Raw genomic sequence first — 56,766 nt, forward strand, 5'->3', positions numbered from 1 at the left:
GTTTAAGAATCGGCTTCAGGGAGGGTTTCTTCGTGGCGATCTTGCTCTGTTCAACAGGCAGCTTAAGTGGGAGCTGGCTAGCTGCGGGCTTGGTCAGGCCTTGATAATGATGCTGACCACCGGTACGAGCAGGCTGACTGTCCGTTCAGGGGATGGTGCAGCAGGCCCGAGACCAGCGATAGCTGGGCGCCTCGATCTGGAGCGCGTCAAGCGAGGTGCCGTGGATCTCAGTGGCAAGCTCGAGCTCGCGCCCTTAACGACCTACGCGGGGCGCGGAACGACGCAGCTTCAGGGCGTCTCCGGCGATTGATCTGCATCAACAACACCTCATCCCTACGGACGCTACACTGCATCGACCGGCAGGGAAACGCGCCCATGAGGCGCCTGCAGGCGGCAATCGGAGGGACGTGTGAAGATTTCGGTTTTGGGGGAAGGAACGCGTTGTCGATTGTGTCACGATTGCACGGCGAGGGGCTTTGCCATCTGCGCAGCGCTCGACAAGACCGAATTGCGCGAATTGGCGCAGCTGTCGCGGCATGTTCGTTTTGAATCAGGCGCCACCGTGTTCGCACAGGCAAACATAGCAACGTCGTTCTTCAGCGTGCATGCGGGTACCCTGCGCCTCTACAAGCTGTTGCCGGACAGCCGGCGGCAGATCGTCGGTTTTGCATTGCCAGGCGATTTCCTCGGGCTCCCCGGCTTGCCGCGCCACGAATTCTCCGCTGACGCGATCGGCCGTGTCACGCTGTGTCAGTTCTCCAAGGAGTCGTTCGCGACATTCGCCGAGAACCGGCCGCAGTTGCTGCGCCGCATGATTGAATTGGCGGGCCGCGAGCTGGCCCGGGCACAGGAACATATGGTCTTGCTCGGACGGCGCTCCGCCGAAGAGAAGATAGCGAGCTTCCTGATCGGCTGGCGCGACCGACTGAGTGGAATTGGACGTGGTGGAGAAATTATGCCGCTGCCGATGAAAAGGCTGGACATCGCGGATCATCTGGGGCTCACCATCGAGACGGTGAGCCGTACCTTCTCGAAGCTCGAACGTGATGGTGTGATCCAAACCTTTGCGAGTGGCGTCGTCCTGTTGGATACCCCGCGCGCCGAAGCCTTGTCTGCGGGCATAAGTTGAAGCGCGTCGCGTTGGGTTCTTTTGTCCTAGTTTGATCAAGATCAAAGACGCCTCTGTTGAAACGGCGATATATTCGCATCAGCTTCAATGGAGGTCGTCATGCCCGCCGATGCGCTCTTGGTTTCCGCAGCCGTCATCTCGGTCTTCGTGATTTTCGCCGCTGCTCTTGCTTGGGCCAGTGTCCAATCACCAAGGTCGCATCAGGCAACACCGGGAGCGCGCAAGCGTCGTCCATTCTGATTCCTTCAGGCAGCCGCTGGAGCGGGTGCAAAATGCCCGCCGGTCGTGGGGGTAGCTGATCGGGTTGATCTCAATCAAGGACAACACAGCGAGACCCGGGCTGACGGGGCAGGCGCCCATGCAAAGAGAATCACACATGCAGCAAACTCAATCCACGAAATGGATGACCCACGGCGAAGCCGGGCTGATGCTATTCTTCGCGATGGCAGCCTTCGTCTGCGCGTTCGCAGCCGCCAAGGCGCTGGACGCGCCGTTCGCGTTTCATGCTTCGCTCGCTGCAGTGGCGAGCGGCGTCGCCTCCTTCGCCATCATGAATCGGTATCTCGACCGCCCCGCGTCGCTGCCGCCGGAGGAGATCAGCGGGAAGCCGAACTATAATCTCGGTCCGATCAAATTTGCCTCCTTCATGGCGATGTTCTGGGGCATCGCCGGCTTCGCCGTCGGGCTCTTGATCGCATCCCAGCTCGCATGGCCCTTGCTCAATCTCGATCTGCCTTGGACCAGTTTTGGCCGGCTCCGGCCGCTGCACACCTCGGCGGTGATCTTCGCCTTCGGCGGCAACGTGCTGATCGCGACCTCGTTCTATGTGGTGCAGCGGACCTGCCGGACGCGGCTCGTGGGCGATCTCGCGCCTTGGTTCGTCGTGCTCGGCTACAACTTCTTCATTGTGATCGCAGGCACCGGCTATCTACTTGGCGTGACGCAATCCAAGGAATATGCCGAGCCCGAATGGTACGCCGATCTGTGGCTGACGATCGTCTGGGTCGTCTATCTCGTCGTGTTCGTGATGACGCTGGTGAAGCGCAAGGAGCCGCACATCTTCGTCGCCAACTGGTTCTATCTCGCCTTCATCGTCACCATCGCCGTGCTGCATCTCGGCAACAACCTGGCGCTGCCGGTGTCACTGCTCGGCTCGAAATCCTACATCGCCTGGGCCGGTGTGCAGGATGCGATGTTCCAGTGGTGGTACGGCCACAACGCGGTCGGCTTCTTCCTGACCGCCGGCTTCCTCGCCATCATGTACTACTTCATCCCGAAGCGCGCGGAGCGCCCGGTCTATTCCTATCGGCTCTCGATCATCCACTTTTGGTCGCTGATTTTCCTCTACATCTGGGCCGGCCCGCACCATCTGCACTACACGGCGCTGCCGGACTGGACGCAGACGCTCGGCATGACTTTTTCTGTGATGCTCTGGATGCCATCCTGGGGCGGCATGATCAACGGCCTGATGACGCTGTCGGGCGCCTGGGACAAGCTGCGCACCGATCCGGTGCTGCGCATGCTGGTGGTTTCCGTGGCCTTCTACGGCATGTCCACCTTTGAAGGTCCTCTGATGTCGATCAAGGTGGTGAACTCGCTGAGTCACTATACGGACTGGACCATCGGCCACGTTCACTCCGGTGCGTTGGGGTGGGTCGGCTTCGTCTCCTTTGGTGCGCTGTATTGCCTGGTGCCCTGGCTGTGGGGCCGCAAGGAACTGTACAGCCTGAAGCTCGTCAACTGGCACTTCTGGATCTCGACCATCGGCATCGTGCTCTACATCTCGGCGATGTGGGTCTCCGGAATCCTGCAGGGCCTGATGTGGCGCGCCTACACCTCGCTCGGCTTCCTCGAATATTCCTTCATCGAGACGGTGGAAGCGATGCACCCGTTCTACGTCATCCGTGCCGCCGGCGGCGCGCTGTTCCTGATCGGCGCGCTGATCATGGCCTACAATCTCTGGATGACGGTGCGGGCAAGCGAGGCGGACGTCGGCACAGAGCTCGCGTTGCAGGCGGCGGAATAAGGAGCGATCGGATGTCCTTTTGGACCCGCCATCAAATCTTCGAGAAGAATTCCATCATCCTGATCGCGGGCATTCTGGTTGTGATTGCGATCGGCGGCCTGGTCGAGATCACGCCGCTGTTCTACCTGAAAAGCACGATCGAGGTGGTCGATGGCGTCAGGCCCTACACACCGCTCGAACTGGCAGGCCGCAATATCTATGTCCGCGAGGGCTGCTATCTCTGCCACTCGCAGATGGTCCGGCCGCTCCGCGATGAGATTGAGCGCTATGGCCACTTCTCGCTCGCTGCCGAGAGCATGTACGACCATCCATTCCAGTGGGGCTCGAAGCGCACTGGGCCGGATCTCGCGCGGGTCGGCGCAAAGTATTCAGATGAGTGGCACGTCACTCACCTGACCAATCCGCGCGCGATTGTGCCGCAGTCGGTGATGCCGGGCTATCCGTTCCTCGCCCAGACCGAGGTCGACACCGCTGTTGTCGCCGACAACCTGAAGGCCAGCCGCATCGTTGGGGTGCCCTATTCGGACGAGCAAATCAAGAACGCGGTCGCCGACCTGAAGGCGCAGGCCGATCCGGATAGTGTCGGCACCGACGCGTTCGGGAAACGGTATCCAAAAGCTGTGATCCGCAATTTCGACAGCAAGGCCGGTGCGCCGACCGAGATGGATGCGCTGGTCGCGTATTTGCAGATGCTCGGCACGCTGGTCGACTTCAAGCTCTACAACGAAAAAGCCAATCTTCGCTGAGAGGCAGGACGATGAAAGCAATCTTGATCGTTCACAACATCGCGTCGGACCTCGTCACCAGTGTGTGGACGCCGATCTTCGTCGGCCTGTTCATTGCGATCGTGATCTACGCGCTTTGGCCGCGGAACCAGGCGGTTTTCGACCAGGCATCTCGGATGCCGTTGCGGGAGGACTGAGAGGTCATGGCGGAAAGCGAACTTGACGAGGTTTCCGGCAAGACCACCACCGGTCACCAGTGGGACGGCATCAAGGAACTCAATACACCGCTGCCGCGCTGGTGGCTGATCACCTTCTACGCCTCCATCCTGTGGGCGATCGGTTATTGGGTGGTGTACCCGGCCTGGCCGCTTCTGTGGAGCTACACCAGGGGCGCGCTCAACTATTCGACGCGCGCCGCGGTCGGCGTCGAGCTTGCAATTCTGGAAAAGATCCGCGGCGACAAGATGATTGCGCTGGGTGCTGCTTCGCTCGCCGATATCGAAAAGGATCCGGCGCTGCTGACGCTGGCGCGCGCCCGCGGCAAGGCCGCGTTCGGCGACAACTGCGCGCCGTGCCACGGCTCGGGCGGCGCCGGCGCAAAAGGCTATCCCAACCTGAACGACGACGACTGGTTGTGGGGCGGCTCGCTCGACCAGATCGTGCAGACCATCCAATTCGGCGCGCGCTCGGGTCACACCAAGACCCATGAGGGCGCGATGCTCGCCTTCGGCAAGGATGGCATCTTGAAGCGGGACGAGATTGGCACGGTCGCCAACTATGTGCGCTCGCTCTCGGGCTTGCCGACGCGCCAGGGTTACGATGTCGCCGCCGGCGCAAAAATTTTCGCCGAGAATTGCACGAGCTGCCATGGTGAGGCGGGCAAGGGCAACCAGGAGCTCGGCGCGCCCAATCTCACTGACAAGATCTGGCTCTACGGATCGGACGAGGCGACCCTGAGTGAGACCATCACGAATGGTCGGGCCGGCGTGATGCCGGCGTGGGTGGGCCGGCTTGATCCGTCCACCATCAAGGCGCTGGCGGTCTACGTCCACACGCTCGGCGGCGGCAAGTAGCGGAGCAAAGGGAAGCGGCGTTGGGTTTGCGCTGGATCAACCCGGCAGAGAGGGAGGAGACTAAGAGAGCACGGGCCCATGAACAAAATCATCCAAACAGACCCCGACCAAGTCGAAGATGTTGGGCCGCTTTACGCGGCCCGCAAGAACGTCTACCCGCAGAGTGTTTTTGGCACCTTCCGTCGGATCAAATGGGGCCTGATGGCGTTCTGCCTGGGCGTCTACTACTTGCTGCCCTTCGTGCGCTGGAATCGCGGCCTTGGCGCCCCAGATCAGGCGGTGCTGATCGATCTGCCGAACAGTCGCTTCTATTTCTTTTTCATCGAGCTGTGGCCGCAGGAGGTCTATTACTTCACCGGCCTCCTGATCATCGCCGCGCTCACACTATTCCTGATGAATTCGGTCGGCGGCCGCATCTGGTGCGGCTATCTGTGCCCGCAAACGGTCTGGACCGACCTGTTCTATGCGGTCGAGCGCCTGATCGAGGGCGACCGGCGCGAGCGCATGAGGAAGGCGGCTTCCGCCGATCCCCTAAAACTCGGGCGCGTCTCCGAAATCGTGCTCAAGCATTCGATCTGGCTCTTGATCGCCTGGTGGACGGGCGGCGCCTGGGTGCTCTATTTCACCGACGCGCCGACGCTGGTGAAGGAGCTCGTCACCTTCCAGGCGCCGGCGATCGCCTATATCTGGATCGCGATCCTCACCGCCACGACCTATCTGCTCGCCGGCTTCATGCGCGAGCAGGTCTGCGTCTACATGTGCCCCTGGCCGCGTATCCAGGCGGCGCTGACCGACGAATGGGCGCTGAACGTCACCTATCGCTACGACCGCGGCGAAAAGCGCATGTCGGTAAAGAAGGCGAACGAGCTGCGGGCGCTCGGCCTGCCTGCCGGCGACTGCCTCGATTGCTATCAATGCGTGGCGGCCTGCCCGACCGGCATCGATATCCGCAATGGCCCGCAGATCGATTGCATCCAGTGCGGCCTGTGCATCGATGCATGCGACAACGTGATGAAGAAGATCGGCGGGCCGACTCGGCTGATCGGCTACGACAATGACATTAACATCCAGCGCCGGATGGCCGGCGAGCCGCCGATCTACCGCATCGTGCGGCCACGCACGATCATCTACACCGCGCTGATCGCACTCGTCGGTGGGATCATGCTGTATGCGCTGCTCACCCGTTCGCTGCTCGACATCAACGTGCTGCACGATCGCAACCCTGTCGCGGTGAAGCTTAGCGACGGCTCGATCCGCAACGCCTACACGGTCCGTTTGCTCAACAAGCGCGGTTTTGACCGCGTGGTGACGATCGACGTCGATGGTCCGCAGGATGCCGTTCTCCACGTAGTGGGCGACGATTCGATCACGCCCGACCGGCCAATGGTCGTGCTCGGGCGCGACGGCACCACAGAATTGCGTGTGCTGGTGACTGCTCCGTCGGAGAAGAATACCGAAAAATCGATCCCGACTAAATTCCGGATCACCGATATCGGTCTCGGCGAGGTCGCTTCCGCGATCGACAATTTCGTCTCGCCATGAGAACAAGTGGAGCTGTCGTGAACAGAGCCAGTGCATCGCCAAAGCCGCTCACCGGCCGCAAGGTGCTTTTCATGCTGCTTGCGTTCTTTGGCGTCGTCATCGGCGTCAACCTCACCATGATAAGGCTTGCTTCCATGACGCTGCCCGGCACCGAGGTCGACAGCGCCTATGCGGCGAGCCTTGCCTATGAGAAGGAGATCGCCGCCGCACGCGAGCAGGATGCACGCAGCTGGAAGGTGGACGCGCATCTTGCGCGCAGTGCGGACGGGGACACGGCGCTGGAAGTCAAGGCACGCGACGGGAGCGGAAAGGCGCTGACCGGACTGAAATTCACCGGTCGCCTGGAGCGGCCGACCGACCGGCGGGCGGACCGGGTGATCGCGCTGTTGGAGGTGACAGGCGGCATTTATCGGGGCAGCGGCGGCGCCGTCGGACCGGGGCAATGGAATCTGGTGCTGGAAAGCGAAGCCGACGGCCGGCGTCTGTTCATGTCTAGGAACCGCGTGGTACTGAACTAGGGGAACGCGTCATGCAGGCGACACGGGACTTTTCGCATTATGTTAAGCATCTCGGCTCCGGAGTGGCGCATATTGACCTCGCTGTCGAAGGCATCAGCTGCGCCGGCTGCATCTCGAAGATCGAGCGTGGCCTTTCAGCCATCCCGGACGTGACGCTGGCGCGCGTCAACCTGACCGACCGCCGTGTCGCGCTGGAGTGGAAGGAGGGCGCGCTCGATCCGGCGCGCTTCATCGATTGCCTGGTCGAGCTCGGCTACAAGGCCTATCCGTTCGAGGCTGTCACCGCTGAAGCGGCAGAGGCCGAGAACTCCCGCTTCCTGCTGCGCTGCCTGGGCGTTGCGGCGTTCGCGACCATGAACGTCATGATGCTGTCGATCCCGGTGTGGTCCGGTAATGTCAGCGACATGCTACCAGAGCAGCGCGATTTCTTCCATTGGATATCGGCGCTGATCGCGCTGCCGGCCGCGGCCTATGCCGGCCAGCCCTTCTTCCGCTCCGCCTTCAACGCGCTGCGCAGCGGCAACGTCAACATGGATGTGCCGATCAGCATCGGCGTCATCCTGGCGCTCGCGACCTCGATCGTCGAGACCATCGGCCATGCCGAGCACGCCTATTTCGACGCGGCGATCATGCTGCTCACCTTCCTCCTGATCGGGCGCTATCTCGAACAGAACATGCAGCGGCGAACCCGCGCGGTGGCCGGCAATCTCGCCGCTCTGAAGGCCGAGACGGCGACCAAGTTCGTCGGTCCAGACGAGATCTCCGTGGTGCCGGCCGCAGCGGTCAAGGCCGGCGACATCGTTCTGCTGCGGCCCGGCGAGCGTTCGGCGATCGATGGCACGGTCATCGACGGCAGGTCGGAGATCGACCAGAGCCTGATCACGGGGGAGACGTCGCATGCGGCGGTCAAGCCGGGCAGTGCGGTCTACGCCGGCTCGCTCAACATCTCCGGCTCCTTGCGCATGCGCGTTTCCGCCGTCTCCGAAGGCACGCTGCTTGCGGACATCCAGCGGCTGCTTGATCACGCCGTGCAGGGCCGCTCGCGCTATGTGCAACTTGCCGACCGTGCCTCGCGCCTCTACGCACCGGTGGTGCACGCGACGGCCTTCCTGACCATGATCGGCTGGTTGATCGCCGGCGCCAGCGTCCATGACGCCATTATCACCGCGATCGCCGTTCTGATCATCACCTGTCCCTGTGCGCTGGGGCTTGCGATCCCGACGGTGCAGACAGTGGCGTCGGGCGCGATGTTCCGCGCTGGCGTGCTGCTCAATTCGGGTGATGCCATCGAGCGCGTCGCCGAGATCGACCGTATCATCTTCGACAAGACGGGAACGCTGACGTTACCTGAGCTCGATGTGGTGAACTCGGCGGCCGTGCCCGCCGATGTGTTCGAGCTCGCGGGCCGGCTTGCGCTGGCGAGCCATCACCCCGTCGCCTCGGCGCTGGCGCGCGCGGCCGGCGCGAAATCGCCGCTGCCCGGGATCACGGAACAGCCAGGGCAGGGCGTTCGCGGCGTTCTTAAAGGTGAAGAGGTGAGGCTTGGAAGTCCAACTTTCTGCAAGGCCGATGATCTCGCGAACGAAGTCCTGAGCCGCGATCCCGAGGTTTCCGTCGTTGCCTTCGCGCGTGGTGAAAAACGTTATGTGTTCGCGGTCTGCCAGAGCCTGCGGCCGGACGCGCGCGCGGTCATCGCGGCGCTGCAGAAGCGTGGCGTGGCGGTAGAAATTGTTTCCGGTGACCGCGAGCCGGCGGTGCGCGCCGCGGCTGAGATGCTTCAAATCCCCGAATGGCGCGCCGGCGTCACGCCCGCCGACAAGATCGCCCGGATCGGGGAACTGAAGCGGCAGGGTTTTAAAGTCATGATGGTCGGCGATGGGCTCAACGATGCGCCGTCGCTGGCGGCGGCGCATGTCTCGATGTCGCCGATCTCGGCGGCGCATTTGAGCCAGGCGACGGCCGATCTCGTCTTCCTCGGCAACCGCCTCGCGCCGGTGATTGCCGCGGTAGACCATTCGCGGAAATCGTTGCGCCTGATGCGGCAGAACCTCTATCTCGCGGTCGGCTACAATTGCCTCGCCGTGCCGATCGCCATTCTGGGCTTCGTGACGCCTCTGATCGCGGCCGCCGCGATGTCGGGCTCCTCGATCCTGGTGATGCTGAATGCGCTGCGTGCGCGAACTCTCCCGCAGGAGAATCTGTGATGGAGGTGATCGTGTTCCTGGTGCCGCTGGCGCTCTTGCTCGGCCTGTTCGGGCTGCTCGGATTTCTGTGGTCCCTCAAGAACGGCCAATATGACGATCTCGAGGGAGCCGCCTGGCGCGCGATTTCTGACGACGACGAAACGCAGGCTCCACGCCGCGTCGAGCTGAGGTCGGAATCGCGACCGTAATGCCTCGTCGTTGCGCGTCCCGGGATGCTTCCAATTTTGATCTGACGCAATACGGTCGGCTATTCGCCCCGCATACTTGACGTGCTCAAACCGTACCGGGAGGGTACTATGGCATCGGCTATAAGAAAGGAATCGATCGGAGGTAGGCTCATGGGCAGGTTTTCGGAGTGGCTCGGCCGGCTCCGTGATACCGCCGACCTCCGCGCCCTTGGAGCCGCCGAGCTCGATTGCATCGCGCGCGACCTTCGCGTCTCACCAACGGAGCTCGAAACCCTCACTTACCGTGGGCGGCGCGGCGCTGATGAGCTGTCGGGACCACTCAAGGCGCTCGGCATCGACGAGACGGCCATTGCGCGCAAGGAGCCGGGCGTGCTGCGCGACATGACGCTGGTGTGTGCACTGTGCGCCGAAAAGACCCGATGCAACCGCGAGATAGAGGCGGAAACAACGGCGCAGCACCTTCATGAATACTGCGCCAACAGCTACACGATCGATGCGCTGCGGACGAAGCCAAAGCCAGATGCGATGGATCTCGTTCGTGGTCCGAGCTGCTGCTGACAAGCTACAAATGGTCTAAGGGCCTCTCGGTCTTTAGACCGCGCGACTGTGCACGCCTGTTGACCGCGAAAGGTGAGCATCAAACGCTGAGGCGAGCTACGCACCAGGAATTCCGATCCTTCGCTGACGGTTAGCCGACCTTGAGACATTGTCGCGACTCCGTCGGCTAAAAGCCGGTCGATTCGGACGCGATCGACGACTGCTGTCCGTGGATCCCGACGATGGATGCGGGATATCTGCTCCAGGTCAACGGTCAAATCGCATGATCCGCTCGATGATATCAGCGCGGAAAAGGTCATCCTCGGTGAAAGCATAACCCTTCACCGTGGCTAGCCGGCCCTCCGCGATGCGGTTCAGGTAGTCGCGGATGGCCACCACGTTCTGGACAAAGCCGTGTGGCATCCGACCGATCGCGCTCGCCCCGAGGCCGATGAGTGTGTCAGCGCCGTCATCGGTGTAGCCCTGGAAATTGCGCCGCAATCGGCCATCGCTGCGCCGTCGCGAGCGCATCGTCTGGGAGCGCGAAGTGATCCAACCCGATGCGCACATACCCCGCGTCCTGAGGGGCCTCTGCGATGGTCTCGGACTGAACGTGTCGCTCGACACTGTCAGGTAAGCTCTCCTCCGCGATCTTGCGCTGATGCTTCTTGAATGAGGGGACGTGCGCGTAGCCGAACACCGAAAGCCGGTCGGGGCGCAATTCGACGCACTTGGCAATGCTGTCTAGACAAGAGCTTACCGTCTGAAAAGGAAGACCATAGAGAAGGTCGAAGTTGATCCCCCGCACACCTGCCCGGCGAAGCCTTTCGACTGCAGCTGCCGTCTGCTCGAAGCTTTGCAATCTATTTATTGTGCGCTGCACTCTTGGGTCGAAGCTCTGGACTCCGAGGCTCGCGCGGGTGACCCCGCAGTATTCTAAAGCCTGCGTCAGGTCGTTGATCAGAGTTCGCGGATCGACCTCAACGGCAATCTCGGCATCCGGAACCACGAAAAAGATACAGCGCAAGGCGTAAGCGAGATCGACGAGCAGTTGCGGAGCCATGATGGTCGGAGTGCCCCGCCGAAGTGCAGATGCGCGACCGGCAGGCTTTTCTCTATCGTGTCCGCGACTAGTTGCGCCTCCCGACGCAAAGCTGCGACGAACGCGGCGATCGGCTCCTCGTGCTCGGCCACCGATGTATGGCATCCGTAGTACCAGCACATTGAGCGACAGAAAGGTATGTGAAAATAGAGCGAGACGGGTCGGTGGGCCGAAACCGATCTGAGCCAATGCCGATACACCTTCTCGCCGATTGCAGAAGAGAAGTGCGGGGCTGTTGGATAGCTGGTGTACCGTGGGAGCTTGTCTTGCCCGTAGATGTCAGCCAAATCCGATCGCATATTCGAGTTCCCCCCATTCCTAGCCACATAACAGCCTAGCGCCAACTGGACTTTGCGCTGGGTCAGGGAGTATGACCGGCGAGATCAGCGATTCAAAGCCAATGGGCTTGATCGTCAAGGTTGTCGTTGGTAGTGTTCTAAATCACCGGGAAACTATCAATTTGGGAATGTTTTTCGATGGCTCCCCGACAGTCTGCTGCATTGTCGCATCCCGGATACAAAAATCCGGATACGGAGCAGCGTGCACTTCTAATCGGATTGGACGCTACCGAAAGAACTATTGAAGGTGATCACTCCTTTCAGCGAGTAGGGAACTGCGCTTTTCAGCGTCGCTACGCTCTGGCGCAAGCCCTGCTTCCTGCTCACCGTGAACGTTACCGCTGCGTCTGGCGCAGGACGAAGTGGACTAAATCTCAGCGACCGCAATGCCGCTGGTCGCCGAGAACATCGCCATGCATCCGATGATTGGCGCCGACATGGCGTTCGGCGTCTCCGAAAATGCGCGCGTATAGTTCATAGGCGTTCCAATTTGCATTCACGCGGAGGATAGGCAGATGCGTGGAAACTTGACGACCGAAAAAGCCCGACGCACTTTGCAAGGGGGAAGCAAGAGGTGCGTCGGGCTGCAACCTGGAGGTTGCGGGCATCGGCACGGGTGAACGTCCGTGTCCACGCCCAACATCATCTTTGCAAATGACGTGCCGCTCGAAGGCTGTCGATGATGTGCGTCTAGTCGGCCCGGGGCACGGCCGCGCGATATTCTTGGATTGAGAATAGTGTCGCAATTACCACGTTGCCGAGTGAGACTTTGTCGGCCATCAAACAATCATGGGCCATGATGAGCCGGGTGCCTCGCCGTTTGCGAGCCGTGTCCGTGCAAGCCTCGATGATTACCTTCGCACCAGCCGTCGGCCAACGCGCCCCCTCAGCGGTCTTTCGCGATTGAAGCCCTAAACGCGCAATTGTGAGATTTCCGCGGCGTGCCCTGGCTGATCCGTAAAAGCAGCGCAAGCCCGCAGCGGGCCTTGCAGGTGGGAAAAGGGCCGAGGCCGCGCAAAAAAGTCGGCCACCGCGAGGTCTTGATAGAATAGATTGCTATGAGGCCAGAGCTTACGCTAGTCATCAGAGCGTCCGGCGCGAACGACGCGATTTAGATCAAGGCCGCTGAACGCATGTCTTTATGTATCAACAGTATAGATGCATCCCATCAAAACAATCGATTTCACCAATTTTACGGAATGCTGCATAGAAAAAGCGCATAGTCTGGTGCAAATGGCCGCACACACTCGGCGTCATTTCCGTCGTGGATGACGATCAGTCGGCGGGTGTAGCATTGACGGACAGCCTCTTTTCCGTGGGTCCATCTCAGAAGCATGATCTTGGTGACCGTCCTAAGATTACGTGAGGGAAGAACTGACGCCGTTGTCGACCTTCCCGCGCAGCGTTGGGCCGAATTCCCTGAATAGAGCAGAAGGAAGCGAAGCCAGATTTCATTTGGAACGGATATCGGCCTTCCCGGCTAAAGTTAACGGCGAATGCCCTCGCCGTAAATGAACCGTCGGCACCCTCCCTCTGCCGACGGAAGCTGGTGCGATGTGTAACAGCGTCGCTCCTCCCAGACTGACTTCCGCCCGGCCGCCGAAAGGGGGCCGGGCATTTTTTACTATGGCGAGTATGAGCGCCAGCTTGCAGATCTTGCATTTGATCTCACTCACGCCCATGAATTCAGGGGTTGGCCGCGTCCTCGCACCAATCCATCGCTAAATCAGAACGGCCCATCGGATTAGTTGATGTCTGTCACCGGCCTATTACTTCGCAACGATACTGGGACGGCAGAAAAGCGTTTTGTCAAGGACAGGCATGGCATTACCACTAAGTGCGTTGATTCAAATAGTTGTGGCTTCGTACAGCTGAAGTGGCGACCGGGTATTATTCTTTCCCGTCGAATTGCGAGCACACTGATCGATCATCGTGCGAGCGAACTCTGGTAGATGGCTGCGGGTGGCTTCTCACGCGCTCTACCCATCATTGCTGGGCGATCGATGTCGGTTAGCGCCTAGCTTTAAGCGCGAGGCCCACCGGTTTCGACGGCAGCCAGCAACAGGCGCCGCATCGGTCGCGCCGATCCGGGGCCTCAACCCGAACGAGTTTCTCGCTTCTTAGGTGCGCACGGGGTATTGCGAGCGAACACAGCCGTCCGGAACTGGAAATTTTCTCTCTCTCTCTCTCTCTCTCTCTCTCTCTGGAAAAACATCGCGGCCCGGGTCTGCAGTGCCAGACAAACCAGTGTGGGGCCAATATCTAGCCGAGAGGAATCTAACGTTGCCCTTCGGCCAATCGCCAGGTCGTTAGTCCTGGTTGGTTGACCTACACGACGTTAACACGCGACGAAGGCTCCGGGTGGAAACTTGAAATTCTGGGCGCTAGCGTCGAGTGGTAAATTCCTTCGCCGATCGCCGATATTCCCAGTTGGCGCGCTCAAGTTCGGGTCGATCAAACTCTTTCTGGGGATAGCCGACGCAGAGATAGCCGATGAACTTCCAGGACTCCGGCACTTCAAGAACCTCGTGGATGCGAGCCGGGTTAAGGATCGACACCCAGCCAAGTCCGATGCCGTCTGCACGTGCGGCGAGCCACATGCAGCAGATGGCGGCGGCGACGGAGTATTCGACCGCATCCGGCATGGTTGCACGCCCGAGGCGATGCCCCATATCGTTCGTCTTGTCCGCGAACACGGCCAGGTGACCCGGGGCCTCTTCGAGACCGGCGAGCTTGAGGCTCGCATACCGCGCCGCGCGTTCGCCTGAATAAGAATGCAACGCATCGGCGTTGCAGGCCCTGAAATCCTCGACCACGGCACTGCGCCTTGCGTTGTCTTCGACGATCACAAACCGCCAAGGCTGGCTCAGGCCGACCGACGGGGAAAGGCAGGCGATCTCAATCAGCCGCTCCATGGCGCCGCTCGGCAGAGGATCGGGACGAAAGCGCCGCACGTCGCGGCGCCACACGAAGAGCTCGCGCAGTTGCCGGCGAAAGGCTTCATCGAAAGCGACCATCAGGGTCCTGGTTCCGTGTGAAGGAGGGCAGCTGTCATCAGCAAAACCACGATCTCGCCAATCTGTTCGAACGCACCCAATATATCACCTGTCTGTCCGCCGACCTGCCTCGTGGCAAGCCACGCCAGTATCAACCCGGCCAGTGAGAGCAAAATCACTCCGATCAACGCCTTGCTCGGCCCGGAACCGAAAACGAGGCAAAGAGCCCCGAGAGCAAATGCAATGGCGGCGCTTCGCCCCGGCGGCCGTCCGGCTCGGGCCGAAAGCCCATCCGATCGCGCCGGCGGAATCAGCCACATGAAGGCGGGCATGCCGGCGCGCGCCGCCGCATGTGCAACCGAAAGCGCGGCCGCGATCGACATTGGCTCGGCGATCGTTTCGAGCGCGCTCCATCGCAAGATGAGCGATGCGATAAGCGCGCACGCGCCGTAAGTACCGATCCGGCTGTCGCGCATGATCTCGAGCTTCCGCTCGCGCGTCCGGCCGCCGCCGAGCCCGTCGGCGGTATCGGCAAGGCCGTCCTCGTGCATCGCGCCGGTGACGAGAACCGTGGCCGCTAGCGCCAACATGGCTGCAGGGCTTGGCGTCAAGCCCACCTCGCGTGCGATCCAGTAGACCGCCGCACCGGCAAAGCCAACCAGCAATCCTGCCACTGGCAACGCCCAGCTCGCGCGGGCAACATCGCCATCGCTGACCGGCGTCGCCGGCCCGAGAGGCAGAAGCGTGGAGAGCGAAATGGCGATTCTCAGGTCAGTGACGATGCCCCTGAGAAGCTCGAAATGATGCATGTTTCTTCATCCCTCGAACCGTCAACTCGCTCGCGCTCACCCGACGACGCGTCGCAATTCCGCCAAGCGCGGCATTACTTCAGCTTCATCGGCAATCCTGCCACGACGAATTCGACCTCGTCCGCAACGGAGGCAATCGTCTGGTTCAGGATACCCGCCGCGTCCCGAAATGCGCGCGCCAGCGCATTATCCGGCACGATACCGAGCCCGACCTCGTTCGTGACCATGATGACCGGGCTGCGCTGGCGGGCAAGCGCGTCAGCGAGCAGCGAAGCCTCGTGCGACCAGTTGCGTTCCGCGTGGAGCAGGTTCGACAGCCACAGCGTGAGGCAATCGACCAGCCTTGCGCCACCGCCATCGGTTTCGATCAAGGCCTGCACGAGATCGAGCGGAACCTCGCGCTCGATCCAGTCCTTTCCTCGCCGCGCGCGATGCTTCGCTATTCGCTCGCCCATTTCCTCATCGAGCGCCTCTGCCGTGGCGATATAGACGGGCTGTTCCGGAAAAGCGCGGGTGCGGACTTCTGCGCGTAGGCTTTTGCCGGATCGGGTGCCGCCCGTGATGAGTATGATGGCCATGACGTCCTCCGCTTAAGGCCAGCACTAATCACCAATCTTCGACAAAGACAAAGGTGAAATCAGGCGATATGGGGCTTGCCTTGATACCGAATTCTTGTGCATCAGGATCAGACAGGACGGGAGACGATACGTGGGCTTTGCAGGAGCGATGGTGGTGGCGATGACGGTGGACGCCCTGTTGGGCTGGCCCGACGCACTGTTCGCCCGCGTGGGGCATCCCGTCACTTGGCTCGGCAGGCTGATCAACATCCTCGATGTTCGCTTCAACAGGTCCATCGACCCGCCTGGAATCCGGCGGATTGCTGGCGCGGTCGTGGCGCTTTTCGTGATTGGGCTTTCGGCCGGCATCGGATGGTCGGTTCAAGCCGCGCTCGCGTTTGAATGGAGCCGCATCGTCCTGCTGGGAATCCTGGTATGGCCCTTGGTCGCACTTCGTTCGCTTTATGATTATGTGGCCGCGGTTGCGCAGCCCCTGCAATCCGGTGATATCGCAACCGCACGTGCAGCGGTCGCGCACATCGTGGGACGCGACCCCGCAGCTCTCGATGAGGCAGGTATTGCGCGCGCGGCCATCGAGAGTCTGGCCGAGAACGCCTCCGACGGCATCGTCGCGCCGGTGTTCTGGGGGACGTTGTTCGGGCTTCCGGGCATCATCGGCTACAAGGCGATCAACACGCTCGATTCCATGATCGGTCATCGCACGGAGCGGCACGGATCTTTCGGTTGGGCTGCCGCGCGCATCGACGATTTCGCAAATTTGATACCTGCACGTCTCACCGGTTGTCTGTTCATGCTGGTTGCCGGGCGGCCTTCGGATGCCATGTCGTGCATGGTGAGGGATGCGAGCCGCCACCGATCGATCAATGCCGGTTGGCCGGAAGCAGCCATGGCCGGCGCGCTCGGCGTACGGCTCAGCGGGCCGCGCATCTATCACGGAAGTACCGCCGACGAACCCTGGCTCAACGAGGGCGCGCGCGATCCGCTTGCCGCTGACATCTGGCAAGGGTTGAAGCTCTACGTCCGCGCCATGGTCCTGTTGGCCGGTGCGCTTGCGATGATGGCTCTCGCATAACGGAGAAGGCTATGCTCGAGCATGGTGGCAATCTCGATCTCGCCGTGCAGCGTTTCGGCGGGCGTGCGCAGGACTGGATCGACCTTTCGACCGGGATCAATCGGCAGCCCTATCCGGTGAGCGAGATTGAGCCAAGGCATTGGAGCGCGCTGCCCTCCCGATCCGACATCGAGTCCCTCCATCAGGCTGCTCAGCAGGCGTATGCCACCAAGGCGCCAATCGTGGCGCTTGGTGGCGCACAAGCGGCCATCCAATTGTTGCCGAATCTTTCATCGTGCGGCAGGGCGCGGATTCTTGCGCCCACCTATAGCGAGTACGCAGCAGTTCTTGCGGCCGCAGCCTGGGACGTGGCAGAGGTTTTTGATCTCGAAGGGTTGGTGGGTGCCGATCTCGCCGTGGTCGTCAATCCCAACAATCCAGACGGCCAGCGCCATGATCCGAACGAACTGCTCGCGCTGATGCCGCGCGTCGGTCGACTCGTGGTCGACGAGAGCTTCGGCGATGCCGTCCCCGACCTGTCGCTGGCACCGGAGGCGAAACGGCCGGGGCTGTTGATCCTGCGCTCGTTCGGAAAATTTTACGGGCTTGCGGGACTACGGCTCGGCTTCGCGCTCGGCAGCGAGGCCGATGTCGCGGCGCTGGCGGCGATGGCAGGTCCATGGCCGATTTCGGGTGCTGCGATTGCGATCGGACGGCGCGCCTTGCTTGATCGCGATTGGACGAAGGCGACCTCCATGCGGCTGGCACGCGACGGCGTCCGGCTGGACGCCGAAGTGCGATCGCAGGACTGGCAACTGGTCGGTGGCACGCCGCTGTTCCGGCTCTATGAGGCCGGCGACGCGCGTGCCGCGCAGGAGCGGCTCGCACGGGGCCAGATCTGGTCGCGCGTATTTGGGCAAAGACCGGGATGGCTGCGGCTGGGATTGCCGGGTAACGAGACCGAATGGGCGCGGTTTGCTGCCGCGCTCTCGCGTTGATCACCAACCTCAGCGTGCAAGCGCAAGCAGCCCTTCGACGTCGAGATGGGCGTCGACATGATCGGCTAGCGCGTCGAGTGCGCTCTCCACTCTGGCGCGGTACTGCTGGTCCGTAGCCGGAATGTCCAGTCGTGCGAGAAATGAGCCGCGGAAACTGTCGGAAGCAAACAGGCCGTGCAGATAGCTGCCGTACACGCGTCCGTCGCTGGAAACTGCGCCTTCCGGTGCGCCAGCAGATGAGGCGAATGGCCGTGCTCGGTCCGGCCCGTCGGTGCGCCCGATGTGAATCTCATAGGCCTCGATCGGCCGGTTCGTCGCGGCGTGAACCGCCGTGACGCGCGTAAGAGTCTTTTGTGGCGTCATCACCGTCGTTACGTCCAGGAGTCCGAGGCCGGGCGTTTCTCCCGCGGGTCCCTCGATACCTTCCGGATCCTGCACACTGCGTCCGAGCATCTGGTATCCGCCGCAGAGTCCGAGCACATGACCGCCACGACGATGGTGAGCAAGGAGATCAATGTCCCAGCCTTGGGCGCGCAGGAAGGCGAGGTCGCCACGTGTCGACTTCGTGCCGGGAAGGACGACCAGCGTGACGTCACCTGAGATCGCTTCTCCCGGCCGGACCATCACGAGGTCCACGTCGGGTTCGAGCTTCAGCGGATCAAGATCGTCGAAATTGGCGATACGCGACAGCGCGAGAAAGGCGATTCTGCACTTGCCCGGCTTGTGCGCGCCGGCAAGCCCCAGGACATCTTCGGCCGGAAGCTCGTTGGCGCGGGCGAAGTAGGGCAGGACCCCAAAACCCCGCCAGGATGTGCAGGTTTCGATCAGCCGATAGCCATCGTCAAACAGGGAGGGATCACCGCGAAATTTGTTAATGACAAAACCGCGGATCATGGCGGCATCCTCGGGATCGAGCACGGTCTTGATGCCGACGAGCTGCGCAATGACGCCGCCGCGGTCAATGTCGCCGATCAGCACGACCGGGACCTCGGCCCTGCGGGCAAAGCCCATGTTGGCGATATCAGCGCTCCGCAAATTGACTTCGGCGGGGCTGCCGGCGCCCTCGACCAGAACTAGATCGGCGCGATCCTTCAGCCGGGCAAAACTCTCGAGAACCGGCGCCATCAGCGAGGGTTTCATCGCGGCATATTCGCGTGCGCGCAACGTCGCCACGCGGCGCCCCTGCACGATGATCTGGGCGCCGATATCGGTTTCCGGCTTCAGCAAGACGGGATTCATGTCCGTGTGCGGCTCGACGCCTGCGGCTTGCGCCTGTAGTGCCTGTGCGCGTCCGATCTCGCCGCCGTCGATAGTCACGGCCGCGTTGTTTGACATGTTCTGCGGCTTGAAGGGAAGTACCCGATGTCCGCGGCGGGTCGCGGCGCGAGCAAGGGCGGCCACGATGAGCGACTTGCCGACGTCGGAGCCGGCTCCCTGGATCATCAATGCGCGCGCCATGGAATCGGATTCTCGCTTGCTTCGTCAGAACTCGATGCCGGGCTGCGCCTTGATTCCGGATCGGAAGGGATGCTTCACGAGCGTCATCTCCGTGACGAGGTCGGCAGCGTCGATCAATTCCTGCTTGGCATTGCGCCCGGTGAGGACGACGTGCGTCATCGGCGGCTTTGAATTCTTGAGGAATTCAACGATTTCTCCGATCTCCAGATAGTCGTAGCGAAGCGCAATGTTGATCTCGTCGAGAACGACCATGCGCAAGGCGTGATCGGCGATCAGCTGTTTGGCCTTCTCCCATGCGGCGCGGGCGGCAGCGACGTCGCGGGCGCGGTCCTGGGTTTCCCAGGTAAAGCCTTCACCCATCGCATGGAACTGGCACAGTTCACCAAAATGTTCGGTCAGGAGACGGCGCTCGCCGGTATCCCACGCACCCTTGATGAATTGCACGACAGCGCAGGGAAAGCCATGCGCGACGCACCGCATGATCATGCCGAAGGCCGAGGAAGATTTTCCCTTGCCTGCGCCGGTGTGGACGATGATGAGTCCCTTCTCTCCACTCTTGGTGGCCATCATCCGGTCGCGGGCGGCCTTCTTCTTCGCCATTTTGGCCGCATGGCGGGTATCGAGCGAGGCCTCGGCGACGACAGCTTCCTCCTCAGCGGCATCCGGTTCGGAAATCATCTGCACGTTCCTTTGGCTTGACAAGTTGCACGCTTGAGCAAATGGTGAGGCAGCGTTGGTTCCTGTCCTACGACAGGCGAAGAGGGAATGCGATAGGGCTCTTGCCTCGAAGCTTGAGCCCGAAAAGCAGCCGCCCCCGCGACCGTGACCGGAGAGATCTCCAAGAGCCACTGGCCCGTTTGGGTTGGGAAGGTGGAGATCGAAGGGAAACCTGCTCCGCAAGCCGGGAGACCTGCCAGCGCACAGATTGACCACCGGCGGACGGGGTGTTCCGCGACGGGGAGCGAACCCTCGCGTCTCCGGGTTCGTGTGCCTCATCGCCTCCGTCAAAAATTTTTGAAGAAGGGGCGATGACCGTTACGTTGCATGTCTGCATCACCTGCCGTGCCGGCCGAACGCTGATGGAAGGCGAAACCGCGCCAGGCGCGCGTCTGCACAGCGCCATCCTCGAGGCTGGCGTGCCGGAAGGCGTCAACGTCGTTCCGGTCGAGTGCCTATCCGCCTGCAGCCAAGGCTGCTCGATTGCGCTCTCCGGTCCCCGGCGCTGGTCCTATGTGTACGGCCGCTTGTCAGACGCAAGCGCGCCGGACGTTGTTGCTGGCGCCGCGGCCTATGCGGCGGCGCCCGACGGCATCGTGCCATGGCGCAGCCGGCCGGAGATCTTCCGCAAGCAGTCGCTTGCGCGCATTCCACCCATCGCCGCCGTGCCGGAGGCCTCAGAATGAAAACGCTTGCCAAGATCCCGGTGACCGTTGTCACCGGCTTTCTCGGATCGGGCAAGACGACGCTGATCCGGCACCTGATCACCAACGCGAACGGCAGGAAGCTTGCGGTGCTCGTCAACGAGTTCGGCAGCGAAGGCGTGGATGGAGAGATCCTGAAATCCTGCGCGGACGCCAACTGTCCTGCCGAGAACATCGTAGAGCTCGCCAATGGCTGCATCTGCTGCACAGTCGCCGACGATTTCATTCCCACCATCGAGCAGTTGCTCTCTCGACGCGTGAAGCCCGACCATATCCTGATCGAGACATCGGGATTGGCATTGCCGAAGCCACTGCTCAAGGCATTCGACTGGCCCGAGATCCGCTCGCGGATCACGGTCGACGGCGTGATCGCGCTAGCGGATGCGGAGGCCGTGGCGGCCGGCCGCTTCGCACCCGATCCTGTCGCGGTCGAAGCCCAGCGTGCGGCCGATGAAAACCTCGACCATGAAACGCCGCTTTCGGAAGTATTCGAGGATCAGATCGCTTGCGCGGACATCGTGCTGCTCACCAAGGCGGACCTTGTCGGCGCGGAAGGACTTGAAGCGGCCAAGGCGGCAATCGCGGCCGAGATGCCGCGTCGCGTGCTGCTGATGCTGCCGGTCGTCGACGGCGCGGTCGATGCCCGTGTGATCCTTGGTCTCGAAGCAGCGGCAGAAGACGATCTCGCCGCGCGCCCCTCGCACCACGACGGCGAGGAAGAGCACGAGCACAACGATTTTGCCTCCGTTGTAGTCGAGTTCCCGGAAGTCGCGAATATCGATGCGCTGGTCGCATCGATCCAGCGGCTTGCGCGCGAACAGAACGTGCTGCGCGCCAAGGGATATATTGCGGTTGCGGGCAAGCCGATGCGATTGCTGATGCAATCGGTCGGGGAGCGAGTACGACATCAGTTCGATATGCCCTGGGGCACGCGGCCAAGGCGGTCGAAGCTGGTTCTGATCGGTGAATACGACGATATCGACGAGGCTGCCATCAGGGCGGGACTTGGTGTCTGATGCACGTTGTCTTTCGCGAGAGCCGCGGTCTTGAGGAGACCGCGACGCCCAGGGATCTCGGCCAAGATCCGGCCGACCTTGTGGTGCTCTCGTTTTCGGACAGCGATCTCGCCACGTTCGCTTCCGGCTGGCGGCGGGGCCGCGCCAGTCTGCCGTCGCTCAGGCTCGCGAACTTGGCAGAGCTGCGTCATCCGCTCTCGGTCGACACCTATATCGAGCGCACGCTGTCGCAGGCGCGCGGCATACTGGTGCGCCTGATCGGCGGCGAATCCTACTGGCCATACGGACTGGCCGCCTTGCATCAATTGGCCAAACAGCGCGACATCGCGCTTGCGGTGCTTCCGGCCGATGGTCGCGACGACCCGCGCCTGGATGCGCTCTCGACATTGCCCGGCTCGACGCTCGGACGGCTGAAGGCGTTGTGCGACAAGGGCGGAACAATAGCGGCGCAGGCTGCACTCGCCCAACTCGCGCTGGCGTCGGGCCTCTACGCGGGGCCGGTCGTCGGTGAAATCGAAATTCCCGAGATCGGTTTCTACGATCCGGATCGCGGTGCAATCGTGGTGCTGCCAAATCCTGATCAGCGGCCGCGCGCGCTGGTGACCTTCTATCGTTCTTATCTCACCGCAGCGGATACTGCCCCGATCGACGCGTTGATCACAGCACTGCGGCAAAAGGGTTTTGATGCCTATGGCATATTCATCACTTCTCTGAAGGCTGCCGGTGTGGCGGACTGGATGAGGGGACATTTCGAGCAATGCGCTCCGGCGGCGATCGTCAATGCGACCGCCTTCTCTGCGGTCGCCGACGACGGCACGACGCCTTTCGATGCCGCATCCTGTCCGATATTCCAGGTCGCATTGTCGACAGCCCGGCGCGATGATTGGGCGGAATCGCTTCGCGGGCTCTCGCCAGGTGATCTGGCAATGCACGTGGTGTTGCCTGAGGTTGACGGCCGGCTGTTTGCGGGTGTCGTCAGCTTCAAGTCGCCGGAGCAGAGCGATCCCGATCTGCAATTCGCGCACGTGGCACATAGGGCCGACGACGAACGCGTGTGCGCTGTCGTCGAGCGGGTGGCGGCTTGGCACAGGCTTGCCAACCGCCCGGCAGGCGAGAAACGGCTGGCGATTGTGCTCTCGAACTATCCTGGCCGCCCGCACCAGATCGCGCATGCGGTCGGGCTCGACGCACTCGCTTCGGTCGAAACGCTGCTGTCCGATCTCGGCGCTGCCGGTTTCGACGTGAAAGCTACAGAAGCGCTCGGTGAAACTCTCCTGCAGGAGGCATTGGCCTGGAGCGTTGCCGATTACCGCACGGAGCTGGCCAGGCTGCCGCGCCGGCTGCAGGATGATCTTTCGAGTGCCTGGGGCGCGCCGGAAGATGATCCAGCCTGTCGCGGCGGCGAATTTCGTTTCGCCGCGATCCGGCGCCGCAAGATGACTATCGCCGTCCAGCCGGAACGCGGAGATATCGGCAATCGCGATGCCGAGTATCACGATCTCTCGCGCACGCCGCGCCACGCCTATGTCGCGTTTTATCTCTGGCTTAGGCGCGAGGGGATTGATGCGATCGTCCACATGGGAGCTCACGGAACGCTGGAATGGCTACCTGGCAAGTCCGTCGCGCTGTCGGCCACCTGCTGGCCGGAAGCGTTGATTGGCGATGTGCCGGTGATCTATCCCTTCATCGTCAACGATCCCGGCGAAGCCGCGCAGGCCAAGCGGCGCATCGGCGCCGTCACGATCGGCCATTTGCCGCCGCCGCTGGCGCGGGCCGCTTTGCCCGAAGGCCTGCGCCGGCTCGAGCAACTGCTCGATGAATATTCGACCGCCGATGGTCTCGATCCCGCGCGTCGCCAGCGGCTGATCGCAGCAATCCGCGATGAAGCACGTGCCGCGGGCCTGGAAGGTGATCTCGGCCTTGGCGCGTCGGCTGCGCCGGCTGAGGCCATTCCCCGGATCGATCGCTTCGTCTGCGATCTGAAGGAAAGCCAGTTCGGCGATGGCCTGCATGTGTTCGGCCGCGGGGCTTGCGGCGAGGCGGAGAAGGACGCGCTGCTCGGCGCGCTCTCCGGCAGGCGCGTTCCGCCGGGGCCTGCCGGCTCGCCCTATCGCGGGCGCCGCGATGTGCTGCCCACCGGACGCAATCTGTTCGCCGTCGATCCCCGCGCGGTGCCGACGCCGTCGGCGCATGCGCAAGGGATCAAGCTTGCCGAGGAATTGCTGCGGCGTCACCTGCAGGATCACGGCGACTGGCCGAAGGGGTTGCTGGTTGATCTCTGGGGATCATCGACCATGCGCACCGCAGGTGAGGATTTCGCGATGGCCCTGCATCTTGCAGGTATCGCGCCGCGGTGGGACCATGCTTCGGGGCGGGTGACGGGTTACGACATCATCATGCCGGCGGCGCTCGGCCGCCCGCGTATCGACGTGACGCTTCGCGTGTCAGGGCTGTTTCGCGACGTCTTTTCAGGTCTTGCACAATTGTTTGAGGCGGCAACCGAAGCCCTCTCCGAACGGGACGAGGAGGGCGAGGACAATCCTTACCGTCATTGCGCGGCGCGCGTGTTCGGACCGCGGCCGGGGCAGTATGGCGTCGGTATGGCATCGATGCCGGATGTCCTCACGGAGGAGTCGCGCGAGGCGGCCGGTGAAGCCTGGCTTTCGGCTTCGTCCTGGGCGATCGCGTCCGACGGCACGATGCGGCCTGACCGCGCGGGTATCGAGGCGAGGCTCGTCGCCGCCGATGCCTTCGTCCATGCGCAGGACCTGCCGGAAACGGACCTGCTGTTGGCCGCAGATTATGCCGTGCATGAGGCGGGCGTTGCGGCCGCGGCGGCACGGCTTGGCACGGCCGCTCCATCGCTCTATCACCTTGACGCCACGCGTCCGGATCAGCCGCATGCACGCTCGTTGACCGAGGAAATATCGCGCGTCGTGCGTGCGCGCGCCGCCAATCCGGCATGGATCGCCGGCATGATGCGCCACGGCTTTCGGGGTGCCGCCGAAATAGCCGCAACACTCGAGCACATGGCCGCTTTCGCCCATCTTGCGGACGCCGTGCCGGTGCATCTCTTCGATCTCTATTACGACGCGACGCTCGGCCATGACGACGTTCGTGTGTTCATGGCGCGCGAGAATCCGGCGGCGCTCTCGGCGATCGAAACTTGCTTCACCCGTTTGCATGAAGCGTCGCTCTGGAGAACGCGACGCAATTCGATCGCGGCCGCGCTGCGGGAGGCCTCATGAGCACCGTTGCGATCAAGGGCTGGTGCCCCGGCGCCTTGCGGCCGATGCGGTCAGGCGATGGGCTCGTGGTTCGAATCCGGCCGCATGGTGGCCGGGTCGATGCGAAAGAGGCGGCAGGGATTGCGGCGCTGGCCGCGCGCTACGGCAACGGCCTGATCGATCTGACCAGCCGGGCCAACCTCCAAATCAGGGGTGTCAGTGATGAAGGCCATCGGCCGCTGATCGAGGAACTCTCGCGGCTGCACCTGATCGACAATGATCCGGAGTCGGAAGCGCGGCGCAACATCCTGGTTACCCCGTTCTGGAGCGCAAGTGATGATACCTGTTCGCTCGCCGCAGAGCTTGAACGGGGGCTTGCGATGGGACCGCCCGACCTGCCGACCAAATTCGGCTTCGCCGTCGATTGCGGGGCAGAGCGTGTGCTGGCCAGTGCCTCCGCCGATATCCGCATCGAGCGCAGCATCGCGGGAGAATTGATCGTGCGTGCTGACGGCGCGGAGCATGGCCGTCCGGTCTCGCGGACAGACGCCGTCGAGGTCGCGCTCACGCTTGCCGAATGGTTCGTCAACTCGGGCGGAGCCAGGGGCGGGCGAGGGCGGATGGCCGCGCATATCGGGGCTGGCGCAAAACTGCCCGACACGCTTCGTGGCCACGTCGAGCCGGCTCGCATGATCGCGGTGCCGCGTCCGGAACTTCATCCTCAAGGCGCGATGGTCGGCGCGGCTTTCGGGCAGGTAACACATGCCGCGCTCACCTATCTCGCCGGATGCGCGCAAGGATTGCGGATGACGCCATGGCGGATGATATTGCTGGAGGGGTTGCACGAGATGCCCCGCTGCGAGGGCCTCATCACGCAGGCCGATGATCCGATCCTGCGCGTGGTCGCCTGCAGCGGTGCACCCGCCTGCCGTGAAGCGCATGCCGATACACGCGCACTTGCGGCGGCGCTTGCGCCGCATGTTGCCGCGGACAGTAGGCTTCATGTCTCCGGCTGTGCCAAGGGCTGTGCCCATTCGGGGTCTGCCGCTCTCACCCTGGTTGCGACCCGCGAGGGATTTGACCTCGTCCGGGGCGGCTCGACGCGGGATGCGCCCGCCCTGCGTGGACTGAGCGCCGCCCGCATGATCGCCGATCCTTCCGTTCTAACGGTAGCGCGCTGATGCCGCACATCTTTGAGACCGATGGTGCGGCGATCTACCGTCAATCCTTCGCCACCATCCGTGCCGAGGCGGACCTTGAGCGCTTTTCGGCCGACGAGGAGCCGGTGGTCGTCCGCATGATCCATGCGGCGGGCATGGTGGGCCTCGAATCCTGCATCCGCTCTACGCCCGGCATGGCGCGTATCGCGCGGGCCGCGCTACAGAACGGCGCACCTATCCTCTGCGACGCGCGCATGGTGTCGGAGGGAATTACGCGCGCGCGCCTGCCGGCCGGCAACGCCATCATCTGCACGCTCGACGATCCCGCGGTTCCCTCGCTCGCGCAGTCCATGCGCAATACCCGCTCAGCCGCAGCACTGGAACTGTGGCGGCCGCATCTGGATGGCGCGATCGTCGCCATCGGCAATGCCCCGACCGCGTTGTTTCACCTGCTCAACATGCTGGAGGATCGCAACTGCCCAAGGCCGGCGGCGATCATTGGCTGTCCGGTCGGCTTTGTCGGCGCGGCTGAAGCCAAGGCCGCATTGATGATAGATCCGCCCGCGCCGGCGCTGACGGTCGAGGGACGCCTTGGCGGCTCGGCGATTACGGTCGCCGCCGTGAATGCGCTGGCAAGCCGGAGCGAATAGCCATGGGGCGTATCATCTGCTGCGGCCTCGGGCCGGGCAATCCGGACTTGATGAGTGTGCGCGCCGATCGCGAGGTCCGTGCGGCCAAGCATGTTGCCTATTTCCGGAAGAAGGGACGCCCTGGCCAGGCCCGGCGTATCGTCGAGGGCATGCTGGCAAAGGATGTCTGCGAATATCCAATGGAATATCCGGTCACCACGGAGATCGCCTTCGATAATCCGGAATATGTTCGCCTCCTTGCCGGCTTTTATGACGAGTGGGCGGAGCGTCTTGCGCGGCTCGCCCGTGCAGTGGATATCGTCGTGCTCTGCGAGGGCGATCCCTATTTCTATGGTTCCTTCATGCACCTGCACGCGCGTCTGCAGGGTCGAGTTGAGATCGAGGTGATCGCAGGCATTCCCGGCATGGCCGGCTGCTGGAATTCGGTCGGCCTGCCGATCGCCCTTGGCGACGATGTGATGACGGTGCTGATGGGCACGCTGCCGGAAAACGAGCTCGAACGGCGCGTGCGCAATTCCGACGCGCTCGTCATCATGAAGACCGGGCGCAACCTGAAGAAGGTGCGCCGCGCGCTGGCGGCCGCCGGCCGCCTTGGTGAGGCATGGCTGATCGAACGCGGCACCATGCCGGGCGAGCGCGTCGCGCGGCTGAACGAAGTGGACGAGACCGAGTGTCCTTATTTCGCGATCGTGCTCGTGCATGGGCAGGGGCGACGGATGGAGGCAGCGGAATGACCGGCACATTGACCATCGCGGGACTTGGGCCGGGCGACGAGGCGCTGGTCACGCCGGAAGTCTCCGCTGCGCTCGCTATGGCGACCGACATACTCGGCTATGTGCCCTATGTTGCGCGCGTAACCCCTCGCGAGGGGCTTACGCTGCATCCGTCGGACAATCGCATGGAGCTGCAGCGCGCAGGCGATGCCTTGCGGCTGGCATCGGAAGGACGCCACGTCGTCATGGTTTCCGCCGGCGATCCCGGCGTGTTCGCGATGGCTTCCGCCGTGTTCGAAGCACTCGAGGCCTCGCCGCAATGGCAAGGGCTTCCAATCCGCGTTCTGCCCGGCGTGACCGCAATGCTGGCAGCGGCCGCGTGCGCCGGTGCGCCGCTCGGCCACGACTTTTGCGCGATCAATCTCTCCGACAATCTGAAGCCGTGGCCGATGATCGAGAAGCGCCTGCGGCTTGCCGCCGAAGCCGACTTCGCGATCGCGATGTACAATCCGCGTTCGGCGAGCCGGCCCGAGGGTTTTGGACGCGCACTTTCGGTTCTGAAGGAGGCAGGTTGCGGCGAACGCCTCGTGATCTTCGCGCACGCTGTCAGCACGCCTGAGGAGCGAATTGAAACGCTGATGTTGCACGAGGCGCAGCCGGAGATGGCCGACATGAAAACGCTTGTCATCGTCGGCAATTCCGCGACACGCCGCGTCGGTCGCTGGGTCTATGCGCCGAGGCATGCCCGATGACCGAGCCATTGCATGACCTCGGCTACGTCTTCCGCCCGCAGCCTGTCGGGCAATTCGGGTCGCGTGAGCATAATGACGGGAAGGCCGAGTTGGCGCGCGGCGTCGATTTTGGCATGCGCGCCCGTTCCCCCGGAATTGCGGGCAACGATCCATTCGATACCGCGCGCGCACATCATCTCCAATTCGCCGGCGAGCGTGAATGGTCCACGCGATACGATGACATCGGCATCCGGAAACGGCAGCGGCCCATCGGGAGGATCGACAAATCTCAAAGTGTAGGCGTGCTGCGGCTTGGTGCCGAAGGCTGCGATGTGCTGCCGGCCGATCGCAAGAAACACCCGCGCGCGATTCTGTGGCAACGCCGCCACAGCGGAGGTGATACCAGCGACCTCGACCCAATGGTCGCCGGCCGCTTTTGCCCAGGCGGCGCGCTCGAGCGCGATAAGCGGTGTTCCGGTTGCCTCGCACGCCGCAACCGCGTTGCGGCTCATCTCGGCCGCAAAGGGATGAGTCGCGTCGACGACATGCGAGATTCCTTTTCGACAAATGTATTCGGCAAGGCCGCTCGCGCCGCCGAAGCCGCCGATGCGGGTCGGCAGCGGCTGGTGCGCAGGGGCGCGGGTGCGGCCCCCGAAGGAATAGATCGCGTCGAGCCCCGCGCATGCCGCAGCGTTCGCGAGCAGATTGGCATCGCTCGTCCCGCCCAGAATGAGGGCGCGTATCATGGGTAATCCCTGGCTGACCATTATCGGCATTGGCGAAGATGGCCTTGCCGGCCTCTCCGAAGCAAGCCGAAAGGCGCTTGGGGACGCCGAGATGGTCTTTGGCGGCCAACGGCATCTCGCGCTGGCAGGCGTTACCGACCACGGCCGTCCCTGGCCGGTACCGTTCGATACGGACTGCGTGCTGGCTTGTCGCGGCCGTCCGACGGCGGTGCTCGCCTCGGGCGATCCGTTCTGGTACGGCGTCGGAACCAGTCTCGCGCAGAAACTGCCTGCTGGCGAATGGATCGCCCATTCCGCACCGTCAACATTCTCGCTGGCGGCGGCGCGGCTCGGCTGGCGCCTTGAGACCGTAACCTGCCTTGGGTTTCATGCAGCGCCATTTGAATGCCTGGTGCCGCATCTGGCACGCGAAGCGCGCATCATATGTCTCGTGCGCGACGGCAAGGCGGCCGGCGATCTGGCTGAATGGTTGACGGCGCGCGGCTGGGGCGAATCACGGTTGTGGACTCTCACTGCGCTGGGCGGCCCGCGCGAATCCGTGACGCCACATCGCGCCGACAGCTATACGGCCGATCCGGGTGCGGGCCTGGTGGCCATCGCCTTGGAGGCCAGCGGATCGGACGGCCTGTCGCGCAGCTCTGGCCTCCCCGACACGCTGTTCGTGCATGAAGGCCAGATCACCAAGCGGCCGATGCGCGCGCTCGCACTGTCCGCGCTCGGGCCGAAGCCGGGCGAGAGGCTGTGGGACATCGGCGCCGGCTCAGGCTCGATCTCGGTGGAATGGGCCTTGTGTGGTGGGACGGCGATTGCAGTAGAAGCGCGGGCCGATCGCGCAGCGAATATCCGCAGCAATACGGCGGCCTTCGGCCTGACACATCGGATCAGGGTCGTCGAGGGGACCGCGCCTGATATCCTCTCAGGCCTTGAGAGGCCGCAGGCCGCCTTCATGGGTGGAGGGCTCGACGCCGCGATGTTCGATGCCGTCTGGTCGCTCATTGGGCCGGGAACGCGGATAGTTGCGCATGCCGTGACGCTTGAGACGGAGGCGCTGCTCTCGGACTTGCACCAACGCCACGGCGGCGAGTTGATGCGGGTCGAGATTGCGCATGCGGGTGGCCTCGGCCGCTATCGTTCCTGGGAAGCGGCGCGGCCGGTCGTGCAATGGAGTGTCGTGAGGTGAAGATCGCAGGTTTGGGATTCAAGCGTGACGTCACACTTGCTGCGCTGCGCGAAGCGCTCGCCGCCGCGGGAGGTCCTGACGGTATTGCGGCGGTCGCAACTGTCAGCAACAAGGCCGAAACGGCCGCGCTCAAATTGCTGGCACGTGAACTCAACGTGCCGATCAGACCTGTTCCAGTCGATGTGCTGGCCGGCATTGCCACGTCCACACAGTCCGAATTCATCAAGGTGAAGTTTGGCACGGGTTCCCTGGCCGAAGCCGCGGCGCTGGCTGTGGCAGGCCGTGGAGCGCGCCTGATTTCGATGCGGACGGTTTCGCAGGATCGGACTGCGACCGCAGCGATCGCGGAAGGAGACGGTGAATGACGGTGCACTTCATCGGCGCCGGGCCGGGCGCAGCCGACCTACTCACCTTGCGCGGACGCGATCTTATCGCCGCCTGTCCCGTCTGCCTCTATGCCGGTTCGCTTGTGCCCGAGGGCGTTCTTGCGTACTGCCCAGAGGGAGCGCGGATCGTGAATACCGCTCCGCTGTCACTCGACGACATCATGTCGGAGATCGTCACCGCGCATCGTGAGGGCAAGAACATCGCAAGGCTGCATTCCGGAGATCTCTCGATCTGGTCGGCGATGGGCGAGCAATTGCGCCGCCTTCGCGCGCTGCAAATTCCCTATTCAATCACGCCGGGCGTGCCGGCCTTTTCCGCCGCCGCAGCGGCTTTCGAGGCTGAACTCACGCTGCCGGGTCTTGCGCAGTCCGTCGTGCTGACGCGAACGCCGGGCAGGGCAAGCGCGATGCCCGAAGGCGAAAGGCTCGCTGCCTTCGCCGCGACCGGTGCGGTGCTCGCCATCCATCTCTCGATCCATCTGCTTCCCAAGGTGATTGATGAGCTCACGCCGCATTACGGACCGGACTGCCCGGTAGCGATCGTCTGGCGCGCGAGCTGGCCGGACCAGCGCATTATTCGCGCAACGCTGGGTACCCTCAATGCGGCGGTTGGCACCGAGCTCGAGCGCACCGCGCTCATCCTGGTTGGCCGGACGTTAGGTACGGAGGAGTTTAGCGAGAGTCGTCTCTATGCCGCCGACTATGACCGCCGCTATCGGCCCCTCGGGCCGACGCCGCGCTTTCCGCAGGCATCGTGATGGCGGCGAGCCTCGTCATCTCCGCGCCGGCATCCGGTGTTGGCAAGACGACGCTGACGCTGGCGCTGGCGCGCGCCTATCGCGATCGCGGGCAGAAGGTCCAGTGCTTCAAGAGCGGACCGGACTACATCGATCCCGCCTTTCATGCGGCCGCCACGGGGCGCGCCTCGGTCAATATCGACAGCTGGGCCATGCGTCGCGAGGCGATCGAAGCGCTCGCCTCGCGCGCGGCGGATGCGGACATCGTTCTGGCTGAAGGTTCGATGGGCCTGTTCGATGGCGTTGCCGCGCGGGGCGTCTCGGGCATCGGTGCCACCGCCGATATTGCCGAGATGATGGGCTGGCCGGTCCTGCTCATGATCGATCCTTCCGGACAGGCGCAAACCGCCGCGGCTGTGGTTGCGGGACTGCGCGATTTCCGTGCCGGTGTGCGTCTTGCGGGCGTCGTTCTCAACCGTGTCGCCAGCGCCCGGCACGAAGACCTTGTGCGTCGCGCACTGGCGGCCACAGGCATTGCTGTGTTCGGCGCATTACCGCGCCACGCCGCGATCGCCTTGCCGAAGCGGCACCTTGGCCTGGTGCAGGCCGAGGAGCAGGCAGAGGTAGGCGGCCTGATCGCCGAAGCCGCGCGCTTCGTCACCGAGCATGTCGATCTCGACGCAGTGCTACAATCGGCATGCGCCTGGTCACCGCAGCTCGCCGCGCGCAGTGAAAACGTCAAGCCACCCGGCCAGCGCATCGCGCTGGCGCGCGACGCCGCATTTTCGTTCGTCTATCCACACATGCTCGAGGCCTGGCGCGCCGCCGGTGCCGAGATCTCAACCTTCTCGCCGCTCGGCGACGAAGGTCCCGACGTCGGGGCCGACGTTTGCTGGCTGCCGGGCGGCTATCCGGAATTGCATGCCGGCCGGCTGGCGGCCAACACGCGATTTCGCCGCGCGCTAAAGTCCTTTGCCGAGACGCGGCCGGTGCATGGCGAGTGCGGCGGCTATATGGTGCTGGGCACCGCCTTGACCGACGCCAACGACGCACGCCACGAGATGACGGGATTGCTCGGACTGGAGACCAGTTTTGCCCAGCGCCGCATGCATCTGGGCTACCGGCTCGCGGAGCTCACTGAGCCGATGCCCGGGCATGGGCGGGGCGCACGGCTTCGCGGCCACGAATTTCACTACTCCACGATTGTCTCGCAGCCCGATACACCCTTGGCCGTCGTGCGCGACGCGACCGGCGCGGTCGTTGCGGAAACCGGCTCGCGGCGCGGTTTCGTCACCGGTACGTTCTTCCACCTTATTGCGGAGGATACGTGAGCAGCCTTGTTTCCTTTGTCTCGGCCGGTCCCGGCGATCCTGAGCTCCTAACGCTCAAGGCGGCCGCGTGTCTGCGCGCCGCCGACGTCGTGTTGTATGACGACCTTGCCTCGGGCGCGATCCTCGATCACGCCCGCCCCGGGGCCAATCTGGTGGCGGTTGGCAAGCGGGCGGGCCGGCCTTCGGCCAAACAGGAGCATGTCAACCGGCTGCTGATCGACTACGCGGCCGCGGGTGCCCGCGTGGTCCGCTTGAAATCGGGAGACGCCGGCATCTTCGGGCGACTTGAAGAGGAGATCGAGGCGCTGCGCGCGGCGGGCATCGGCTACGAGATCATTCCCGGTGTCACCTCGGCCTGCGTTGCGGCAGCGCACGCCGGCATTCCGCTTACCCGACGGCACACCTCGCGCCGCGTCCAGTTCGTGACCGGAGCTGATGTCGCCGGACAGTTGCCTGCAAATCTCAATTGGGCAGCGCTCACCGATCCGGAATCGGCGACCGTGGTCTATATGGGCAAGCGCACATTCCCGGCCCTCGCGGCGAAGCTGATTGAGCACGGCATGGCCCCCGACACAGCGGCGCTGTTTGCCGAGTCTCTCGGCCATGCCGAACAACGGCTTGTCCGCACGACGATCGCGAAGCTCGCCGAGCAGCTCGCGCAAGCCGGCCCTGCAACGACGGCGTTCGGCGCGCTGGCGGGAGAGTATCCGTGATGCCGTCGTCCGCCCTCGCGAGCCACTTGACGCCGCCTCATCGGAAGGGGCACACAGAACAGGCATGGTGCTCGAACCGGCGCAAAGCGCCGGAGCATAATCGGGAATGGGGTAGGGCGGACCCAATTGCGGCGCCTGAAGCCCCGGCCGCCCCCGCGACTGTAAGCGGTGAGGGACTCCGATCCGCCACTGGGCCGTCAAGCCCGGGAAGGCTGGAGGTCCGTTTCGAACCGCGAGCCAGGAGACCGGCCCTGCAGTTTTTGACGCCAACGCCGTCGGGTGTGACGGCAGGAGGGATGTAAATCATGCATATCGAACCGGAAATCGTTACAGGCGCCAAGCTCGTGCTGAGTTACGCGACCGGGGCAGCCGCCGCCGGCTGCGCCCTCAAGCTCGCGGCCGAAACAGTGCGCGAGCAGGGGATCGTTTCATTGGCGGTGCGCACCGTCGCGACAACGGTCCTGGTCTTCTCGTTTTTCGAGTTGCTGCCGCATTTCCGGGTCGGGGTCTCGGAGGTGCATTTCATTCTCGGCTCGACGCTGTTCCTGCTTTTCGGCGCGGCGCCGGCCGCGTTCGGGCTGGCGCTCGGTCTCTTGTTTCAGGGGCTGTTCTTTGTGCCAACGGATCTGCCGCAATACGGCATGAACGTGACCACGCTGTTGGTGCCGCTATTTGCGATCCGAGCGCTTGCCGAGCGCATCATTCCCCGCAACACCGCCTATGTTGACCTGCAGTATCGCCAGGCATTCGCGCTTTCGACCGCCTATCAATCCGGCATTGTGGCATGGGTCGCCTTCTGGGCTGTCTACGGCGCTGGTTTTGCGGCCGAGAACCTTAGCGCCATCGCGTCCTTTGCCGCGTCCTATGCGCTCGTCATCGTGATCGAGCCGCTGGCCGATTTGGCCGTGCTGGCGCTGGCGAAGTCGATGCGGGGCATCACCGCAGACGGTCTTGTTACCTATCGCCTGCACAACGCGGCCTAGAGATGACGTGGGGGGCGGTCGCAAGTCGCGGCCACCCCTTGCGCGCGACAAGATGCAAACGCTCTTCCTGATAGGCATTGGTTGCGGCGATCCCGAGCAGCTTACGCTTGCCGCGATCCGTGCGATCAACGCAGCTGACCTCGTCCTGATTCCGCGCAAAGGCACGGCGAAATCCGATCTCGCCGACCTGCGCCGAACCATTTGCGAGCGAGTTCTCACCAACGGTCGCACGCGCGTCGCCGAGTTCGATCTGCCCGTGCGTGACGCCGGGCAGGAGGACTACCACAAGGGCGTGGACGAATGGCACGACGCCGTCGCCGCAAGCTGGTCGCGCGAAATTGCGGACCATCTCGGTAGTGACGGGCGCGTTGCTCTGCTGATCTGGGGCGATCCTTCGCTATACGACTCCAGCCTGCGGATCGCTCGCAGGCTCGATCCGTTGCCGACGATCGAGGTGGTGCCAGGCATCACGTCAATCCAGGCGCTTTGCGCTGCGCACTCGTTGCCGCTGAACGACATCGGCGAACCTTTTCTGGTGACAACAGGGCGGCGGCTGCGCGAAGGCGGCTGGCCGCACGGCACGGACACCGTGGTCGTCATGCTCGATGGCGGCGCGGCGTTCCAGTCGCTCGACCCGGGAGGACTGCACATCTGGTGGGGCGCCTATCTCGGCATGCCCGACCAGATCACCATGTCAGGTGAGCTGGCCGAGGAGGGCCCACGCATCGTCGCCGCGCGGCGGCAGGCGCGCGAAAGGCATGGCTGGATCATGGACAGTTACATCCTCAAGCGCCGGTCATAGCGCGCTCGGGCGAGAGCCCGTCCGTATCGTTAACGCCAGCATCAGAGGCAGAACAGCATGCTACCCGAGTGGGTCTATCAAGAGTGCCCGGGCATCTCGACCGCCCATCGCGATGCGGCGCTGGCCCGTCAGGCTCAACTCACCAAGCCGGCCGGCGCGCTCGGCCGGCTCGAGCAAGTGGCGACCGAACTCGCCGGCCTGCAACAAACGGAGCGGCCTCAGGCCGAGCGCGTGCCGATCATCGTCTTTGCAGGCGACCACGGTATCGTCGCCCAGGGGGTATCGGCCTATCCTCAGGAAGTAACGATCGCGATGATGTCGAATTTCGCGTCGGGCGGCGCAGCGATCTCCGTCCTTGCGGGCGAGCTGGGCTCAAGTCTCGAGATCGTCGATGCTGGAACGCTCGCCGAACAACCGATCCCGGGCGTCGTGACTGACAAGCCGCGCCGGGGCACCAGGGACTTCAGCAAGGAAGCGGCGCTTGAGTTGGTGGAGGTCGCCTTCGCCGTCGACTGCGGCAAGCGCGCGGTCGCACGCGCCGCCGCAACAGAGCCTGATCTTCTGATCGTTGGCGACATGGGCATCGGCAATACCACGACTTCGGCGGCCATCGCCGCGGCCTTGCTTGGCGTGAGCGCCGCACAGATGACCGGCAGCGGGACCGGCATCGATGCAGCCGGTCGTGCGCGGAAGGCGCACTTGATTGACGCAGCGCTGGATTGTCATGGTCTCACGAGACCACCTGCTTCTCCCGAACACATCCTATGTGCGGTCGGCGGTCTCGAAACTGCTGCGATTACGGGCGCGATCATCGCCGCCGCACAGCGTCGCCTCCCGATCCTGATCGACGGTTTCATCGTGTCCGTCGCGGCATTGACGGCGGTGCATCTTAATCCGTCGTGTCGGCCCTTTCTCTTATCCTCGCATCAATCGGCCGAGCAGGGGCACCGCCTGGTTCTTGAGGCCCTGAATGTGCAGCCGTTGTTCAATCTGGACCTCAGGTTAGGGGAGGGATCGGGCGCCGCGCTCGCATTGCCGATCCTGCGGCTTGCATGCGCTCTGCACAATGGCATGGCGACCTTCGCGCAAGCCAGCGTTCCGAATCGCTCATAACGCGACATTCTGATTGACCGACACAATCCGCCAATCGTTCCGTAGCCGATCAATTCGGGTGATCGACAGCGGATCGATAACAAAGCGCAACGCTGCTTGCGGTGCGATGTCGAGGGCTACGCAGAGCGCGGCGCGAATAGTGCCGGAATGCACGACGAGCGTTGCTGGACCAGCAGCTATTTTACGTAGTCCATCCCGAACCCTCGCAATTTGATCTTCGAAGCTCTCGCCGCCGGGTGGGCTTGAACGAGCGGGATCCTTCCAGAACTCGGCGTACCCTTCTTCTCCGAAAGCGGCGAGATCGTCGTGACGTCGGCCGGTCCAATCCCCGAAGTCCTGCTCCCGAAACTCAGGCACCGGGATTGGATCAAGCTCAAATGCGCGCGCGGTATCGAGAGTTCGTTGAGACGGACTCGCATAGCTTGCGGCGTCCCGCGGCAAGCGCCTTCGCACGGCTTCCAAATGCGCCCGATCGCTGAGATCGGCCGGAGCGCCCGAAGGGGAGATCGTTCCTTCGATAGAATCGACGACCGCATGCCGGACCAACCAAAGAAAGGCTTCCCCTTCCATCCCATATCTCCGAGATGCTTATCAATGCGAGAAACATCTTGAATATTCGCCCGCGGACGCTTTACCGCGACCAAGGATTAATATCACAGCCGGAGCAAAATGCCTATCTCAACACCTCCCGGCGCCGCCGCCGTGCAAGGAAGGCGCCTTGTAGCCTCGCGTCACGCTAGTTTCTCATGACAGCGCTCGTGCCCTCTCTCGTTAATGCGACGGCGATGGGCGCCCGCGCTGAAGTAGCAACTCGTTGCGAGCGTGGCGGTCGTCCACTCGACCATGCCGACGCCGCTGGTGCCCCGATCCCTACGCCATGTTCAGGAGAACGCGGAAGCTACGCTGTCCGCGGAGGAGGACAGCTCATGATCGCATCCTGGGAGTAGTTCTAAGCTTCGGATTCTTGGTTGCCATCGGCCCCTGTTCTGGAATCGACATCGCCCGGCTCGCGAATGCGTCGGCATCGAGCTAACTGAGCTCCCGAATGTCTCGAACGATCGCCGGGGGATCCTGCGCGTCGTCGCGGGCGCGCCAAGCTGTCCGGCGCAGAGACCTGCTTTGCAGGCTTACGGCTCAATCGGCGGCGACCTATTGCGATACCACTGGCTGACATGATCAGGCCAACAGCGAGAATAACTATAAGCTGGTGCGATGTGTAGCAGCGTCGCTCCTCCCACGCTGACTTCCCGCTCGGCCGCCGAAAGGGGCAACTGAGCTCGTCGAGAGACGACCATCGTCATTCGATGCTCCGTGGTGGCGTGTTCGGCGTGTCCGGTTGAATACGCGTATGTCCAGAAACCGACGCCGAGGCGCAAGTATTCCGTCGCCGCGGCGCGAAGCACATGGTTTTCACTCTTAAAGCAACGCTCGTACAACGTGCTTGGTGGCACGTCGATTGCTGGGACACGGTAAAAGATCCGCACGACCATGCCGCTCTCCCAGCCATTGGCGCAGGAGGTGCGACATCTGACTGTTCTCGACAATCTGTAGTCATCCCGCGCGTCTCGCCGGACGCATCGCGACGTGCGATCTGATCTGGGTCGAGTGGTGGGAGGCGAATGAGATAGCTGATCGAAATGCGCTGCTTCAGTAACGAGCCAAAGAAGAAATTGATGTGACGCGGCCGCAGCTGTCATCGCGGCTTGGCCTGCTTCTTGCTACCCGATCGTCGGCAAGTCGTCGATAACAGATCTCGGGAAGAATTTATGGGCGGGGCAGCGGAAACGTTTTACGGCGTCATCAGACGTCAGGGTATCACGCGTCGCAGTTTCCACAAATTCTGCAGTTTGACGGCAACGAGCCTCGGGCTCGGTCCGCTCGCGGCAAGCCAGATTGCCAACGCGCTGGAGACAAAGCCGCGTGTGCCCGTGATCTGGATGCACGGGCTCGAATGCACCTGCTGTTCGGAAAGCTTTATCCGCTCGGCCCATCCGCTGGTCAAAGACGTGGTGCTGTCGATGATCTCGCTGGATTATGACGCCCTGATCATGGCGGCGGCAGGACACCAGGCCGAAGCCATCCTCGAGGAGATCCGCGCCAAGTACAAGGGCGAGTATGTGCTTGCCGTTGAAGGCAATTCGCCGCTGAACGAAGGCGGCATGTTCTGCATTGATGGCGGCAAGCCGTTCGTCGAAAAGCTCAGGGCGATGGCGGAAGATTCCATGGCGATCATCGCTTGGGGAACTTGTGCGTCCTGGGGTTGCGTGCAGGCGGCCAAGCCCAACCCGACTGGGGCGACGCCGATCGATAAAGTGATCACGAACAAACCGATCATCAAGGTGCCCGGCTGCCCGCCCATCGCAGAGGTCATGACCGCCTTGGTGACCTTCATCACGACGTTCGGAAAGCTTCCCGAGCTCGACCGCCAAGGACGTCCAAAGATGTTCTATTCCCAGCGCATCCACGACAAGTGCTACAGGCGTCCCCATTTCGACGCCGGCCAGTTTGTCGAGGGGTGGGACGACGAGTCCGCGCGCAAGGGCTATTGCCTCTACAAAATGGGCTGCAAGGGGCCGACCACCTACAACGCCTGCTCGACCGTTCGGTGGAACGGCGGCGTTTCCTTCCCGATCCAATCCGGCCACGGCTGTTTCGGCTGCTCCGAAGACGGCTTCTGGGACAAGGGCTCATTTTACGATCGACTGACGACCATCAGGCAATTCGGCATCGAGGCCAACGCCGATCAGATCGGCATGGCCGCTGCCGGCGCGGTCGGCCTAGCCGTTGCCGCGCACGCGGCGGTCACGGCCGCGAAGCGGCTGACCCGTAAACCGGGCCGCGTAGCTCAGGAACAATAATCGAATTCAGAAGGACAACGATGGGCGCCCAGACACCCAATGGGTTCAAACTCGACCATTCCGGCAAACGCATCGTCATCGATCCGCTGACGCGGGTCGAAGGCCACCTCCGCGTGGAGGTCAATCTCGATTCCGACAATGTGATCCGCAACGCGGTCTCATCCGGAACTATGTGGCGCGGCATCGAGACGATCCTGCGTGGACGCGATCCTCGCGATGCCTGGGCGTTCACCGAGCGGATTTGCGGCGTCTGCACCGGCACACATGCGCTCACCTCGGTGCGCGCGGTGGAGAACGCGCTGGGCATCACCATTCCAGAGAATGCTAATTCGATCCGCAATATCATGCAGCTCTGCCTGCAGGTGCATGATCATCTTGTGCACTTCTATCACCTGCACGCGTTGGATTGGGTCGACGTGATTTCCGCCCTCAAGGCCGATCCCAAGGCGACCTCTGCGTTGGCGCAATCGGTCTCGTCCTGGCCTCTATCATCGCCAGGCTATTTCAAGCATCTGCAGATCAGGCTCACCAAGTTCGTTGAATCAGGACAGCTCGGCCCTTTTAAGAATGCCTATTGGGGGCATCCGGCCTATAAGCTTCCGCCGGAAGCGAACCTGATGGCCTTGGCGCATTATCTGGAAGCGCTCGACTTCCAGAAGGACGTCGTCAAGATCCACGCCATCTATGGCGGCAAGAACCCGCATCCGAATTGGCTGGTCGGTGGCGTGGCCTGTGCCATCAATGTCGATGGTACCGGTGCAGTGGGCGCCATCAATATGGAGCGGCTGAACCTCGTATCCTCGATCATTTGCCGTTCGATCGAATTCGTCGAGCAGGTTTATCTGCCCGACGTTGCCGTGATTGGCTCCTTCTACAAAGACTGGCTCTATGGCGGCGGTCTCTCGGCTAAGAGCATAATGTCCTATGGCGACATTCCCGAGAACGCCAATGATTATTCCGCGAAAAACCTCAAGCAGCCGCGCGGCGTGATCCTCAATGGCAATTTCAGCGAAGTCCTGCCAATCGATCACGGCGATCCCGAGCAGATCCAGGAGTTCGTCGCTCATTCCTGGTACAAATATCCTGATGAAACCAGGGGGCTGCATCCCTGGGATGGTATCACCGAGCCGAATTTCCAGCTCGGGCCCAACGTCAAGGGCACCAGGACCGACATCAAGGAGCTCGACGAAGGCGGCAAATATTCCTGGATCAAGGCGCCGCGCTGGCGCGGCAACTCCGTCGAGGTGGGACCGCTGGCGCGATACATCATAGGTTACGTGCAAGGCAAAGCGGAGTTCAAGGAACCGACCGAGAAGCTGCTGAAGACGCTCGATCTGCCCTTCGCTGCACTCTTCTCGACGCTCGGCCGCACTGCGGCGCGTGCGCTCGAATGCCAATGGGCCGCGCACCAGATGCGCTATTTCCAGGACAAGCTTATGGCGCATATCAAAACGGGTGACACCGCTACCGCCAACGTCGATAAATGGAAGCCGGAGAGCTGGCCGAAGGAAGCCAAGGGCTACGGTTTCACTGAGGCGCCGCGTGGTGCGCTGGGGCACTGGATCAAGATCAAGGAGACCAAGATCGACAACTACCAGTGCGTCGTGCCGACGACATGGAACGGCTCGCCGCGTGATCCAAACGGCAATATCGGTGCATTTGAGGCCTCGTTGATGGATACGCCGATCGCTGATCCGGAGAAGCCGCTGGAAATCCTGCGCACGATCCATTCCTTTGATCCATGCCTGGCCTGCTCGACCCATGTGATGGGGCCGGATGGCCAGGAAATGGCAACGGTCAAGGTCCGCTAGGGGAGGCGGCATTGCTGGACAAATCTCCGCAAGCGCTAACCGCCGCTGTCGCGGCCGACGCGGTACGCTCCGGCCTCAGCGCCGAGCGTGGCGTCGTCTACGTCTACGAGGCGCCGGTGCGGCTGTGGCATTGGATCAACGCTGCGGCAATCCTGGTGTTGGGCCTCACCGGTTATTTCATCGGCAGTGCGATACCGACCATGCCGGGAGAGACAAGCGACAATTTCCTGTTCGGCTATATCCGCTTTGCGCATTTTTCCGCAGGCTATGTGCTCACGCTCGGCTTCCTCTTCCGCATTTACTGGGCGTTCATGGGCAACCCCCATGCTAAGCAGATTTTCTATGTGCCGCTCTGGCGCAAGAGCTATTGGCGCGAGGTGTGGCACGAGATTCGCTGGTACGCTTTCGTTGCGGCCGAGCCGAAGAAATATGTCGCGCACAATCCGCTGGCCCAGCTCGCTATGTTCTTCATGTTTACGCTGGCGATCGCGTTCATGATCGTCAGCGGCTTTGCGCTGTACGCGCAGGGCACCGGCAACGACAGCTGGCAGTACAAGCTGTTCGGCTGGGTGTTTTCGATTTGGCCGAACAGCCAGGACGTCCACACCTGGCATCATCTCGGCCTGTGGATGATCGTGACGTTTGCGCTCATCCACATCTATACGGCGGTTCGGGAAGACATCGTGTCGCGCCAGAGCATCGTCTCCTCGATCATTTCTGGCGAGCGCGAATTCCGCGATTGATGGACGATGCAGATGCCAACTCCGGAGAATACGAAACGGATCCTGGTGCTCGGCATCGGCAATATCCTGTGGGCCGATGAGGGGTTCGGCGTGCGGGTGGTGGAGCAGTTCCACCGCCGCTACGACGTCCCTGACAATGTCACCATGCTCGATGGCGGCACGCAGGGGCTCTACCTCGTCAATTTTCTCGAGGAGGCCGATTGCCTGATCGCGTTCGATGCCATCGATTATGGACTCGCGCCCGGGCACTTGAAGCTCGTGCGAGACGAGGAGGTGCCGAAATTCACCGGCGCCAAGAAGGTGAGCCTGCATCAGACCGGTTTCCAGGAGGTCTTAAGTGCGGCCGACCTGCTTGGCCGCTGCCCGCGAGAGCTCGCTCTAATCGGCTGTCAGCCACTTGATCTGGAGGATTGGGGCGGGCCGCTGACCGCTCCGGTGCGCACTCAGATTGCGCCTGCGATCGAACTGGCTTGCGAACTGCTGGCGCAGTGGGGTTCTCCGGCAAAACTGCGGACCGCGCCGCTACCGGAGTCGGAGCGTCTGCTCGCGAACGACATCGACCATGCAAAGTATGAGAGGAGGGCGCGGCCGATCTAGCGGCTCGCCGATTACCATGTGCCTTGGCTTGCCAATGACGATTATTGAGACCGACGGCATGTCGGCGCTTTGCGAATATGCCAATGAACAGCGGCGCGTCTCAGTCATGCTGCTCTCCGAGCCGCCGGTCGGTGCCAAAGTGCTTGTCCATATCGATACCGCGGTGCGGCTCTTGGATGACGACGAAGCGCGGCTTATCGCGGACGCGCTTGAGGGCCGTGATGCGGCCCTCAATGACGACAATTGTGATCGTTTCTTTGCGGACTTGATCGGTCAAGAGCCGCAACTGCCCGAGCACCTGCGCTAGCCTGGCGCCGCCTCCCGGACACTGCCTGCCCATCTTTGCCAATCAGAAGCCAAACTTGCAGCCGAAACGAGCTTCACGTGGAATATGTCGAGCAGGTGCTGATCCGAGCGGGAACGCAATCGCGAAAGAGCAATGGTTGGCACGCGCCTTGCTACACCTCATCCAGCAGAACCATGGATTATCAGAGAGGCGGCTGATGGACTTTCAGCCCGGGAAACATGATCTGACGCGGCTCCATCTGTCCGAGGTGGGGACCGCAAGCGTCGCACAAGCGAAAGACACTCGTCATGATCGCCAAGATCCGGGAGATCTCTATCGATCGCATTGCGAAGCTCATTGATCGCCCGCGCGCCAATGGCGCGTCTGAGCATCGTCCCTCAGCACACCAACGGAACGTCGTATCATGAAACAGGTTTCCGGGTCGCGCCCCATACCGCCGAGAAAATGCGAGCAGCCGATGAGCGTGTTTCCTATCGCCGCGGAAAGTCTCGACTCAGCCCATAGCGGGCTGACGGCTGCGGGTGCGCTCGCGAGGCCCGCTTCGGTCAATGGCATCGAGCTGGCAAGGAACCGTCCGAGTGCCATCGCGCTGTTGTCTTCCGTCGCGGCTGCCGCTGCCGGCCAGAAGAGCGACGTGCCGACGCAGCTGTTCAGGCTCGGGAATCTCAGCGATCTCGAGCGCAAGCTGATTGCGGACGTGCTTGGGGAGGGCGAGCTCGCCGGCGTCGTGGCGCTGCCGGGTGGCCGCGTGGCGCAAATCCAGGAATCGGTACTTGCGGGAATCTGGCGCGTGCGCATCGAGACCGACGCCGCACACGAATATGTCGAGGTCGGTGCGATCCCGGAGATCGTGCGGCGCGCCGCAACCGACCTGACGTCGAGCGATCTCATGATCGGCGCGGCACCGGACGGCGCGATGAACGTGCTGCCGGTGCTCGCGGAAATCCGCGAGCGGGCATTGGCCTGGCGGCCGGACATGCGCTCGCAGATCATCAACTTCACCCTGCTGCCGATGAGCCCGGTCGACCAGGCGTTTCTGCAGCAAAGCGTCGGCAACGGGCCGATCCAGCTCAGCTCGCGCGGCTACGGGACTTGCCGAGTGCTTGCGACGGGCATCCGGAACGTCTGGTCGGTGCAGTTCTTCAATGCCATGGACACCATCATTCTGGATACGCTGGAGGTCGGCGGCGTGCCAACGGCTGCGTTGGCCGCCGAGGAAGATTTCTGGGATTCCGCCGAACGCCTGCAAGAAATCATCAAAGCTTACTTCGAATGACGAGCTTCGAGAATTGTGGCGTCCGGAAGGATATCGCAGACGGCTCGCGCATGGAGTGCGGCATCTGTTGGATCGTCTATGACCCAGCTGAGGGGGATGAGGCGACGCAGATTGCAGCGGGAACGCCTTTTGCCGGGTTGCCCGAAAAGTGGCGTTGTCCAAATTGCGATGCGCCCAAATCGAAGTTCATGGCGATTGAAGATGACGTCTGACCGCGAACAGCATTCCCGCACGAGCATGCACGCCGATGCGTCGGCGTGGGGCGAGATGCTCTCGGCAGCCTATCGGGATATCGCGGATCGCACCATGCGCGACCTGCCGATCTTCAACGAGGCCTTGAGCGTCGAAGCCATCGCCTTTCGCGCGCGCGAGGGCAGGATCGTCGGCATGATGGTCACGCCCTGGTTCATGAACGTGGTCACACCCATGCGTGACGGCATTTCGCAATCGTCTCCGGGCCCGGGATCGAACCTGCGCTTGCGATTTCCGGCCGGCGAGATCGAATTCACCGTCAGCGACCTGGTGCCCGTGGGCTCGATCGCGAGCTACTCACTGTTCTCGCCGATGTTTGAGTTCGAGGATATGGCGTCCGCGCGCGCCACCGCCGAAGCAGCGCTCGCGGCGCTGATGTCGCCGGCCAATCGCGCGGCGTCACATGGGACAGATGCGCCACATATCAGTTCGTTCGACCGCCGGCATTTCTTGCACGGTGTACTGACGGAGCGGCGCGCATGAGCCTCGCCGTCCGCAACCAGATCGATGTTACCGTATCGCTTGCTGGCGACGCAATTGCCGCGGTCGAGATTCCGCCGTGCGCCCGGCCGCCACTGGCGCGGCTATTCGCCGGCAAGCCGGCCGCTTCGTTGCTCAACGTGCTGCCGCGAATCTTCTCGTTGTGTGCCGCCGCGCACCAGGTGGCATTCCTGTCCGCGATCGAGGCGGCGCGCGGCGAAAACATCAGCCTTGCGACGCGGCAGCATCGTATCGCCATGGTCGTTGCCGAGCGGCTAGCGGAATTGCTGCGGGGCCTGTTTGTCGGGCATTTCGCGCTGGATACCACCAGCGCCGCAGCGATCCGCGCCCTGATGGAGGGGGTATCGGCACTTCTCAACAGCTCAGAGCCCGGCTGCGGCCAGGTTCGACGCGAGGCAACAGCGCGGGTTCCGATTGCGCTGGCAGCGCTTGGCATAACGAACGAAGACGGCGCGCCGACACTCGGTAACCCACTCGCGCTTCGCATCGCGGCTCTCGAGGAAGACGCGTTGAACCCAATGCCGACGCAGCACTCGTTTTTGTCCGTTGCCGACGACCGCGGCGTCATTGAACGGCTGCTCGCGGATGATGCAGGATTTTGCCGTTGCCCCGACCTGGAGGGCCGCATTCCCGAGACAGGTGCGTGGGCGCGCCAAATGATGCGTGATCAGCTCACGCTAGGCCGGTCGGGGCCGGCCGAGCGGCTGAAGGCGAGGATCGCAGAAATCGTGCGACTGCACGCTTGGCTCCGCTCCAGTGCTTATGTTGAAACAGCGGAGGATGGGATCGTCGAAAGCTACAGGCTGGGGCCGGGCCGTGGTGCGGCCGCGGTCGAATGCGCAAGGGGACGACTCTATCACGCGGTTGAGCTTGATCGTCAGGGGCAGATGTTGCGCTTGGAATTTCTTGCCCCAACCGAGTGGAATTTCCACGCGCGCGGACCGCTTGTCCGCAGCCTGCTAGGCGCGGTGCTGGCCGCGAAACCGCGGGGACTGGGTGCGGTTCGCTCGATGGTCGCATCGTTCGACCCTTGCGTCGGGTTCACTCTCAATTTTCGCGAAATTGGCGATGCATGAAATGGCGCTTTGTGAGGGCATCGTCGAGATCGTCGAGGAGGAGGCGCGCCGGCGATCGTTTTCCAGGGTGAAGACCGTGTGTCTGGAGATCGGGGCGCTCAGCCATGTCGCTCCCGAAGCGATGAAGTTCTGCTTTGCGGCCGTTGCCGCGCGGACCATCGCCGATGGCGCAGTTATTGAGGTCATCGAATTGCCTGGCGTCGCCTGGTGCATGGCCTGTTCGAGGAGTGTTGAGATTGCGCAGCGCGATGAGCCGTGTCCCTGCTGCGGCAGCTATCAGCTGCAGGTGACCGGGGGCGAAGAGATGCTGGTGAAAGAGCTGGAGGTCGATTGATGTGTACCGTATGTGGCTGTAGCGAAAGAACGCCCTCCATCGAACGCGCCGACGCGCAAAGTGCGCAAACCCAGGGCCATCACCATGATCATGCGCATGATCACTACGGTCACCACCGTGATCATGTGCATAGCGGTCAAAACGTGCATGATTCTCACCACCATCACCACGGCCATTATCACCATCATGGTCATAGCCATCAACATGCTCAGGGCGGAGGGGCGCTTGTGGATTGCGGTGCCGATCCGGCCGGCTTGAAGATCGCAGGTATGAGCAGCGAGCGAACCATTCGGATCGAGCGCGATATCCTTGGCAAGAACAATAGGATCGCCGCCGACAACCGCGCGCGCTTCCTGACCGATGACCTGCTCGTGTTCAATCTTGTTTCCAGTCCGGGCGCCGGCAAAACCTCGCTGCTCGTCCGCGCCGTCTCCGAACTGAAGGATAGCCGCCCGGTTGGTGTCATCGAGGGAGACCAGCAGACCTCGAACGATGCCGATCGCATTCGCGCCACCGGCGTGCCCGCAATTCAGATCAATACGGGCAAGGGCTGCCATCTCGATGCTGCGATGGTCGGTGAGGCTTATCGCCGCTTGCCGCCGCTCAAGGGCGGTATTCTCTTCATCGAGAATGTCGGGAATCTAGTTTGTCCCGCGGCGTTCGATCTCGGCGAGGCCTGCAAGATCGTGGTGTTCTCGACCGCCGATGGTGAAGACAAGCCGCTCAAATATCCGTATATGTTCGCCGCATCGTCGCTGATGCTGATCAACAAGATTGATCTGGCGCCGGTGGTCGACTTCGATTCAGCCAAGACCATCGAATATGCGAGATGCGTCAATCCGAACATTGAGGTGCTGACGGTTTCGGCGCGTACGGGCGAGGGCTTTGCCGCGCTCTACGCCTGGATCTGGAAGCAGGCTGCGAATCAGAGGCGTCCCGTCGGTGACGCATTGCCATGAGCGCGAGCGGCGACGCCATCATCCGCGGCGGAACGCGGCTGCGGGTGCGCGTCAGTGGCGCCGTGCAGGGTGTCGGCTTTCGTCCGTATATTTATGGTCTCGCTACCCGTTATAGGTTGGCCGGGTTCGTCGCCAACGATCCTGATGGCGTGATCATCGAGGTTGAGGGCGACCTTACGTGCGAGTTTGTGGCCGCTTTGCCACTCGAAAGCCCTCCATTGGCGCGGATCGACCACATCTCCGTTCAGGAGATTGATGCGCTTGCGGCGAAAGACTTCTCGATCCGCGCCAGCGAACACGGGAGGGGCTCGACGCGGATCGTCGCCGATGCCGCGACATGCCAGCAATGTCTCGATGAGTTGTTCGACCCGAACAGGCGCCATTACCTCTATCCCTTCATCAACTGCTCTCATTGCGGCCCGCGCTATACCATCGCCGAACGGCTTCCCTACGATCGCCGCAACACGGCGATGGGGGAGTTTGCGATGTGTGCCGCCTGCGCGGGCGAATATGCCGATCCGGCGAGCCGCAGGTTTCATGCGGAAGCGATTGCATGTCCGACATGCGGTCCTCGGCTCAGTCATGGGATCAACGACATTGCCGCGGGGATCGATGGCGGCCAAATCGTCGCAATAAAGGGGGTTGGCGGGTACCAGCTCCTTTGCGACGCTCGCAACCATGACGCCGTGCAGCGTTTGCGCAGGAGGAAGCAGCGCGACCAGAAGCCGTTCGCGGTCATGGTTGGTTCCGTAGAGCAGGTCAGCGAGATTGCGCAGGCTAATGCCGCCGAGCTCCCACTGCTCGAATCCGTCGCCCGTCCGATCGTCCTCCTGCCGTCGCGCAACAATCTAGCGCCGGCGATAGCCCCTGGTCTGTCGCGCGTCGGCGTGATGCTGCCGGCGGCCCCGTTGCATCACCTCATCTTCCATGCGCTTCGTTCGACAGGTGCATGGCATGGGGCTGAAGGTCCGGTCATTGTCAGCACCAGTGCTAATCCCGGCGGCGAACCGCTCCCGATCGACAACGCGGAGGCGCTGCGGCGGCTCGCGGGCATCGCCGACCTTATTGTGACCCATGATCGCGATATTCTGACGCGCGCCGATGATTCGGTAGTGGCGGTGGTGGCGGGGCGGCGCCAATTCATTCGTCGCGCCCGCGGCTATGTTCCCGAACCGATCCGGCTTGCGAGGTCTGTGCCGCCCGTGCTCGCCGTCGGCGGCGGGTTGAAATCGACCATCACGGTCACACGGGGCAGTGAGGCCTTCGTCTCCCAGCACATCGGCGATCTCGATACGGCTGAAGGCTTCCGCTTCTTCGAGGAGACGATCCGGCACCTCACATCGACCCTCGACATCGATCCTGTCGTCATTGCCCATGATCTGCATCCCAACATGGCGGCCACCCGCTTTGCGGAAGCAAGCGGCCGCGCGCTGGTCGCTGTCCAGCATCACCACGCGCACGCTGCGGCCGTCATCGCGGAGCATGGCCTTGCCGGGCCTACGCTCGCCCTTCTCCTCGACGGCCATGGTTATGGCTCCGACGGCGGCAACTGGGGTGGCGAACTCTTGTTGTGCGAAGGCGCCGGGTTTCGACGGATCGGGCATTTCGCGCCGTTGCAAATGCCTGGCGGAGATCGCGCAGCCCGCGAGCCTTGGCGCATGGCGAGCGCAATACTTCACTTGTTGGGACGGGAAAACGAAATCACGCTGCGCTTTGCAGCACAGCCTCAGGCCGAGCGTCTGCCGTCATTGCTCGATCAGCCCGGCGTGGCGACCACGACCAGCGCGGGCCGACTGTTCGACGCAGCGGCGGCGCTGCTGGGGATCGCGACTTTGCAGAGCTATGAGGGCGAAGCCGCGATGAAGCTCGAGGCGCATGTGCGGCGGACTGCGGTGCTTGAAGCGGGCTGGATTATCGATGGCGACGTGCTGTCCTTTCGCCCGCTGTTTGCGCGTTTGATTGCAGACAACGTCGGCGCCACGGAGGGAGCCGGGCTGTTTCATGGCACGTTTGCCGCTGCCTGCGTTGACTGGGTCGCGCGCGCGGCGCGGACAACTGGCGTTACCGCCGTCGTTCTGAGCGGCGGCTGCTTCCTGAACGCGGTACTCGCGGATGAAATCGAGCGCGGCTGCATTGCGGCCGGCCTCACTCCGCTGCTGCCACGGCAGGTTCCGCCCAATGACGGTGGCTTGAGCCTCGGACAAGCCTGGATAGCCGCTCTGCAGATTACAGAACGGCCGTCAGCCCTGGAAGGAACAGCCTAATATGTGTCTCTCGGTACCAGCTGAGGTCGCGAAAATTCTTTCTGATGACATGGCCATCGTGTCCATCGACGGCATCAGCAAGGAGATATCGATCGCGTTCATCGACGATCTCGCGGTGGGGGACTACGTCCTTGTCCATGTCGGCTATGCCCTGGCTAGAATTGACCCGGCGGAAGCCAAGCGCACGCTGCAGCTCCTACAGGAGCTGGGCAGCGTGGGGCAGGACCTCCAGTCATGAAATATGCCGACGAATTTCGCGACAAGACCATCGCGCGGGGGCTAGCGCGTGTGATTGGCGCCGAAGCCGATTCGCAAAGGGAATATCGGTTCATGGAATTCTGCGGCGGGCACACGCATGCGATTTCCCGCTATGGCCTGGAGGATATGCTGCCTGCGAATGTTCGCATGATCCACGGGCCGGGTTGTCCCGTCTGTGTTCTCCCCGCCAGCCGGATCGACATGGCGATCAGGCTCGCCGAGCAGCCGGAGGTCACTCTCTGTGTCTATGGCGACCTAATGCGCGTGCCCGGCTCGCAGGGAAAATCCCTGCTGAGCGCCAAGGCGTTCGGCGCCGACATTCGGATGGTCTACTCGACGCTCGATGCGATCCGGATCGCCGAACAGGCGCCGAATCGAGAGGTGGTCTTTTTTGCCATTGGATTTGAGACCACGACGCCGCCGACAGCGGTGATGATACGGCTTGCCGAGAAGAAATGGCTGAAGAGTTTCAGCGTGTTCTGCAACCACATGCTGACTCCCTCGGCTATGCACAGCATTCTCGAGAGTCCCGATATCCGCAATATCGGGCGGGTCGAAATTGATGGCTTCCTCGGGCCTGCGCATGTCAGCACCATCATCGGCACGGAACCTTACGAGGTCCTCGCAGAACAATTCGGCAAGCCGATCGTGATCGCGGGATTTGAACCGCTCGACATGATGCAGGCGATCCTGATGCTGGTGCGGCAGGTGAACGAAGGCCGACATGAGGTGGAGAACCAATACAGCCGTGCGGTGACTCGGAAAGGCAATCGGCGCGCCCAGGAAGAGGTGTCGGATATCTTCGAATTGCGTGACCAGTTCGAATGGCGCGGGCTCGGGCTCGTACCCCATAGCGGACTAAAGCTAAAGCAGGCTTACGCTCAATTCGACGCCGAGATGCGTTTCACGATGCACGAAGTGCGCGTCGCCGATAATCCGGCGTGCGAGTGCGGGGCCATCCTGCGCGGCGTGAAGAGGCCGGTTGACTGCAAGCTGTTCGGAACCGTCTGCACGCCGGAAATCCCGATAGGATCCTGCATGGTCTCATCGGAAGGCGCCTGTGCCGCGCAATGGACGTATGGACGGTTTCGCGATTATCGGTTGAGGCGGGCGTGATGAGAGCCTATCAACGCAAGCTCGACATCAAGAACGGACGGGTCGACCTGTCCCATGGCGCCGGGGGACGCGCTATGGCGCAGCTGATCTCCGGCCTGTTTCACGAAGCCTTCGGCAATGAATGGCTCGCCCGCGGCAACGATCAGGCGGCCTTCGATGTTGGCGCCGGCAGGATGGTGATGACGACCGATGGCTATGTGATTTCGCCGCTGTTCTTTCCCGGCGGCAATATCGGATCGCTCGCGGTGCACGGCACGATCAATGATGTCGCGATGGGCGGCGCGCGTCCGCTCTATCTGTCGGCAAGTTTCATCATCGAGGAGGGCTTCCGCTTTTCGGATTTGAAGACGATTGCGGATTCGATGGGCGAGGCCGCGCGCGCCGCCGGCGTTTACATCATCACGGGCGACACCAAGGTCGTCGAGCGCGGGAAGGCGGACGGCCTGTTCATCTCGACGACGGGGGTCGGAGTTTTAGCCGATGGGCTCGATCTCTCCGCCGAGAAGGCAAGGGTCGGCGACCGCGTGCTGGTCTCCGGCAGTCTCGGCGACCATGGTACGGCGATCATGTCGAGGCGCCAGAATCTCGCTTTCGAGACCGAGATCGTCTCGGATTCCGCAGCGCTGCATGATCTCGTAGCCCTAATGGTTGCGGCCGGTGGCAGCAGCATCCGGGTGATGCGCGACCCCACGCGCGGCGGTCTTGCGGCGATGCTCAACGAGATTGCGCATCAGTCGGGCCTCGGGTTCCATCTGCAGGAAGAGGCCATTCCGGTGAAGCCGGCGGTTGCCGCCGCCTGCGAACTCCTTGGGCTTGATCCGCTACATGTCGCCAACGAGGGCAAGCTCGTTGCCATCGTGGCGCCTGACATGGCCGATGCCGTGCTTGCAGCCATGAAGGCGCATCCGCTCGGGTGCGATGCGGCTGATATCGGCGAGGCCGTAGCCGACAATCATCAGTTTGTGCAGATGTCAACCAGCTTTGGTGGCGGGCGAATTGTCGATTGGCTGTCGGGCGAACAATTGCCCCGGATCTGTTGAGCGCAATCGCACTTCTGCCATTTCGTTGTTGCTTTGAGGAGATCGCCCTGCGATCCTCATGAAGCACTCGTTCGCCTCGAGCGCATCAATCAGACCGAACATGCGGGATGGGACTCGAAGCGGAACGGCGCGCACGTCGATCCTCGACATCAAGCCCTGCTCTCAACATCAGTTGTGTGATAAATTCCTTCTTCTCACAAACATTAAATGAGTGTCAGGGAGTGGCTATCGCTCCCGCTACCATGCTAACCGGTCTCCTTAGCATGGACATCGACGGAACGCAGATTTCGCGGCTAAAGCGGACCGATTGATATGGCGCAAAGACACAGGGGAGCGCAGCGGTTAGGGTGATGCTGATATAAGCGTGGGATAGTAACCGTTGCAGGCCTCAATCCTGAAAAAGTATTGCGATGCCCGCCTGCCTTAGTACACCATCTATCCAACTGTACCGGAGTTCTCCCCGGCTGTCGGTGCACAGGATTGTGAGAAATGGCTGAGGCGCCTGCCGGCTGACGACTCCGTGTCGCTCTATCTCCACATTCCGTTCTGCCGGTCGATCTGTTGGTATTGCGGCTTCCCTACGGCCATCACTCGCCGGGTTGCGCCGATCCTCAATTATTTGTCGGTGCTGCGCGAGGAGATCCGGTTGGTCGCGGAGCAAGCGCCGCAAGCGCTGCCCGTGAGCGACGTGCACTTCGGCGGCGGAACGCCGACCGTCATCGAGCCAGCGGAGTTCCTGGCCCTGATGGAACTCCTGCGCCGCCGCTTCGCGTTCAGGAAAACGGCTGCGATCGCCGTCGAGATCGACCCGCGCACGTTCACGGTCGAGATGGCCGAAGCCTTAGGAGCAGCCGGCGTGAACCGCGCGAGCCTCGGCGTGCAGAGCTTCGATCCCATTGTTCAAAAAGCGATCAACCGGGTCCAGAGTAAGGCGCAGACGGCCGCTGCCGTCGAAAATCTGCGCCAGCACGGAATAAGCCGCATCAACTTCGACCTCATTTTCGGTCTCCCAAATCAGACGGTGCAGTCCTGCGTCGAGAGCGCGACGACGGCGGTGGCCATGCGCCCGGACCGGCTTGCGGTTTTCGGCTACGCGCACGTTCCTTCGTATATGAAACGTCAGCGCCTGATCGATGAGGCAGCGCTGCCGGGGACAACGCTGCCCGCGCCGAACAGGCCGCGGCCGTGGCCGATACGCTTGTCGCCGCCGGCTATCACCAAATCGGGCTCGACCATTTCGCCTTGCCGGACGATGAGCTCGCGCTGGCGCAGAAAGCCGGTCGCCTGCGGCGTAACTCCTTGGGTTACTCGGCCGACACCTGCAAAACCCTGATCGGCTTCGGCAGGTCGGCCATCGGCCGTCTCGGCGACGGTTACGTCCAGAACGATGTTGCAACAGGCTCCTACAGCCGGCACATCAGAGCTGGCCGTCTGGCGACGTCAAATGGCTACCGTCTCACCGATGAAGACCGCGTCCGAGCCGCGATCATCGAGCGGCTGATGTGCGATCTGGAGGCCGACGTGCCGGCAATCTGTGCCGCCCACGGAGTTTATGCGATCCCTTTTCTCGAATCAGCTGAACGCTTGTCGATGCTCGCCGAGGACGGGGTAGTCGACATCGAAAAGGGTTTCATCCGCGTGAGGCAGGAGCACCGCTTTGTGATTCGCGCTGTTGCTGCCGCATTCGACGCTTATCTCAACCGTTCACCCTATTAGCACAACAAGCAGCGTGAGCGGATCCAAAAGCATCACCGCTCGTCGCTAACAGGACGGCGCCTCGACCATGTAGTGAAATGCTTCTGTGGAATCTGATCCAGACTGCCGTCGGCTGCGGCAACGATGGCGACGCCGCTCGGCGAGCGTCACGTTGGAGACCCCGGCACTGCCGTAAGCTTTGGGCACCGTAATCGCCCGGCAGGCCCAGCTTTGCAAGAAACGATCAACCGCGTAGAGCAGGTGGCGGGCTGGACTAGCCTGTAGCACTCTGGGATGTCATCAAGGCTCGTCAGGCTTCGGTCCTGAGACCAGTGGCGCGCCCCCGACGGAAACCGGCCCTTGTGGTTTCGACGAGCGCACGAGTGTCTTGGCCGGCTCCGACACGGCATGGCCAGGCGTCAGACGAGGAACATGAGGAGGAGAAGCCGTGGGTGCGGGATTCTGCAATGAGTCGATTCGTAAAGTCAGCGCTGCGATTTGATCTGAGATTCGTGTTAAATCGGCCAGCTGGGCACTGATGCTGCGGTTGAGTTCGGCGAGCTCGTCGCTAGCCTTCTGTTGTCCCGACTGAATCTCCGACAGGGCCGCCCGGTCCTCCGGTGACAAGCTTGGCATTGTGGCGACTTCACGGGCGGCCGCCACCGTCTCGACAAATTGTCCGACGTTGGTCCAAAAATAGGCTCCTGCAGCGCACAGGCCAACGAGGACAACCACGAGTAGTAAAAGCCACGAAACGCGTCTCGACGACGTGTGCAATACCGGCGGCAAGTCCGAACCGGCCGTTTGATCCATCATCTCCATCGTCCCTCGCTCGATGTCCGGGTCTGTGTTGGCTTTTCTCGTTGACGCGCTATCACACGATGGTCAAGAGCTGCAGCGAGCCGCGACCATCGACAAATCGTTATCCGCAACGTTGCCCTCATCGCTTGGTCATCCAGTCCTATGATCGGTTCGATGTGACACTTTTTGCGCATGGCCGGCTCCTACATCATAGCGCCACCGCAAAGCAATAGTTCTCGTCTTCATCGGCCATGGCGCAGCATTTCCTCGCATTCAGAAAAAGCCTGCGAACAATCTTCCATTTGCCGGCACCGAATGCGAGCCAGTCGTTATTTCCTGAATTATCTTTCAGGCTCGTATCGAGCTAGTCATCGCCACTTGCCGTGGCCCGCAAGTCCATCCCTTGACGAGACGCGCCACTTAGAGCTCTACGAGCTGCCCGTGGCTCCACTCTTCACGCGCCGGAATAGTCGGCTCATGCCCAATTACTCTTCAAGCTATCCTGGCCTGCGCAGTCGAATACGGAGCACAACGCCAACTATGTCGAGCCCAATTGCACAGAAAAATCTTGGGGAAAACAAACCGTTCGGCGAGTCCGGCGGTCGGCATAAATCTGCAAGATCAATGACGTCGGTCCTCTCGCCTACGTCACCGACATCCTGAGGATGATGGTCAATGGTCACCCGAACGATGAACCCGGCCAACTTCTTCCCTGGGCCGATCCGGGCAACCCCTAAAAGCCGTCGCTTGAGAACGACGCTAATGATGCAGATCAACAAATCGCGGTTTAACTGCGTTTCCGCCGAGAGATGGGCGCGTAAAGAGCTGAGCGGCTGCAGCGCTCACGAGTGACCGACGCCCGATTTCCACTGGACCGATGCCAGCGTCGCCAGAGTTCGTCTAGTCGCCGAGGGGCCTCACCCCGAGCAGCGAAACAGCCACGATCCGTGCATCGACAGGCAACGCCTTGCGACCCAGTCAACTACCAACGTTAGCAGTTGGAGGAGATGACGGACACATGGCAATCGGCGGTTAATAAAGGTCGCGCGGGTCACACGTCAAGGAACTGGGATGCAATATAGAACTGGCCGCTCCAACGGCCCTGATGGATGTGCCAACGCATCTGCGGCTATCAAATCGGCTCCAACCGCAATCTCTCCTTTCTTATGCGAGCCCATGATGGACCTTCTGGCGCGATCGCCGAGCGCACAGGTTTCAACGGTCTCTCGGCTTCGGGCCTGTCAGTTGCCTCGTCTGTCGGCTACCGCGATGCCAGTGAAGCATCATGGAGCCAACGCGTCGTCGCTGGCGCGCGAGCCCTGCTTTCTGATGACTGCTATCTTCTCGAAGGAGACGTCTTCTTCGATCAGAATGCTGCACGGCCGAAATCCTCATGCTTGTGGTGGAAGAGGCGGGTCGTTCGCAGTGTATTGGTGGCGGCGCCGTCCGCCCGTCGCCACTATCTCGCCGAGCGAAGGCACCGAATAGAGCCGGCCGCTGTCGACACCGAGGCAGCGCAACAGAACTGCGTTGGAACAGTCGATTGGCTTGGCCGCGGTATGGCGTGCTCGACACGTGCGTCGCCGAAAGCCAATCGCGTGGCGGCCGGTGACGAGGTCGGGAAGGCTCAGCGGGTATCGCTGAGATAGACGGGCCGATTGCTGCCAAGCATCAGCCCCGGAGCCTTCAGACATTAGAAGGTTGGGGGTCAGCTCCGGGCCAATCAGGCCGGAGCGTAATCCATTCAAGACTAGCAATGCGGACGCGGAGTTCACTATGCATGGTTACTTTGTCGTGGCGACGGCTGCGGCACACGTTGTCAGCTTTCGATCAACTACGAAGCACAGAGGGCTGGCTATCGCACTCTCCCTGGCAGCGAGCCTCGTCGGCAGTTCGGCGCTGGCACAGACTGCCAATGGGCCTAAGCCAAAACGCGACATTCCAGATGAGGTTGCTAAAAGAAGAATTGAGATGGAGTCCGATTCGGTCACAAAATTCCGAAGCCGCCAGCTCAAACGAGCAACGCTTCTCGTCGGTAATTCGGCGCTAGCACAAACTGCCAGTTTGCCTTCCGCAAAGCGAGACAGTGCGGATGAAATTGCTAAAAACAGAACTCAAAAGGAGATCGACCCATTCGCAAAGTTCGAGAACCTCCGCGAAAAAGGTATGTGGCTCAATATCCCTGGTCCTGCCGATACGATAGATCACGATAAAGGCGGCGTTAGATCCGCGCTGGCAGAGGTCGGGATCGGCTACGTTGGCGGGACAGTAATCAGCCTCGTAGACAATCAACTGCCAAATGCAGCCAGTGCCACCACCGCCAATCAGCTATATATGGGCCAGAATCCGACATTTAGTACCGTAAATTTCATGATTGTGACCTACGATCTCAGCCGCTTTGGAATTCCCGATGGTCAGATCGTCGTGGGAGCCGAGCAGCAGTACTGGACATGGAAACCCGGAGGGCCAGATAGAGTGGGTCTCAATACATTGGCCTATTACCAGACGTTTTTCGACAGGAAACTCGAACTCAAAATGGGTTACCTCAGAAATGTAAATGAGTTCGCAGGCACATTGGTCGGAGGGAACGCAGGAGCAAGCGTTTTGGCCCCCTCGTCGAATATTTTGTATCAAGCTGGCATGAGCAACAATGCCGCGCCTACGCCAGCTCTCAACGTGAAGTACAATTTTGATGAT

The 56,766-nt window shown here is 62.3% G+C and carries 53 protein-coding genes, 3 pseudogenes and 2 riboswitches (1 of these 58 only partly in view); of the genes and pseudogenes, 47 read left to right on the plus strand and 9 right to left on the minus strand.

Going from position 1 to position 56,766, the window contains the following annotated elements:
* From GWE18_RS36710 to GWE18_RS36760, 11 genes are all read left to right on the plus strand, one after another.
* Positions 1–310: hypothetical protein (locus GWE18_RS36710; RefSeq protein ID WP_275190533.1), on the plus strand; the 310-nt coding region annotated here is incomplete at its 5' end.
* Positions 311–409: 99 nt separating this feature from the next.
* Positions 410–1,129: a cyclic nucleotide-binding domain-containing protein gene (locus GWE18_RS36715; protein ID WP_108521781.1), complete on the plus strand. Its 720-nt coding sequence runs from the start codon at positions 410–412 to the stop codon at positions 1,127–1,129.
* Positions 1,130–1,532: 403 nt separating this feature from the next.
* Positions 1,533–3,155, plus strand: coding sequence for a cytochrome-c oxidase, cbb3-type subunit I (gene ccoN, locus GWE18_RS36720; protein ID WP_108521779.1), 1,623 nt, complete (start codon positions 1,533–1,535; stop codon positions 3,153–3,155).
* 11 nt (positions 3,156–3,166) lie between these two features.
* The gene (gene ccoO / locus GWE18_RS36725) at positions 3,167–3,901 is read left to right on the plus strand and encodes a cytochrome-c oxidase, cbb3-type subunit II (protein ID WP_057854472.1); all 735 of its coding nucleotides are present in this window, start codon (positions 3,167–3,169) and stop codon (positions 3,899–3,901) included.
* Between the two features lie 11 nt (positions 3,902–3,912).
* Positions 3,913–4,077, plus strand: a complete 165-nt coding sequence (locus GWE18_RS36730; RefSeq protein WP_057846728.1) for a cbb3-type cytochrome c oxidase subunit 3 — start codon at positions 3,913–3,915, stop codon at positions 4,075–4,077.
* A 6-nt stretch (positions 4,078–4,083) separates the two neighbouring features.
* Positions 4,084–4,953 (plus strand): cytochrome-c oxidase, cbb3-type subunit III, encoded by an 870-nt coding sequence (ccoP, locus tag GWE18_RS36735; RefSeq protein WP_108521777.1) that lies wholly within the window; start codon positions 4,084–4,086, stop codon positions 4,951–4,953.
* 78 nt (positions 4,954–5,031) lie between these two features.
* Complete coding sequence (gene ccoG / locus GWE18_RS36740; RefSeq protein WP_275190534.1) at positions 5,032–6,495, plus strand: cytochrome c oxidase accessory protein CcoG; 1,464 nt, start codon at positions 5,032–5,034, stop codon at positions 6,493–6,495.
* Positions 6,492–7,013 (plus strand): FixH family protein, encoded by a 522-nt coding sequence (locus GWE18_RS36745; protein WP_213251451.1) that lies wholly within the window; start codon positions 6,492–6,494, stop codon positions 7,011–7,013. Before ccoG ends, GWE18_RS36745 begins: the two co-directional genes overlap by 4 nt.
* 11 nt (positions 7,014–7,024) lie before the next feature.
* Positions 7,025–9,217 (plus strand): heavy metal translocating P-type ATPase, encoded by a 2,193-nt coding sequence (locus tag GWE18_RS36750; protein ID WP_275190535.1) that lies wholly within the window; start codon positions 7,025–7,027, stop codon positions 9,215–9,217.
* Positions 9,217–9,405, plus strand: a complete 189-nt coding sequence (gene ccoS, locus GWE18_RS36755) for a cbb3-type cytochrome oxidase assembly protein CcoS (RefSeq protein WP_108521769.1) — start codon at positions 9,217–9,219, stop codon at positions 9,403–9,405. Before GWE18_RS36750 ends, ccoS begins: the two co-directional genes overlap by 1 nt.
* Positions 9,406–9,555: 150 nt before the next feature.
* The gene (locus tag GWE18_RS36760; protein ID WP_275190536.1) at positions 9,556–9,963 is read left to right on the plus strand and encodes a DUF6455 family protein; all 408 of its coding nucleotides are present in this window, start codon (positions 9,556–9,558) and stop codon (positions 9,961–9,963) included.
* Between the two features lie 33 nt (positions 9,964–9,996).
* Here GWE18_RS36760 and hemN (GWE18_RS36765) read toward each other — a convergent pair.
* The 4 genes and pseudogenes from hemN (GWE18_RS36765) to cobU form a co-directional block, all read right to left on the minus strand.
* Positions 9,997–11,343 (minus strand): annotated as a pseudogene (gene hemN / locus GWE18_RS36765) (oxygen-independent coproporphyrinogen III oxidase).
* A 2,423-nt stretch (positions 11,344–13,766) separates the two neighbouring features.
* Positions 13,767–14,399 carry a 5,6-dimethylbenzimidazole synthase gene (bluB, locus tag GWE18_RS36770; RefSeq protein ID WP_108521767.1) on the minus strand — a complete coding sequence of 211 codons (633 nt, stop codon included), beginning with the start codon at positions 14,397–14,399 and terminating at the stop codon, positions 13,767–13,769.
* Positions 14,399–15,187 (minus strand): adenosylcobinamide-GDP ribazoletransferase, encoded by a 789-nt coding sequence (gene cobS / locus GWE18_RS36775; protein WP_057854141.1) that lies wholly within the window; start codon positions 15,185–15,187, stop codon positions 14,399–14,401. The genes bluB and cobS overlap by 1 nt, the downstream gene beginning before the upstream one ends.
* A gap of 74 nt (positions 15,188–15,261) precedes the next feature.
* The gene (gene cobU, locus GWE18_RS36780) at positions 15,262–15,765 is read right to left on the minus strand and encodes a bifunctional adenosylcobinamide kinase/adenosylcobinamide-phosphate guanylyltransferase (RefSeq protein WP_108521761.1); all 504 of its coding nucleotides are present in this window, start codon (positions 15,763–15,765) and stop codon (positions 15,262–15,264) included.
* A gap of 130 nt (positions 15,766–15,895) precedes the next feature.
* Here cobU and cbiB point away from each other — a divergent pair, with 130 nt between their 5' ends.
* Together cbiB and cobD are read left to right on the plus strand one after the other, a co-directional pair.
* The gene (cbiB, locus tag GWE18_RS36785; protein WP_275190537.1) at positions 15,896–16,837 is read left to right on the plus strand and encodes an adenosylcobinamide-phosphate synthase CbiB; all 942 of its coding nucleotides are present in this window, start codon (positions 15,896–15,898) and stop codon (positions 16,835–16,837) included.
* Positions 16,838–16,848: 11 nt separating this feature from the next.
* On the plus strand, positions 16,849–17,814 hold the full coding sequence (cobD, locus tag GWE18_RS36790; RefSeq protein ID WP_275190538.1) for a threonine-phosphate decarboxylase CobD: 966 nt from the start codon (positions 16,849–16,851) through the stop codon (positions 17,812–17,814).
* Positions 17,815–17,823: 9 nt separating this feature from the next.
* Here cobD and GWE18_RS36795 read toward each other — a convergent pair whose 3' ends face one another.
* A complete protein-coding gene (locus tag GWE18_RS36795) occupies positions 17,824–19,272 on the minus strand; it encodes a cobyric acid synthase (RefSeq protein ID WP_275190539.1) in 1,449 nt (482 codons plus the stop codon).
* Between the two features lie 24 nt (positions 19,273–19,296).
* Complete coding sequence (gene cobO / locus GWE18_RS36800; protein ID WP_275190540.1) at positions 19,297–19,950, minus strand: cob(I)yrinic acid a,c-diamide adenosyltransferase; 654 nt, start codon at positions 19,948–19,950, stop codon at positions 19,297–19,299.
* 39 nt (positions 19,951–19,989) lie between these two features.
* Positions 19,990–20,205: riboswitch (cobalamin riboswitch) on the plus strand.
* 95 nt (positions 20,206–20,300) lie between these two features.
* Between cobO and GWE18_RS36805 the strand changes: the two genes are divergently transcribed.
* From GWE18_RS36805 to cobJ, 7 genes are read left to right on the plus strand one after another with little or no spacing between them, the layout of a single operon-like run.
* Positions 20,301–20,675, plus strand: coding sequence for a DUF1636 domain-containing protein (locus tag GWE18_RS36805; RefSeq protein WP_275190541.1), 375 nt, complete (start codon positions 20,301–20,303; stop codon positions 20,673–20,675).
* Positions 20,672–21,709, plus strand: coding sequence for a cobalamin biosynthesis protein CobW (gene cobW, locus GWE18_RS36810; RefSeq protein WP_275190542.1), 1,038 nt, complete (start codon positions 20,672–20,674; stop codon positions 21,707–21,709). The genes GWE18_RS36805 and cobW overlap by 4 nt, the downstream gene beginning before the upstream one ends.
* Entirely contained in the window at positions 21,709–24,957 is a 3,249-nt protein-coding gene (cobN, locus tag GWE18_RS36815) for a cobaltochelatase subunit CobN (RefSeq protein WP_213253900.1), read from the plus strand. Before cobW ends, cobN begins: the two co-directional genes overlap by 1 nt.
* The gene (gene cobG, locus GWE18_RS36820) at positions 24,954–26,117 is read left to right on the plus strand and encodes a precorrin-3B synthase (protein WP_275190543.1); all 1,164 of its coding nucleotides are present in this window, start codon (positions 24,954–24,956) and stop codon (positions 26,115–26,117) included. The genes cobN and cobG overlap by 4 nt, the downstream gene beginning before the upstream one ends.
* Positions 26,117–26,746: a precorrin-8X methylmutase gene (locus tag GWE18_RS36825; protein WP_275190544.1), complete on the plus strand. Its 630-nt coding sequence runs from the start codon at positions 26,117–26,119 to the stop codon at positions 26,744–26,746. The genes cobG and GWE18_RS36825 overlap by 1 nt, the downstream gene beginning before the upstream one ends.
* A gap of 2 nt (positions 26,747–26,748) precedes the next feature.
* Positions 26,749–27,480, plus strand: coding sequence for a precorrin-2 C(20)-methyltransferase (locus tag GWE18_RS36830; RefSeq protein ID WP_275190545.1), 732 nt, complete (start codon positions 26,749–26,751; stop codon positions 27,478–27,480).
* Positions 27,477–28,211, plus strand: a complete 735-nt coding sequence (gene cobJ / locus GWE18_RS36835) for a precorrin-3B C(17)-methyltransferase (protein WP_213253897.1) — start codon at positions 27,477–27,479, stop codon at positions 28,209–28,211. Before GWE18_RS36830 ends, cobJ begins: the two co-directional genes overlap by 4 nt.
* On the opposite strand, the gene GWE18_RS36840 is transcribed toward cobJ, so the two are convergent.
* Positions 28,187–28,936 carry a cobalt-precorrin-6A reductase gene (locus tag GWE18_RS36840; protein ID WP_275190546.1) on the minus strand — a complete coding sequence of 250 codons (750 nt, stop codon included), beginning with the start codon at positions 28,934–28,936 and terminating at the stop codon, positions 28,187–28,189. The two genes, cobJ and GWE18_RS36840, sit on opposite strands and share 25 nt — an antisense overlap.
* Here GWE18_RS36840 and cbiE point away from each other — a divergent pair.
* The 8 genes from cbiE (at position 28,935) to cobT (ending at position 36,181) form a co-directional block, all read left to right on the plus strand.
* The gene (cbiE, locus tag GWE18_RS36845) at positions 28,935–30,116 is read left to right on the plus strand and encodes a precorrin-6y C5,15-methyltransferase (decarboxylating) subunit CbiE (RefSeq protein WP_275190547.1); all 1,182 of its coding nucleotides are present in this window, start codon (positions 28,935–28,937) and stop codon (positions 30,114–30,116) included. The genes GWE18_RS36840 and cbiE overlap by 2 nt on opposite strands.
* Positions 30,113–30,481, plus strand: coding sequence for a cobalamin biosynthesis protein (locus tag GWE18_RS36850; protein ID WP_057854126.1), 369 nt, complete (start codon positions 30,113–30,115; stop codon positions 30,479–30,481). Before cbiE ends, GWE18_RS36850 begins: the two co-directional genes overlap by 4 nt.
* On the plus strand, positions 30,478–31,260 hold the full coding sequence (gene cobM / locus GWE18_RS36855; RefSeq protein WP_275190548.1) for a precorrin-4 C(11)-methyltransferase: 783 nt from the start codon (positions 30,478–30,480) through the stop codon (positions 31,258–31,260). The genes GWE18_RS36850 and cobM overlap by 4 nt, the downstream gene beginning before the upstream one ends.
* Complete coding sequence (locus tag GWE18_RS36860; RefSeq protein ID WP_213253895.1) at positions 31,260–32,570, plus strand: cobyrinate a,c-diamide synthase; 1,311 nt, start codon at positions 31,260–31,262, stop codon at positions 32,568–32,570. The genes cobM and GWE18_RS36860 overlap by 1 nt, the downstream gene beginning before the upstream one ends.
* Complete coding sequence (gene cobA, locus GWE18_RS36865; protein ID WP_275190549.1) at positions 32,567–33,283, plus strand: uroporphyrinogen-III C-methyltransferase; 717 nt, start codon at positions 32,567–32,569, stop codon at positions 33,281–33,283. Before GWE18_RS36860 ends, cobA begins: the two co-directional genes overlap by 4 nt.
* Before the next feature lie 48 nt (positions 33,284–33,331).
* A riboswitch (cobalamin riboswitch) is annotated at positions 33,332–33,552 on the plus strand.
* 36 nt (positions 33,553–33,588) lie between these two features.
* A complete protein-coding gene (locus GWE18_RS36870) occupies positions 33,589–34,266 on the plus strand; it encodes an energy-coupling factor ABC transporter permease (protein WP_275190550.1) in 678 nt (225 codons plus the stop codon).
* Between the two features lie 52 nt (positions 34,267–34,318).
* Positions 34,319–35,068, plus strand: coding sequence for a precorrin-6A synthase (deacetylating) (gene cobF, locus GWE18_RS36875; protein WP_213253892.1), 750 nt, complete (start codon positions 34,319–34,321; stop codon positions 35,066–35,068).
* Positions 35,069–35,125: 57 nt separating this feature from the next.
* Positions 35,126–36,181 (plus strand): nicotinate-nucleotide--dimethylbenzimidazole phosphoribosyltransferase, encoded by a 1,056-nt coding sequence (gene cobT, locus GWE18_RS36880; RefSeq protein ID WP_213253891.1) that lies wholly within the window; start codon positions 35,126–35,128, stop codon positions 36,179–36,181.
* On the opposite strand, the gene GWE18_RS36885 is transcribed toward cobT, so the two are convergent.
* Positions 36,176–36,751, minus strand: coding sequence for a histidine phosphatase family protein (locus GWE18_RS36885; RefSeq protein WP_213253890.1), 576 nt, complete (start codon positions 36,749–36,751; stop codon positions 36,176–36,178). The genes cobT and GWE18_RS36885 overlap by 6 nt on opposite strands.
* Before the next feature lie 1,196 nt (positions 36,752–37,947).
* Between GWE18_RS36885 and GWE18_RS36890 the strand changes: the two genes are divergently transcribed.
* From GWE18_RS36890 to hemN (GWE18_RS36965), 16 genes and pseudogenes are all read left to right on the plus strand, one after another.
* On the plus strand, positions 37,948–39,039 hold the full coding sequence (locus tag GWE18_RS36890; RefSeq protein ID WP_213253889.1) for a hydrogenase small subunit: 1,092 nt from the start codon (positions 37,948–37,950) through the stop codon (positions 39,037–39,039).
* A gap of 20 nt (positions 39,040–39,059) precedes the next feature.
* Positions 39,060–40,850 (plus strand): nickel-dependent hydrogenase large subunit, encoded by a 1,791-nt coding sequence (locus tag GWE18_RS36895; protein ID WP_057854118.1) that lies wholly within the window; start codon positions 39,060–39,062, stop codon positions 40,848–40,850.
* A gap of 11 nt (positions 40,851–40,861) precedes the next feature.
* Positions 40,862–41,593 carry a Ni/Fe-hydrogenase, b-type cytochrome subunit gene (gene cybH / locus GWE18_RS36900; RefSeq protein ID WP_057854117.1) on the plus strand — a complete coding sequence of 244 codons (732 nt, stop codon included), beginning with the start codon at positions 40,862–40,864 and terminating at the stop codon, positions 41,591–41,593.
* Positions 41,594–41,605: 12 nt separating this feature from the next.
* Positions 41,606–42,190 (plus strand): HyaD/HybD family hydrogenase maturation endopeptidase, encoded by a 585-nt coding sequence (locus tag GWE18_RS36905; RefSeq protein ID WP_057854150.1) that lies wholly within the window; start codon positions 41,606–41,608, stop codon positions 42,188–42,190.
* Positions 42,191–42,206: 16 nt separating this feature from the next.
* The gene (locus tag GWE18_RS36910; RefSeq protein WP_057854116.1) at positions 42,207–42,497 is read left to right on the plus strand and encodes a HypC/HybG/HupF family hydrogenase formation chaperone; all 291 of its coding nucleotides are present in this window, start codon (positions 42,207–42,209) and stop codon (positions 42,495–42,497) included.
* Positions 42,498–42,954: 457 nt separating this feature from the next.
* Positions 42,955–43,773: a hydrogenase expression/formation protein gene (locus GWE18_RS36915; protein WP_275190551.1), complete on the plus strand. Its 819-nt coding sequence runs from the start codon at positions 42,955–42,957 to the stop codon at positions 43,771–43,773.
* Positions 43,770–43,985, plus strand: a complete 216-nt coding sequence (locus tag GWE18_RS36920; protein WP_057902165.1) for a rubredoxin — start codon at positions 43,770–43,772, stop codon at positions 43,983–43,985. The genes GWE18_RS36915 and GWE18_RS36920 overlap by 4 nt, the downstream gene beginning before the upstream one ends.
* A 55-nt stretch (positions 43,986–44,040) precedes the next feature.
* Positions 44,041–44,508 (plus strand): [NiFe]-hydrogenase assembly chaperone HybE, encoded by a 468-nt coding sequence (gene hybE / locus GWE18_RS36925; protein WP_342804327.1) that lies wholly within the window; start codon positions 44,041–44,043, stop codon positions 44,506–44,508.
* On the plus strand, positions 44,505–45,602 hold the full coding sequence (locus GWE18_RS36930; RefSeq protein WP_275190552.1) for a nickel-dependent hydrogenase large subunit: 1,098 nt from the start codon (positions 44,505–44,507) through the stop codon (positions 45,600–45,602). The genes hybE and GWE18_RS36930 overlap by 4 nt, the downstream gene beginning before the upstream one ends.
* Positions 45,595–45,936 (plus strand): hydrogenase maturation nickel metallochaperone HypA, encoded by a 342-nt coding sequence (gene hypA / locus GWE18_RS36935; RefSeq protein ID WP_275190553.1) that lies wholly within the window; start codon positions 45,595–45,597, stop codon positions 45,934–45,936. The genes GWE18_RS36930 and hypA overlap by 8 nt, the downstream gene beginning before the upstream one ends.
* The gene (hypB, locus tag GWE18_RS36940) at positions 45,936–46,895 is read left to right on the plus strand and encodes a hydrogenase nickel incorporation protein HypB (RefSeq protein ID WP_275190561.1); all 960 of its coding nucleotides are present in this window, start codon (positions 45,936–45,938) and stop codon (positions 46,893–46,895) included. Before hypA ends, hypB begins: the two co-directional genes overlap by 1 nt.
* On the plus strand, positions 46,892–49,159 hold the full coding sequence (gene hypF / locus GWE18_RS36945) for a carbamoyltransferase HypF (protein WP_275190554.1): 2,268 nt from the start codon (positions 46,892–46,894) through the stop codon (positions 49,157–49,159). Before hypB ends, hypF begins: the two co-directional genes overlap by 4 nt.
* 1 nt (position 49,160) lies before the next feature.
* Positions 49,161–49,397, plus strand: coding sequence for a HypC/HybG/HupF family hydrogenase formation chaperone (locus GWE18_RS36950; protein WP_108521695.1), 237 nt, complete (start codon positions 49,161–49,163; stop codon positions 49,395–49,397).
* The gene (gene hypD, locus GWE18_RS36955) at positions 49,394–50,533 is read left to right on the plus strand and encodes a hydrogenase formation protein HypD (protein WP_275190555.1); all 1,140 of its coding nucleotides are present in this window, start codon (positions 49,394–49,396) and stop codon (positions 50,531–50,533) included. Before GWE18_RS36950 ends, hypD begins: the two co-directional genes overlap by 4 nt.
* Positions 50,533–51,573, plus strand: a complete 1,041-nt coding sequence (hypE, locus tag GWE18_RS36960; protein WP_057902171.1) for a hydrogenase expression/formation protein HypE — start codon at positions 50,533–50,535, stop codon at positions 51,571–51,573. The genes hypD and hypE overlap by 1 nt, the downstream gene beginning before the upstream one ends.
* Positions 51,574–52,006: 433 nt before the next feature.
* Positions 52,007–53,289: pseudogene (gene hemN / locus GWE18_RS36965) on the plus strand (oxygen-independent coproporphyrinogen III oxidase).
* Positions 53,290–53,568: 279 nt separating this feature from the next.
* On the opposite strand, the gene GWE18_RS36970 reads toward hemN (GWE18_RS36965), so the two are convergent.
* Complete coding sequence (locus tag GWE18_RS36970) at positions 53,569–54,090, minus strand: hypothetical protein (protein ID WP_275190556.1); 522 nt, start codon at positions 54,088–54,090, stop codon at positions 53,569–53,571.
* 638 nt (positions 54,091–54,728) lie between these two features.
* Here GWE18_RS36970 and GWE18_RS36975 point away from each other — a divergent pair.
* The 3 genes and pseudogenes from GWE18_RS36975 to GWE18_RS36985 all read left to right on the plus strand — a co-directional run.
* The gene (locus tag GWE18_RS36975) at positions 54,729–54,806 is read left to right on the plus strand and encodes a hypothetical protein (RefSeq protein ID WP_275190562.1); all 78 of its coding nucleotides are present in this window, start codon (positions 54,729–54,731) and stop codon (positions 54,804–54,806) included.
* A 372-nt stretch (positions 54,807–55,178) separates the two neighbouring features.
* Positions 55,179–55,370 (plus strand): annotated as a pseudogene (locus tag GWE18_RS36980) (isocitrate lyase/phosphoenolpyruvate mutase family protein); the annotation flags it as partial.
* Positions 55,371–55,845: 475 nt separating this feature from the next.
* A protein-coding gene (locus GWE18_RS36985) for a carbohydrate porin (protein WP_275190557.1) crosses the window boundary here: on the plus strand, positions 55,846–56,766 show its 5' portion. It continues 384 nt past the right edge of the window; only the first 921 of its 1,305 coding nucleotides appear in the window; its start codon is at positions 55,846–55,848; the stop codon falls past the right edge of the window.

The organism is Bradyrhizobium sp. CSA112 (assembly GCF_029051645.1).
Lineage (GTDB): Bacteria > Pseudomonadota > Alphaproteobacteria > Rhizobiales > Xanthobacteraceae > Bradyrhizobium.

Excerpts from the sequence above, each read along its gene's own strand:
- cobJ (WP_213253897.1), top strand. The coding sequence starts at position 27,477 with ATGACCGGCACATTGACCATCGCGGGACTTGGGCCGGGCGACGAGGCG.
- GWE18_RS36930 (WP_275190552.1), top strand. The coding sequence starts at position 44,505 with ATGAGCCTCGCCGTCCGCAACCAGATCGATGTTACCGTATCGCTTGCT.
- GWE18_RS36895 (WP_057854118.1), top strand. The coding sequence starts at position 39,060 with ATGGGCGCCCAGACACCCAATGGGTTCAAACTCGACCATTCCGGCAAA.
- hypB (WP_275190561.1), top strand. The coding sequence starts at position 45,936 with ATGTGTACCGTATGTGGCTGTAGCGAAAGAACGCCCTCCATCGAACGC.
- GWE18_RS36860 (WP_213253895.1), top strand. The coding sequence starts at position 31,260 with ATGGCGGCGAGCCTCGTCATCTCCGCGCCGGCATCCGGTGTTGGCAAG.
- cobO (WP_275190540.1), bottom strand. The coding sequence starts at position 19,950 with ATGATTTCCGAACCGGATGCCGCTGAGGAGGAAGCTGTCGTCGCCGAG.
- GWE18_RS36730 (WP_057846728.1), top strand. The coding sequence starts at position 3,913 with ATGAAAGCAATCTTGATCGTTCACAACATCGCGTCGGACCTCGTCACC.
- GWE18_RS36830 (WP_275190545.1), top strand. The coding sequence starts at position 26,749 with ATGGGGCGTATCATCTGCTGCGGCCTCGGGCCGGGCAATCCGGACTTG.
- GWE18_RS36970 (WP_275190556.1), bottom strand. The coding sequence starts at position 54,090 with ATGGAGATGATGGATCAAACGGCCGGTTCGGACTTGCCGCCGGTATTG.
- GWE18_RS36920 (WP_057902165.1), top strand. The coding sequence starts at position 43,770 with ATGACGAGCTTCGAGAATTGTGGCGTCCGGAAGGATATCGCAGACGGC.
- GWE18_RS36870 (WP_275190550.1), top strand. The coding sequence starts at position 33,589 with ATGCATATCGAACCGGAAATCGTTACAGGCGCCAAGCTCGTGCTGAGT.
- cobT (WP_213253891.1), top strand. The coding sequence starts at position 35,126 with ATGCTACCCGAGTGGGTCTATCAAGAGTGCCCGGGCATCTCGACCGCC.
- ccoG (WP_275190534.1), top strand. The coding sequence starts at position 5,032 with ATGAACAAAATCATCCAAACAGACCCCGACCAAGTCGAAGATGTTGGG.
- GWE18_RS36745 (WP_213251451.1), top strand. The coding sequence starts at position 6,492 with ATGAGAACAAGTGGAGCTGTCGTGAACAGAGCCAGTGCATCGCCAAAG.
- ccoO (WP_057854472.1), top strand. The coding sequence starts at position 3,167 with ATGTCCTTTTGGACCCGCCATCAAATCTTCGAGAAGAATTCCATCATC.
- GWE18_RS36950 (WP_108521695.1), top strand. The coding sequence starts at position 49,161 with ATGTGTCTCTCGGTACCAGCTGAGGTCGCGAAAATTCTTTCTGATGAC.
- hypE (WP_057902171.1), top strand. The coding sequence starts at position 50,533 with ATGAGAGCCTATCAACGCAAGCTCGACATCAAGAACGGACGGGTCGAC.
- GWE18_RS36760 (WP_275190536.1), top strand. The coding sequence starts at position 9,556 with ATGGGCAGGTTTTCGGAGTGGCTCGGCCGGCTCCGTGATACCGCCGAC.
- GWE18_RS36910 (WP_057854116.1), top strand. The coding sequence starts at position 42,207 with ATGTGCCTTGGCTTGCCAATGACGATTATTGAGACCGACGGCATGTCG.
- cobS (WP_057854141.1), bottom strand. The coding sequence starts at position 15,187 with ATGCATCATTTCGAGCTTCTCAGGGGCATCGTCACTGACCTGAGAATC.
- hypA (WP_275190553.1), top strand. The coding sequence starts at position 45,595 with ATGCATGAAATGGCGCTTTGTGAGGGCATCGTCGAGATCGTCGAGGAG.
- GWE18_RS36915 (WP_275190551.1), top strand. The coding sequence starts at position 42,955 with ATGAGCGTGTTTCCTATCGCCGCGGAAAGTCTCGACTCAGCCCATAGC.
- cbiE (WP_275190547.1), top strand. The coding sequence starts at position 28,935 with ATGGGTAATCCCTGGCTGACCATTATCGGCATTGGCGAAGATGGCCTT.
- GWE18_RS36885 (WP_213253890.1), bottom strand. The coding sequence starts at position 36,751 with ATGGAAGGGGAAGCCTTTCTTTGGTTGGTCCGGCATGCGGTCGTCGAT.
- cobN (WP_213253900.1), top strand. The coding sequence starts at position 21,709 with ATGCACGTTGTCTTTCGCGAGAGCCGCGGTCTTGAGGAGACCGCGACG.
- cobW (WP_275190542.1), top strand. The coding sequence starts at position 20,672 with ATGAAAACGCTTGCCAAGATCCCGGTGACCGTTGTCACCGGCTTTCTC.
- GWE18_RS36890 (WP_213253889.1), top strand. The coding sequence starts at position 37,948 with ATGGGCGGGGCAGCGGAAACGTTTTACGGCGTCATCAGACGTCAGGGT.
- cobU (WP_108521761.1), bottom strand. The coding sequence starts at position 15,765 with ATGGCCATCATACTCATCACGGGCGGCACCCGATCCGGCAAAAGCCTA.
- cobD (WP_275190538.1), top strand. The coding sequence starts at position 16,849 with ATGCTCGAGCATGGTGGCAATCTCGATCTCGCCGTGCAGCGTTTCGGC.
- hypF (WP_275190554.1), top strand. The coding sequence starts at position 46,892 with ATGAGCGCGAGCGGCGACGCCATCATCCGCGGCGGAACGCGGCTGCGG.
- bluB (WP_108521767.1), bottom strand. The coding sequence starts at position 14,399 with ATGGTCGCTTTCGATGAAGCCTTTCGCCGGCAACTGCGCGAGCTCTTC.
- GWE18_RS36750 (WP_275190535.1), top strand. The coding sequence starts at position 7,025 with ATGCAGGCGACACGGGACTTTTCGCATTATGTTAAGCATCTCGGCTCC.
- cobG (WP_275190543.1), top strand. The coding sequence starts at position 24,954 with ATGAGCACCGTTGCGATCAAGGGCTGGTGCCCCGGCGCCTTGCGGCCG.
- GWE18_RS36825 (WP_275190544.1), top strand. The coding sequence starts at position 26,117 with ATGCCGCACATCTTTGAGACCGATGGTGCGGCGATCTACCGTCAATCC.
- cobM (WP_275190548.1), top strand. The coding sequence starts at position 30,478 with ATGACGGTGCACTTCATCGGCGCCGGGCCGGGCGCAGCCGACCTACTC.
- GWE18_RS36795 (WP_275190539.1), bottom strand. The coding sequence starts at position 19,272 with ATGGCGCGCGCATTGATGATCCAGGGAGCCGGCTCCGACGTCGGCAAG.
- ccoP (WP_108521777.1), top strand. The coding sequence starts at position 4,084 with ATGGCGGAAAGCGAACTTGACGAGGTTTCCGGCAAGACCACCACCGGT.
- ccoS (WP_108521769.1), top strand. The coding sequence starts at position 9,217 with ATGGAGGTGATCGTGTTCCTGGTGCCGCTGGCGCTCTTGCTCGGCCTG.
- hybE (WP_342804327.1), top strand. The coding sequence starts at position 44,041 with ATGCTCTCGGCAGCCTATCGGGATATCGCGGATCGCACCATGCGCGAC.
- hypD (WP_275190555.1), top strand. The coding sequence starts at position 49,394 with ATGAAATATGCCGACGAATTTCGCGACAAGACCATCGCGCGGGGGCTA.
- GWE18_RS36805 (WP_275190541.1), top strand. The coding sequence starts at position 20,301 with ATGACCGTTACGTTGCATGTCTGCATCACCTGCCGTGCCGGCCGAACG.
- ccoN (WP_108521779.1), top strand. The coding sequence starts at position 1,533 with ATGACCCACGGCGAAGCCGGGCTGATGCTATTCTTCGCGATGGCAGCC.
- cobF (WP_213253892.1), top strand. The coding sequence starts at position 34,319 with ATGCAAACGCTCTTCCTGATAGGCATTGGTTGCGGCGATCCCGAGCAG.
- GWE18_RS36840 (WP_275190546.1), bottom strand. The coding sequence starts at position 28,936 with ATGATACGCGCCCTCATTCTGGGCGGGACGAGCGATGCCAATCTGCTC.
- GWE18_RS36905 (WP_057854150.1), top strand. The coding sequence starts at position 41,606 with ATGCCAACTCCGGAGAATACGAAACGGATCCTGGTGCTCGGCATCGGC.